Origin of the sequence: Pseudooceanicola nanhaiensis (genome assembly GCF_020171315.1) — a bacterium.
Classification (GTDB): Bacteria; Pseudomonadota; Alphaproteobacteria; order Rhodobacterales; family Rhodobacteraceae; genus Pseudooceanicola; species Pseudooceanicola nanhaiensis_A.
On sequence record NZ_JAIUZP010000015.1, the window covers coordinates 1 to 52,806 of the forward strand.

Below are 52,806 nucleotides of genomic sequence, written 5' to 3' on the forward strand. Positions count from 1 at the left end.
GGCCGTGACGAAGCCATCGGCGAGAACAAGATCCGCGAACTGATGGCGGCTGTGGACGAGTACATCCCCCAGCCGGCACGTGCCGTGGACCAGCCCTTCCTGATGCCGATCGAAGACGTGTTCTCGATCTCGGGCCGTGGTACGGTTGTGACCGGCCGCGTCGAGCGTGGCGTGGTGAACGTTGGCGACGAACTCGAAATCGTCGGCATCCGCGACACCAAGAAAACCACCTGCACCGGCGTGGAAATGTTCCGCAAGCTGCTCGACCGCGGTGAAGCTGGCGACAACATCGGCGCGCTGCTGCGCGGTATCGACCGTGAAGGCGTGGAACGTGGCCAGGTGCTCTGCAAGCCCGGCTCCGTGAAGCCCCACACCGAGTTCGAGGCCGAAGCCTACATCCTGACCAAGGAAGAAGGCGGCCGTCACACTCCGTTCTTCGCGAACTACCGTCCGCAGTTCTACTTCCGCACCACGGACGTCACCGGCACCGTCAAGCTGCCCGAAGGCACCGAGATGGTCATGCCCGGCGACAACCTGAAGTTCGAAGTCGAACTGATCGCCCCGATCGCGATGGAAGAGAAGCTCCGCTTCGCCATCCGTGAAGGCGGCCGCACCGTCGGCTCGGGCGTCGTCTCGAAAATCATCAAGTGATCTGACGAACGGGCAACCGTTCTGATTGACACATCGACGGCTGGGCCTTAAAGCCCAGCCGACTTACCAAAACGGCGGGCTCCGGCCCGCCGCTCGGGTTCGAAGAGGGGCAGGGAATGAACCCGGCTCCTCCTCTCAACTCCAACGCCGAAGAAGGCTGAATGACATGCAAGGTCAAACCATTCGCATCCGGCTGAAGGCATTCGATTACCGCGTGCTGGACGCCAGCACCGCGGAAATCGTGAACACGGCCAAGCGCACTGGCGCGACGGTTCGTGGCCCGATCCCGCTGCCGAACAAGATCGAGAAGTTCACGGTTCTCCGTGGCCCTCACATCGACAAGAAGTCCCGTGACCAGTTCGAGATCCGCACCCACAAGCGGCTTCTGGACATCGTGGACCCGACCCCGCAGACCGTGGACGCGCTGATGAAGCTCGACCTCGCTGCTGGCGTCGACGTCGAGATCAAGGTTTAAGGAGGGTCCAACTGATGCTCCGTTCCGGTATCATCGCAAAGAAGGTGGGGATGACCCGCCTGTTCATGGAAGACGGCAAGCAGATCCCCGTGACCGTGCTGCAGCTGGACAAGCTGCAAGTCGTGGCACAGCGGACCTCCGACAAGGACGGCTACTCGGCTGTTCAGCTCGGCGCCGGCTCGGCGAAAGCCAAGCGCACTTCCAAAGCCATGCGCGGTCACTTCTCCGCCGCCAACGTCGAACCCAAGCGCAAGGTCGCCGAGTTCCGCGTTGACGCAGAGAACCTGATCAACGTCGGTGAGGAAATCACCGCAGACCATTACTTCGAAGGCCAGTTCGTCGACGTGTCCGGCACGTCGATCGGTAAGGGCTTCGCTGGTGCCATGAAGCGTCACAACTTCGGCGGTCTGCGTGCCTCGCACGGTGTCTCGATCTCGCACCGTTCGCACGGTTCGACGGGTCAGTGTCAGGACCCGGGCAAGGTGTTCAAAGGCAAGAAGATGGCAGGCCACATGGGTGCCGTCCGTGTCACCACGCAGAACCTGCAGGTCGTCAAGACCGACAGCGAGCGTGGCCTGGTCTTCATCAAGGGTGCCGTTCCCGGCTCCAAGGGTGGCTGGGTGACCGTCAAGGACGCCGTCAAGAAACCGTTCCCCGAGAACGCGATCCTGCCCGCCGCTCTGAAGTCCGCCGCTGAAGAAGCCAAGCGTCTCGCCGAGGAAGCCGCCGCACAGGCCGCCGCCGAGGAAGCCGCAGCAGCAGAAGCAGCAGCAGCCGAGCAAGCCGCCGCTGAAGAGGCCGCCCTGAAAGAAGCTGAAGCTTCGATCGAGGCCGAGAAGAAGGAAGGCGAAGAATGAAAATCGACGTGATCAATCTGGACGGCTCGTCGGCCGGTTCCGTCGATCTCGGCGACGAGATCTTCGGCCTGGAGCCCCGTGCGGACATCCTGCACCGCGTGGTCCGCTGGCAGCGCGCCCGCGCGCAGGCCGGTACCCACAAGGTCCTGACCAAGTCCGAAGTCAGCTACTCGACCAAGAAGATCTATCGCCAGAAGGGCACCGGCGGCGCACGCCACGGCTCCCGCAAGGCACCGATCTTCCGTCACGGTGGCGTCTACAAGGGCCCGACCCCGCGCAGCCACGCCCACGACCTGCCGAAGAAATTCCGCAAGCTGGGTCTGAAGCACGCGCTGTCGGCCAAGGCCAAAGAAGGCTCGCTGGTGATCCTGGCGTCGGCCGAGGCCGAGGGCAAGACCGCCGCACTGGCCAAGCAGGTCAAGAACCTGGGCTGGAAGCGTACGCTGATCATTGACGGCGCCGCCGTCAACGAAGGCTTCGCCAAGGCCGCAGCAAACATCGATGGGCTGGACATCCTGCCGTCGATGGGCGCCAACGTCTATGACATCCTGAAGCGTGACACCCTCGTGCTCACGAAGTCGGCTGTCGAAGCACTGGAGGCTCGTCTGAAATGAGCGCGAAAGCAGAACATTACGACGTGATCCGCAAGCCGATCATCACCGAGAAAGCAACCATGGCTTCCGAAGCCAACGCGGTTGTCTTCGAAGTGTCGATCGACGCCAACAAGCCGCAGATCAAAGAAGCGGTCGAGGCGCTGTTCAATGTCAAGGTGAAGGCCGTTAACACGACCATCACCAAGGGCAAGGTCAAGCGCTTCCGCGGCATGCTGGGCAAGCGGAAAGACGTGAAGAAGGCCTACGTGACGCTCGAAGAGGGCAACACGATTGACGTGTCCACCGGGCTCTGATCGATACGGTCTGACGACTTTGGAAGGCCCTCCGCGCAAGCGGGGGGCCTTTCGCTTTGCGGGCCGCCCTGGGAGCTGCTGCGAGGCCCTTGAGGGCCCGGCAAGGGCTCCCGAGGGTCGGCCAGGGTAGGCCTCCAGGGGCCTTCCAAGGGGCTCTGTAGGGCAGGGGAGGGCGCAGGGGCTGCGCCTATCGGGTCAAGGACGTAAGGGCTTTGCCGCTTCGTCACCTGAATCGTCCCGCGCTATAGACACGGTCGGGCAAGACTGCTAAACGCGCCCAATCTCGGAGGCCCCGGATTCGTTCCGGGGCCTCTGGATATTTGAACTGGGGACCTTCGGGGCCCTCTACTGGCCACCTTCGGGGGGCTGAACCATAGGCGGGGCTCGACCCTGCCGCGTAGCAAACGGAAGACAGAAAGCATGGCACTTAAGTCGTATAAGCCGACGACGCCGGGCCAGCGCGGGCTGGTGCTGATCGACCGTTCGGAGCTGTGGAAAGGACGCCCCGTCAAGGCCCTCACCGAGGGTCTGACGAAGAATGGCGGCCGGAACAACACCGGACGGATCACGATGCGCCGCAAGGGCGGCGGGGCGAAACGCCTCTATCGGATCGTCGATTTCAAACGGAACAAGTTCGACGTCACCGGCGTCGTTGTCCGCATCGAATACGACCCCAACCGGACCGCATTCATCGCGCTCGTGCAGTACGATGATGGCGAAAAAGCGTACATTCTTGCCCCCCAGCGTCTGGGTGTGGGCGACAAGGTCGTGTCCGGCTCCAAGGTCGACATCAAGCCCGGTAACGCGATGCCCTTCTCGGGCATGCCGATCGGTACCATCGTGCACAACATCGAGCTGAAGCCCGGCAAGGGCGGCCAGATCGCACGCGCCGCGGGCACCTATGCCCAGTTCGTCGGCCGTGACGGTGGCTACGCTCAGATCCGCCTCTCGTCGGGCGAACTGCGCATGGTCCGTCAGGAATGCATGGCCACCGTCGGTGCCGTTTCGAACCCGGACAACTCGAACCAGAACTACGGTAAAGCCGGCCGCATGCGTCACAAGGGCATCCGCCCGAGCGTCCGCGGCGTGGTCATGAACCCGATCGACCACCCCCACGGTGGTGGTGAAGGCCGGACCTCCGGTGGTCGTCACCCGGTTACCCCCTGGGGTAAGCCGACCAAGGGTGCACGGACCCGTAAGAACAAGGCGACGGACAAGTACATCGTCCGCTCGCGTCACGCTCGCAAGAAGGGCCGCTAATCTATGGCACGTTCTGTTTGGAAGGGCCCCTTCGTTGACGCTTACGTCCTGAAAAAGGCGGAAGCGGCACGCGAATCCGGCCGTAACGAAGTCATCAAGATCTGGTCGCGCCGCTCGACGATCCTGCCCCAATTCGTGGGCCTGACGTTTGGCGTCTACAACGGTCAGAAACATGTTCCCGTCAACGTCACGGAAGACATGATCGGTCAGAAGTTCGGTGAATACTCGCCGAGCCGGACCTATTATGGTCACGCCGCCGACAAAAAAGCGAAGCGGAAGTAAGTCATGGGCAAGGAAAAGAACCCCCGCCGCGTGGCAGACAACGAAGCGATGGCCAAAACCCGCATGCTTCGCACCAGCCCGCAGAAACTGAACCTCGTTGCAGCGATGATCCGCGGCAAGAAGGTCGAAAAGGCCCTTTCGGACCTGACCTTCTCCAAGAAGCGGATCGCGGAAGACGTGAAGAAATGCCTTCAGTCCGCCATCGCGAACGCCGAGAACAACCACAACCTGGACGTCGATGAACTGATCGTCGCCGAGGCATATGTGGGCAAGAACCTCGTGATGAAACGCGGCCGTCCCCGCGCACGTGGCCGGTACGGCAAGATCATGAAGCCGTTCTCGGAAATCACCATCCTGGTGCGTCAGGTCGAGGAGCAAGCCTAATGGGTCAGAAAGTCAATCCGATCGGCATGCGCCTTCAGGTCAACCGGACCTGGGACAGCCGCTGGTACGCGGACACCAAAGACTTCGGCGACATGCTGCTCGAAGACGTGAAAATCCGCGAGTTCATCAAGGACGAGTGCAAGCAGGCCGGCGTGGCCCGCGTGATCATCGAGCGCCCGCACAAGAAGTGCCGCGTCACGATTCACACCGCACGTCCCGGCGTGATCATCGGTAAGAAAGGCGCCGACATCGAGGTGCTTCGTAAGAAGCTGGCCAAGATGACGGACTCGGAACTGCACCTCAACATCGTTGAAGTGCGCAAGCCCGAGCTCGACGCACAGCTGGTTGGCGAGTCCATCGCTCAGCAGCTGGAGCGCCGTGTCTCCTTCCGCCGCGCCATGAAGCGTGCCGTGCAGAACGCCATGCGTATGGGTGCCCTCGGCATCCGCGTGAACGTTGCCGGCCGTCTCGGCGGCGCAGAGATCGCCCGCACCGAATGGTACCGCGAAGGCCGTGTGCCCCTGCACACCCTGCGCGCGGACATCGACTACGCGCACTCTGAAGCCACGACCCCCTATGGCATCATCGGGATCAAGGTCTGGATCTTCAAAGGCGAGATCATGGAACATGATCCGCAAGCGCGGGATCGCAAGGCTCAGGAACTTCAGGATGGTCCGGCGCCCCGCGGTGCTGGCGGCCGTCGCTGAGGAGGATAAGAGATGCTTCAACCCAAGCGTACAAAATTCCGCAAGCAGCATAAGGGCCGTATCCACGGTCAAGCCAAAGGCGGTTCCGACCTCAACTTCGGCCACTTCGGCCTGAAGGCGACCCAACCCGAGCGCATCACCGCGCGTCAGATCGAGGCAGCACGCCGCGCCCTGACCCGCCACATGAAGCGTCAGGGCCGTGTCTGGATCCGGATCTTCCCGGACGTTGCCGTCTCCTCCAAGCCCACCGAAGTCCGGATGGGTAAAGGTAAGGGTTCGGTCGACTACTGGGCAGCCAAGGTCAAGCCGGGCCGCGTCATGTTCGAGATCGACGGCGTGTCCGAAGAGATCGCACGTGAGGCCCTGCGCCTCGCAGCCATGAAGCTGCCGATCAAGACCCGCATCGTGGTCCGCGAAGACTGGTAATCGCCCCGCGGCCCCGGCCGCAGCGATAGACAAGATCGAGAGCCCCCGCCGTCACCGGCGGGGGTTTTCTGTAAGGGCAGGGGGGAAATGCGCCCCCGCGGCTATCCCGGGGCGGCAAAAGCCCGTATGGGGGGCCGGCAGACCGACGCCACAGGAGGCCATCATGTCCAGCATCCGTTCCCTCTTTGTCACCCGTCTCTATCAGGCCGCGCTGCGCGAGCACGGGCCGGTGATCGACACCGACGAGCTTGAAGCCTCCTGCTATTCCATCGCCGAGGATGACGAGGCCGGGCAGGACTGGTGCGAGGAGCACGACTACCCGGGCTACACCTCCTATGCCTCGCTGACCGATCTGCCGTGGCGCTTCCCGATCTTCGGCGAGCTGGTGAAGTCCCTCGACGCCCATGTCGCGGCCTTCGCCGAGGAGCTGGGCTTCGATCTGGACGACAAGCCGCTGAAGCTGGAAGACCTCTGGATCAACATCCTGCCCGAGGGCGGCACCCACGCCAGCCACATCCACCCGCATTCCGTGATCTCCGGCACCACCTACGTGGCGATGCCCGAGGGCACCTCGGCGCTGAAGCTGGAAGACCCGCGTCTGCCGATGATGATGGCCGCGCCCACCCGCAAGAAGACCGCGCCGGACGAGCTGAAGCCCTTCATCTACGTGAAGCCCGCCGTGGGTGACGTGCTGCTGTGGGAAAGCTGGCTGCGCCACGAAGTGCCGATGAACATGACCGAAGAGGACCGGATCTCGGTCAGCTTCAACTACTCCTGGGGCTGAGACCCGGGCATGACGAACGACCATCAAGGAGACACCCAGATGGACCCGCGCAAACTGGAAATGACCGTGCTGATGACGCCGGACATGGCGAACTTCAGCGGCAAGGTGCACGGCGGCGCGCTGCTGAACCTGCTGGACCGCGTGGCCTTCTCCTGTGCCTCGCGCTACTCCAAGCAATATGCCGTGACGCTCTCGGTCGATCAGGTGATGTTCAAGGAGCCGATCAACGTGGGCGAGCTGGTGACCTTCCGGGCCAGCGTGAACTACGCCGGTCGGACCTCGATGGAGATCGGGATCCGTGTCGAGGCGCAGGAGATCCGTTCCGGCAAGAGCCGGCACACGAACTCCTGCTACTTCACGATGGTCGCGGTGGATGCGCAGGGCAAACCGGTGGAGGTGCCTGAGTTGCAGGTGCTGACCGAGGAAGAGAGCAAGCGCCTGAACGCCGCGGAGATCCGCAAGCGCCTGCGCAAGGAATTCGCCGCCGAGATGCACAAGGCGACGAAGGGATAAGAGAGACGGGCGGCCTTGGCCGCCCGTTTTCGTTTTAGGGGGCTGGTCCGTTCTGGCCCGCTGATCCCCGAGTTCGGATTGCGGTTCGGAGAGGTGTAACGCGGTCGTGCGTTACCATTTCGGTTTCGTTGCCATGCCATCCGAAGTCACGGGGCTTGGCCAAGGCGCACGGGGGGCTCTCTACCCAGCCCAGATCACCCGGCCTCTCGAAATGTCCCGCCCGGCCTCAGGCCGGGCAGCGCCGTCCCGCCCCCCTGGGGCGGCGCTATTGCGCCACCCCGCGGGCCGGCGCTGCCCTTCGTGGCGACGTGGCGACGTGGCGACGTGGCGACGTGGCGACGTGGCGACGTGGCGAGGCGGGCCTCGCGTGACAGCCAGAGGCACGGTGGGGCAAACACCCCTCCCCACCTCTCCTCACGGTCCACACCCCGCTTGACCACTCGCGCCGACGGGCCTACACCACAGCCATGACGCATCCGACCCTTCAATTCGCAACGGTCTATTACCCGCTGATCTGATCAGCGGATGCCTCGTCATGTTCTCCGCTGCCCCTGCCAGCGGTCGAACTCAGCCCCCAAGCTCTACTCGCGGACCCTGGCCTCTCTCCCAAGGACCAGACAATGCCCGCCACTCCCTCCCTCTCGCTCTTCGGCTTCGGCGCCTTCGGTCAGCTTCTGGCCCGGCACCTTGCGCCCGCGTTCCCGCTGACGATCTGCGACCCATGTCCCAAAGCGCAGCAGCAGGCCCGCGACCTCGGCCTGCGCTGTGTCTCGCCGCAGGAGGCCGCGCGCGCGGATATCCTGATCCTCGCTCTGCCGCTTTCCCGGATCGGGCCGCTGCTGGAACAGATCGCCCCTCACCTGCACCCCGGCCAGATGGTGCTCGACGTCTGCTCGGTGAAGGAAGAACCCGTCCGCCTGATGCAGGCGCTCCTGCCCGAGGGGGTCGAGATCCTCGGCACCCACCCGATGTTCGGCCCGGCGAGTGCTGCCACGGGGCTGCAAGGGGCGCAGGTGGTTCTCTGTCCGGTGCGGGGCAGGGGCTGGCGGCGGCTGGGGGCCTACCTGAGGGCGCGTCACGGGCTCAAGGTCCTTCGGGCCACGGCAGAGGAACATGACACCGAGGCGGCGCTCAGCCAGGGGCTGACGCATCTGCTGGGCCATGTGCTGGCGGACATCGGGCCCGCGCCCCGCATCCGGACCCGCAGTTTCGAGATGATGATGGCGGCGCTCGAGATGGTTGCCGGGGACGCGCCCGAGGTCTACGAGGCGGTCACCCGCGCCAACCGCCACGTGGCCCCGCTGCGCGCCCGTCTGGTGGCCGCACTCAACGCCGAAGGGGCGGCGGGGGAGGGCGGACGTTAATCGCCCTTTGCCTGTTGACCCGAAGGGCAGTGCCGCGTATAGGCAGCGCTCATTGTTCTGACATAACCCACCGGATTCGGGGTTACCGCTTGCGGGCCCACCGGTGCCAGGAAGGAAAGGAAGAGTCATGAGCGCTCAAGAGCTCCGTGACAAGACCCCTGACCAGCTCCGTGAAGAGCTGGCCAATCTCAAGAAAGAGCAGTTCAACCTGCGCTTTCAGCAGGCCACCGGCCAACTGGAAAACCCCGCTCGTATGCGTCAGGCCCGCCGTCAGGCGGCCCGTGTGCTGACCATTCTGAACGAAAAAGCCGCTTCGGCTGCTGAATAAGGGGAAGACAGATGCCCAAACGTATCCTGCAAGGCGTCGTCACTTCCGACGCAAACGCACAGACCGTCACCGTGTCGGTGGAACGCCGCTTCACGCACCCGGTTCTGAAAAAGACCATTCGTAAGTCCAAGAAGTACCGGGCTCACGACGAGAACAACACCTTCAAGGTGGGCGACGCGGTCCGCATCCAAGAATGCGCACCGAAGTCGAAGACGAAACGTTGGGAGGTGCTGGAAGCGTAAGCTTCCACGCCTCTCCCAGCATGAGCGAAACCCTGGGGGATAAGGCCAGTCTGAGGCTGCCCCAAAGGTCGGGAGAAACCAAATGATCCAGATGCAGACCAATCTGGATGTTGCTGACAACTCCGGCGCACGCCGAGTTCAGTGCATCAAGGTCCTGGGTGGTTCCAAGCGTAAGTACGCTTCGGTGGGCGACATCATCGTCGTCTCCGTGAAGGAAGCCATCCCGCGCGGCCGCGTCAAAAAAGGCGACGTGCGTAAAGCAGTCGTCGTGCGCACCGCCAAAGAAGTTCGCCGTGAAGATGGCACCGCGATCCGCTTCGATCGCAATGCAGCCGTCATCCTGAACAACAACAACGAGCCCGTCGGTACGCGTATCTTCGGCCCGGTTGTTCGTGAGCTGCGCGCCAAGAACTTCATGAAGATCATCTCGCTTGCTCCGGAGGTGCTGTAATGGCTGCTAAACTCCGCAAGGGCGACAAGGTCGTCGTGCTGGCCGGCAAGGACAAGGGCAAGGAAGGCGAAATCGTCTCCGTCGACCCGAAAGCCGGCAAAGCCGTGGTGGAAGGCGTCAACATGGCCGTCCGTCACACCCGTCAGAGCCAGACCTCGCAAGGTGGCCGCCTGCCCAAGGCCCTGCCGATCGACCTGAGCAACCTGGCCCTGCTCGATGCCAACGGCAAAGCGACCCGCGTCGGCTTCCGCATGGAAGGTGACAAGAAGGTGCGTTTCGCCAAGACCACCGGGGATGCGATCGATGCTTGATACCGCGACCTATACCCCGCGTCTTAAGACGCAGTATGTCGAGACGATCCGTGCCGCTCTGAAAGAAGAGTTCGGCTATTCGAACGACATGATGATCCCCCGCCTGGACAAGATTGTCCTGAACATCGGCTGCGGTGCCGAGGCGGTAAAGGACAGCAAGAAAGCCAAATCGGCCCAGGAAGACCTGAGCGCGATTGCGGGCCAGAAAGCTGTCGTCACCAAGGCGAAAAAGTCGATCGCAGGCTTCCGCGTCCGTGAAGAAATGCCGCTGGGTGCGAAAGTGACCCTGCGCGGCGAGCGGATGTACGAATTCCTCGACCGTCTGATCACCGTTGCGATGCCCCGTATCCGCGACTTCCGCGGCGTGTCGGGCAAGAGCTTCGACGGCCGTGGCAACTACGCCATGGGCATCAAGGAGCACATCGTCTTCCCCGAGATCAACTTCGACAAAGTCGATGAGAACTGGGGCATGGACATCGTGATCGCCACCACCGCCAAGACCGACGCGGAAGCTAAGGCGCTGTTGAAAGCTTTCAACATGCCTTTCAACAGCTGATCGCGGGAGAGAGAGACATGGCTAAAAAATCTATGATCGAGCGCGAGAAGAAGCGCGAGCGGCTGGTCAAGAAGTACGCCGCTAAGCGCGCCGCGCTTAAGGAAGTCATCGCCGACGAGTCGAAGCCGATGGAAGAGCGTTTCCGCGCCACCCTGAAGCTGGCCGAGCTGCCCCGCAACTCGTCCGCGACCCGTCTTCACAACCGTTGCCAGCTGACCGGCCGTCCCCACGCTTACTACCGTAAGCTGAAGGTCTCCCGGATCATGCTGCGGGAACTGGGCTCCAACGGCCAGATCCCCGGTCTGGTTAAGTCGAGCTGGTAAGGAGGGCATGGTATGAACGATCCTATCGGCGATATGCTCACCCGCATCCGCAACGCGCAGCTGCGCGGCAAATCCACCGTCATGACGCCCGGCTCCAAGCTCCGCGCATGGGTTCTGGATGTGCTGGCGGACGAAGGCTACATCCGTGGCTATGAAAAAGGCACCGATGCCAACGGTCACCCGACCCTGGAAATCAGCCTGAAGTACTTCGACGGCGCCCCCGTCATCCGTGAGGTCAAGCGGGTTTCGACCCCCGGCCGTCGCGTGTACATGGGCGTCAAGGACATCCCGTCGGTCCGTCAGGGCCTGGGTGTGTCGATTGTCAGCACGCCCAAGGGCGTGATGTCGGACGCTGCAGCCCGCGCCGCCAATGTTGGCGGTGAGGTCCTCTGCACGGTCTTCTAAGGAGCAGGATATGTCTCGTATTGGGAAAAAACCGGTCGAGCTGCCCTCGGGTGTCACCGCATCCGTGTCCGGCCAGACCGTCGAAGTGAAAGGCCCGAAAGGGACCCACAGCTTCACCGCGACCGATGACGTCAGCATCACCGTCGAGGACAACGTGGTTTCCGTGAAACCCCGTGGCACCTCGAAGCGTGCGCGCCAGCAGTGGGGCATGAGCCGCACGATGGTTGCGAACCTGGTGACTGGCGTGACCTCCGGCTTCAAGAAAGAGCTTGAGATCACCGGTGTGGGTTACCGTGCTGCAGCTCAGGGCAACACCCTGAAGCTGAACCTCGGCTACTCGCACGATGTGGACTTCTCCGTGCCGGCGGGCGTGACTGTCACGACCCCGAAGCCGACCGAAGTCATCATCGAAGGCACCGACGCGCAACTCGTCGGCCAGGTTGCGGCTAACATCCGCGAATGGCGTGCTCCCGAGCCCTACAAAGGCAAGGGGATCAAGTACAAAGGCGAGTATATCTTCCGCAAGGAAGGCAAGAAGAAGTAAGGACGTAACAGATGGCACTGAGCAAACGGGAACTGTTCCAGAAGCGCCGCCTGCGCGTCCGGAACAAGCTTCGCAAGGTGAATGCCGGTCGCGTGCGGCTGTCGGTTCACCGTTCGAACAAGAACATCAGCGTTCAGCTGATCGACGACGTGCAGGGCGTGACCCTCGCAGCAGCTTCGACCCTCGAGAAGGATCTCGGCTGCGTCGGCAAGAACAACATCGAGGCGGCCCAGAAAGTGGGCGCCGCGATTGCCGAACGCGCCAAGAAAGCCGGCATCGAAGAAGCATACTTCGATCGTGGTGGCTTCCTGTACCACGGCAAGGTGAAGGCTCTGGCCGACGCCGCGCGTGAAGCAGGTCTGAAGATCTGATTTCAGAACACGGGTGTGCGCGTCTCTTTTGAGGCGCGCGCACCTTTCTCTTTCGCCCCTCGGGGCGGCAGGGCAGGCGGGTCCCCCCGCCTCGATGATCCGGGAAGACCGCCCTCGTGGTGCTTCACCTGGATTGGACAGCAAGGGCGAAAGCCCCAGAGTTATGGAGTGCCGAATGGCCAGAGACGAGAACCGCCGGGACCGCCGCGAACGCGAGGAAGCCCCGGAATTCGCAGATCGCCTTGTTGCGATCAACCGTGTGTCGAAAACCGTGAAAGGTGGTAAGCGCTTTGGCTTCGCCGCACTCGTGGTTGTCGGCGACCAGAAAGGCCGCGTTGGCTTTGGTAAAGGTAAGGCCAAGGAGGTCCCCGAGGCCATCCGTAAGGCAACCGAGCAAGCCAAGCGTCAGATGATCCGCGTCCCGCTGCGCGAAGGCCGCACCCTGCACCACGACATCGAAGGTCGTCACGGTGCCGGCAAGGTCGTCATGCGGACCGCACCGCAAGGTACCGGGATCATCGCAGGTGGCCCGATGCGTGCCGTCTTCGAGATGCTGGGCGTTCAGGACGTGGTCGCCAAGTCGATCGGTTCGCAGAACCCCTACAACATGATCCGCGCCACCCTGGACGGCCTGACCAAAGAGTCGAGCCCCCGTATGGTCGCGCAGCGTCGTGGCAAGAAAGTGGCCGACATTCTGCCCAAGCGTGACGAGGCCCCGACCGAGTCCACGCAAGTGGCCGAAGAGGCGTAAGGAGAGCGACCAATGGCAAAAACCATCGTTGTTAAGCAGGTCGGCTCGCCGATCCGCCGCCCCGCCATCCAGCGTCAGACGCTGATCGGCCTGGGCCTGAACAAGATGCACAAGACCCGCGAACTGGAAGACACCCCTTCCGTGCGCGGCATGATCAACAAGGTCTCGCACATGGTCGAGATCATCGAAGAGCGCGACTGAGCTTTCTTCGGATCATGAGATCAGCGAACGGCGCCCCTCGGGGCGCCGTTTTGCGTTTCGGGACCTGTGCGCATGCCGCAGAAGCCCTGTGCGTCCTCTCCCCTGTGCGGCAGGGCCCGTGCGCTCTAGGTTGGGGCCAAGGATATCTGGGAGACGACCATGGAAGTGGGCCTGTACACCTTCGGCGACATCGGCAAGGACCCGGCGACGGGCAAGACGGTCAACGCGCACCAGCGGCTGAAGAACCTGATGGAAGAGATCGAACTGGCCGATCAGGTCGGGCTCGATGTCTTCGGGCTGGGGGAGCATCACCGCCCGAACTATGCCATCACCACGCCGCCGGTGGTGCTGGCTGGCGCCGCGCGCACGACGAAGCACATCCGCCTGTCCTCGGCCGTCTCTGTGCTGTCCTCCGACGATCCGGTGCGGGTCTTCCAGCAGTATGCCACCCTCGACAATCTCAGCGACGGCCGGGCCGAGCTGATGGTGGGGCGGGGCAGTTTCATCGAGAGCTTCCCGCTCTTCGGCTATGACCTGAACGATTACGACGCGCTCTTCGAAGAGAAGCTGCAGATGCTGCTCGCGATCAACGAGGCGGAGAAGCTGCGTTGGTCCGGCTCGGACCACACCCAGCGGGTCGATGGCCTCGGCGTCTATCCCCGCCCGGTGAACGGCAAGCTGCCGATCTGGATCGCCGCCGGTGGCACGCCCGATTCGATGATCCGCGCCGGTGTCCTCGGTACGCCGCTGGCGCTGGCGATCATCGGGGGCGCACCGCGCCGCTTTGCCCCGCTGGCCGATCTCTACCGTCGCGCGGCGGAACAGGCGGGCAATGCCGACAAGGCGCGCGTCTCGCTCAACGTCCACGGTTTCGTCGGCGAGGATGGCAAGCGGGCTGCGGATGTCTTCTACCCGGCGCAGAAGGCGGTGATGGATCAGCTGGGCCGTGAACGCGGCTGGCCGCCGCAGTCCCGCGCCCAGTTCGACGCCGGGACCGGGCCGGAGGGCGCGATGTTCGTCGGCAGCCCGGCGCAGCTGGTGGACAAGATCCTCGGGCTGAAAGATGATCTGGGCTTCGACCGGGTGACGATCCAGATGGCGATCGGGATCATCGACCACGCCGAGATGCTGAAGGCGATCGAGGTGCTGGGCACCAAGGTTGCCCCTGAACTGCGCAAGGCGGGCTGACCCGCCGGGACGAGAGGCCCATGACCGAACTATCCCAGGGAGGCGATCCCTTCCGCCATCACCCCGAACTGGCCCGGCTGATCCGCCCTGCGGCGCAGAGCTTCTTTCGCACCATGGCGCCTTCCGATCTGGATGCGACCATGGCCCGGCAGGGGCATGGCCCGGAATGGCGCTACCCGGACGCGGTGCGCGAGGAGATGCGCCATGCCGTGCTGGCGGGTCATCGGGGGCGGGACCTCTGGGTCTTTGCCTACGGGTCGCTGATGTGGGATCCGGGCATCGAGTTCGCGGAGGTCCGGCAGGCCCATGTGGCCGGCCACTGCCGCAAGATGTGCCTCGTGGACCGCTCCGGCGGGCGCGGCGACGAGGAACGACCGGGGCTGATGGCCGGGCTCGACCGTGGCGGCAGTTGTCATGGCCTCGTCTTCCGCATTGCGGCGGAGCAGGTCGAAGTGGAGAGCGAGGTGGTCTGGCGTCGCGAGATGATCGCGCCCTGCTACCGGGCGGTCTTCATTCCCGTCCACACGGCGCAGGGGACTGTCGAGGCGCTGGCCTTCGAAGCGGACAACAGCACCGACATGATCGAGACTGACCTTTGCTATGACCTGCAGGTGCGCTATCTCGCCACGGGGCAGGGGATGCTGGGCACCTCGATGGAATACGTCGACAACCTGCTGGAGCATTTCGAGACGCTGGGCATCGACGATGCCGCGCTGGCCAAGCTCGCCGCGGATGCCCGGCAATACCGGGCGGATCATCCCTCGGAGGTGCCCGCCTGACGGCCTGATCGGGCGCGGGGCAACGGCAGGGGAGGGGCAGGGGAGGCGGCCGTGCGCGCCGCGCCATCCCCCTGCATCTGGCCGCGGACAGCCCTTGAAAGGCGCAGCCCTCTTCGCTATACGCGCCCGGTGGCCCCGGATGGGGCTGCGACTCGTATCATATCAACACGCCGTGTTCGGCCGCTCCCGTCGCTGGGGGCCGCATCCGGCAAGGAGAAGCGACATGAAACTGAACGAACTCCGCGACAACGCGGGCGCCGCACCGAAGGCCAAACGCATCGGCCGTGGCCCGGGCTCGGGCAAAGGTAAGATGGGTGGCCGTGGTATCAAGGGTCAGAAATCCCGCTCGGGCGTGGCCATCAAGGGCTACGAAGGCGGCCAGATGCCCCTCTACCAGCGTCTGCCCAAGCGTGGCTTCAACAAGCCCAACCGCCTGAAATACGCTGTCATCAACCTCGGCATCATCGCCAAGTTCGTTGAAGCCGGCAAGATCGACGCCTCCGCGCCCGTCACCGAAGACGTGCTGGTTGCCTCGGGTGCAGTCCGCCGCAAGCTGGACGGTGTCCGCATCCTCGCCAAGGGCGAGATCGCAACCGCGCTGAACCTGGAAGTGACCGGTGCCTCCAAGGCTGCTATCGAGGCAGTTGAGAAGGCTGGCGGTTCGCTCAAGGTCACTGCGGCCGCTGCCGCGGAATAAGAGGTTGTGAGCGGCGAATGAGCCGCTTACATACCTTTGAGTTTTCCTGAAACGCCGCCAGAGCCGGGGAACGGCCCTTGGCGGCGTTGTCACATGAAAGAGACCCGCGAATGGTATCTGCAGCAGAACAGATGGCGGCGAATACGAGCTGGGCTGCCCTGAGCAAGGCCACCGATCTCCGCAACCGCATCCTCTTCACCCTCGGCCTGCTGATCGTCTACCGGCTGGGCACGTGGATTCCCGTTCCGGGCATCGACGGCGCCGCGCTGGAAGAGTTCATGCAGGGGGCGGCACAGGGGATCGGCGGGATCCTCTCGATGTTCACCGGTGGTGCGCTTGGCCGCATGGGCATCTTCGCCCTCGGCATCATGCCCTATATCTCCGCCTCGATCATCGTGCAGCTGCTGACCTCGATGATCCCCTCCCTTGAGCAACTCAAGAAAGAGGGCGAGCAGGGCCGCAAGAAGATCAACCAGTACACCCGCTACGGCACCGTGCTGCTGGCGACGGTCCAGTCCTACGGCATCGCCATGGGCCTGCAGACCCCCGCAGGCGACGGTTCGACCCTTGCGCTCGATCCGGGCTGGTTCTTCCTGTCCACCACGATGATCACCCTCGTGGGTGGCACCATGTTCCTGATGTGGCTCGGTGAGCAGATCACCAACCGCGGCATCGGCAACGGCATCTCGCTGATCATCTTCGTCGGCATCATCGCCGAAGTGCCCGGCGCGCTGGCGCAGTTCTTCGTCTCGGGCCGTTCGGGCGCCATCAGCCCCGGCGTCATCGTCGGCGTGATCGTCATGGTGATCGCGACCATCGCCTTCGTGGTGTTCATGGAACGCGCCCTGCGCAAGATCCACATCCAGTACCCGCGCCGTCAGGTCGGCATGAAGGTCTACGACGGCGGCTCCTCGCACCTGCCGATCAAGGTGAACCCGGCGGGCGTGATCCCGGCGATCTTCGCCTCCTCGCTGCTGCTGCTGCCGGTGACGATCTCGGCCTTCTCGGGCAGCCAGACCGGCCCGATCATGTCGACGATCCTGGCCTACTTCGGCCCGGGCCAGCCGCTCTACCTGCTGTTCTTCGTGGCGATGATCGTCTTCTTCGCCTACTTCTACACGCACAACGTGGCCTTCAAGCCCGAGGACGTGGCGGACAACCTGAAGAACCAGAACGGCTTCGTGCCCGGCATCCGGCCCGGCAAGCGGACGGCGGAATACCTCGAGTACGTGGTGAACCGCATCCTGATCCTCGGTTCGGCCTACCTTGCGGCAGTTTGTCTCCTTCCGGAGATCCTGCGTAGCCAGTTCACGATTCCCTTCTATTTTGGCGGCACCTCGGTCCTCATCGTGGTCTCGGTGACCATGGACACCATCCAGCAGGTGCAGAGCCACCTTCTGGCGCACCAGTACGAAGGGCTGATTGAAAAGTCCCAGCTCCGCGGCAAAGGCAAGCGGCGCAACAAAAAAGGAAGCGGACGTCGATGAATATTATCCTTCTCGGACCGCCCGGCGCAGGCAAAGGCACCCAGGCAGGTTTTCTGGTCGAAGAGCGGGACATGATCCAGCTCTCCACCGGCGACATGCTCCGTGAGGCCCGCACCTCCGGGACGGAGATGGGCAAGATCGTGGCCGACGTCATGGACCGCGGCGAGCTTGTCACCGACGAGATCGTCATCGGCCTGATCCGCGAGAAGCTGGAAGGCGACGCCAAGGGCGGCTTCATCTTCGACGGCTTCCCCCGCACGCTGGCCCAGGCCGACGCGCTGGAGAAGCTGCTGGCCGAGATGGGCCAGAAGTTGGACCACGCGATCGAACTTCAGGTGAACGACGAGGTCCTCGTCGGCCGTATCGTGAACCGCGCCAAGGAGGCCGTCGCGGCCGGTGGCACGGCGCGCGCGGACGACAACGAGGAAAGCCTCAAGAAGCGCCTGATGGAATACTACAAGAAGACCTCGCCGCTGCTGGGGTACTACCATGCCAAGGGCACCCTGCGGGGCGTCGACGGTCTGGCAGAGATCGGCACCGTGAAGGCTTCCATCGCCGAGATCCTCGGCTGAGGTTATGACTGGCAGGGGCGGGCAGAACACCGCCCCTGACCGAGATTGTGACTTGACGGGTTGACGATCCCCCGAAAACCCCATACCACGCCCTATCTCGGCCAGATGGTGATTCCGTCACGCTCTGTAACTTTGCCGAGACCCCGCCGAATTCAGCTGCGGCCCGCGGTGTTCCGCCACGGGCCATATGTTGTGAAAAAAGGTTCTGGAGCTACGGAACCGCAACTATAAGGAAAGTGACACGTGGCACGTATCGCCGGCGTTAACATCCCGACTGCAAAACGGGTACCGATCGCCCTCACCTACATCACCGGTATCGGCCATACTTCGGCCAAAGCCATCTGCGAAGCCGTGAACATCGACGCAACCCGTCGCGTGAACGAGCTTTCGGATGCCGAAGTTCTCGCCATCCGTGAACACATCGACGCCAACTACACCGTAGAAGGCGACCTGCGTCGTGAGACGCAGATGAACATCAAACGCCTGATGGATCTGGGCTGCTACCGTGGCCTGCGCCACCGTCGCAACCTGCCGGTGCGTGGTCAGCGGACCCACACCAACGCGCGTACCCGCAAGGGCCCCGCGAAACCCATCGCCGGCAAGAAGAAGTAAGGGGGGCTCTGACCAATGGCACGTGATACCCGCCGTGGGGGCAAGAAAAAGGTCTCCAAGAACATCGCCGCTGGCGTGGCGCATGTGAACTCGTCGTTCAACAACACCAAGATCCTGATCTCTGACGTTCAGGGCAACGCCATCTCCTGGTCCTCCGCAGGGACCATGGGCTTCAAGGGCTCGCGCAAGTCGACCCCCTACGCCGCACAGATGGCTGCCGAAGACGCAGGCAAGAAAGCTCAGGAACACGGCGTGAAAACGCTGGAAGTCGAAGTGCAGGGCCCCGGCTCGGGCCGTGAATCGGCTCTCCGCGCTCTGGCTGCTGTCGGGTTCAACATCACCTCGATCCGTGACGTGACCCCGATCGCCCACAACGGCTGCCGCCCGCCGAAGCGCCGCCGGGTCTAATCGCCCTGCAGATTTACAGGAGGCTGCGCCGAGGCGCGGCCTCCTTTACGTCATTTCAACCTCGGGAGTTTCGACCTTTGGACATGGGGACGGAACGGGAATGGAGGGACGCATGATCCATAAGAACTGGGCAGAACTCATCAAGCCGACGCAGCTGGACGTGAAACCGGGTGTAGACCCGTCGCGTCAGGCCACCGTCGTGGCTGAACCGCTGGAACGCGGCTTCGGTCTGACGCTGGGCAACGCGCTGCGCCGCGTGCTGATGTCGTCGCTTCAGGGCGCCGCCATCACCTCCGTTCAGATCGACAACGTTCTGCACGAATTCTCGTCCGTTGCGGGTGTCCGCGAAGACGTGACCGACATCATCCTCAACCTCAAGGGCGTCAGCCTGAAGATGGAGGTCGAGGGGCCGAAGCGCGTGTCGATCAATGCCAAGGGTCCGGGTGTCGTCACCGCCGGTGACATCGCCGAGACCGCAGGCATCGAGATCCTGAACCGCGAGCACGTGATTTGCCACCTCGACGAGGGCGCGGACTTCTTCGTGGAACTGACCGTTGACACGGGCAAGGGCTACGTTGCCGCCGACAAGAACAAGCCGGAAGACGCACCGATCGGCCTGATCCCGATCGACGCGATCTACTCGCCGATCAAGCGCGTGTCCTACGAAGTGACCCCGACCCGTGAAGGTCAGGTTCTCGACTACGACAAGCTGACCATGAAGATCGAAACCGATGGCTCCGTCACGCCGGACGACGCCGTGGCCTATGCCGCGCGCATCCTGCAGGACCAGCTGTCGATCTTCGTCAACTTTGACGAGCCGGAATCGGCCACCCGTCAGGACGACGACGACGGTCTCGAGTTCAACCCGCTCCTCCTCAAGAAGGTGGACGAGCTGGAACTCTCCGTGCGCTCGGCGAACTGCCTGAAGAACGACAACATCGTCTACATCGGCGACCTGATCCAGAAGACCGAAGCCGAGATGCTCCGCACCCCGAACTTCGGCCGCAAGTCCCTGAACGAGATCAAGGAAGTGCTTTCGGGCATGGGCCTGCACCTCGGCATGGACGTCGAGGATTGGCCGCCGGACAACATCGAAGACCTGGCCAAGAAGTTCGAAGACCAGTTCTGATCGACATTCCGCGAGGGGGCTGCTACGCCCCCTCCGGCACTTACCGGGCAATCCCGCCCCAAGGAGAGTCGGTGACACGCATCGCCGGCCAGACAAAGCAAAACACGTTAGGAGACTATCATGCGTCACGCACGAGGCTACCGCCGCCTGAACCGTACCCACGAGCACCGCAAGGCACTCTGGGCAAACATGGCCGGCTCGCTCATCGAACACGAACAGATCAAGACCACCCTGCCCAAGGCGAAAGAACTGCGCCCGATCGTCGAGAAGCTGATCACGCTCGGCAAGCGCGGTGACCTGCACGCCCGTCGTCAGGCCGCATCGCAGCTCAAGCAGGACGCTCTGGTTGCCAAGCTGTTCGACGTTCTGGGCCCGCGCTACAAAGAGCGTCAGGGTGGCTACATCCGCATCATGAAAGCCGGCTTCCGCTACGGTGACATGGCGCCGATGGCGATCATCGAATTCGTCGACCGCGACGTCGACGCCAAGGGCGCAGCCGACAAGGCCCGCCTGGAAGCGGAAGAAGCCGCAGAAGACTGAGATCGGTTAATGGGTCAAAAGACCCGCTGATCCGAGGGACAGTGAACCCCCGCCCCCCAGAGGGCGGGGGTTTTCTTTTGCGCGGCCTGTCGGGGCGGGGCAGGGGGCGCGATCCCGGGTGCCTTTCAGGGGCCGAGCTGTCACCCGGGATATTAGAACCGCGCAGGTCTCTCATCGCGCCGTTTCACAAGCCCGGGAAGCCGCGGGCCCCAATGTTGCAATCCCGGGCCCGCTGCGGATAGCTGCCAGCACGCAAGAAGAGGGAAACGCCCATGGTCCGAACCGCCCTTGTCCTTCTCACCCTCAGCCTGCCCGCCGCGCTGACTGCGCTGCCGGTGAATGCGGAAACCCGCGTTCCCATGAGCCAGGCCGAGATCTCGATGGGCTTCGCGCCCGTGGTGAAGAAGGCCACCCCGGCCGTCGTCAACATCTATGCCAAGCGCATCGTGCAGAGCCGCTCGCCCTTCGCGGACGATCCGTTCTTCTCGGAGTTCTTCCGGAACTTCGGGCAGGGCAGGCCGCAGGTGCAGAACTCGCTGGGCTCGGGCGTGCTGCTCTCGGACGACGGGATCGTGGTGACGAACTTCCACGTGGTTGGCCGCGCGGATGAGATCCGCATCGTGCTGAACAACCGCGCCGAATACGACGCCGACGTGCTGCTGGCGGATGAGGAGGCGGACCTCGCCATCCTCAAGCTGAAGGGGGCGCACGACATGCCGCACCTGACCCTGCGCGACAGCGACGATGTCGAGGTGGGGGAGTTGGTGCTGGCCGTCGGCAACCCCTTCGGTGTCGGGCAGACCGTCAGCTCGGGCATTGTCTCGGGGCTTGCGCGGTCGGGCACGGCCACTGGCAATGCGCGGGGCTATTTCATCCAGACCGATGCGCCGATCAATCCCGGCAACTCCGGCGGGGCGCTGATCGACATCAACGGTGACCTGATCGGTGTGAACACCTCGATCCTCAGCCGCTCCGGCGGGTCGAACGGGATCGGCTTTGCCATCCCCTCGGCGCTGGTGGCGCAGTTCGTGGACCAGGCCCGCGACGGCAAAACCGATTTCGAACGCCCCTGGGCGGGGATGACGGGACAGCCGGTGGATGCGCAGATGGCGCAGGCGCTTGGCCTCGACCTGCCGGGCGGTGTGCTGATCTCGGAACTCCATGACGCCAGCCCGTTCCTCGACGCGGGCTTCCAGGTGGGCGACGTTGTGATGGACGTGGACGGCGAGCCGGTGAATACGCCGGCCGAGATGCTCTTCCGCATGACGATCGCCGGTCTGGGCCACGCGACCGAGGTGACCCGCTTCCGCGATGGCAAGCCGCAGAACGTGACCGTCGACCTGATCGACGCCCCGGAGGAGCCCGCCCGCAACAGCGTGACCCTGCCGGAGCGGTCCGTCATCCCCGGCCTCGTGCTGGAGCGGATCAATCCCGCCGTCATGGCCGAACTGGGCCTGCCGCTCTCGTCCTCGGGCGTCGTGGTGGCCGATCCGGGGCCGATGGGGCCGCGGGCCGGGCTGAAGGCCGGTGACGTGCTGCAATCGGTGAACGGGGCCAGCATCGCGACCACGGAAGAGGCGCAGAGCGCGCTTGCCGATCCGGGCCGCTGGCTGGAACTGGTGCTGCTGCGTGGCGGACAACGGATGCAGTTGCGTTTCCGTCTCTGACAGGTCAGATCCGGGACATGAGCGATCTTTTCGACACTGGTCCCGGCACTGATCCTAGCGACACTCAGGCTGCGGGCGGCGGCCGTCTGGCCCCCCGCCCGCTGGCAGACCGCCTGCGCCCGGCCTCGCTGGCCGAGGTCATCGGGCAGGAGCAGGTGCTGGGGCCGGACGGGCCGCTTGGCGTGATGCTGGCTTCGGGCTCGCTCTCCTCGCTGATCCTCTGGGGGCCGCCGGGCGTGGGCAAGACCACCATCGCCCGCCTGCTGGCCCATGAGACCGACCTGCATTTCGAACAGGTCAGCGCGATCTTCACCGGCGTCGCGGACCTCAAGAAGGTCTTCGAGGCGGCCAAGCAGCGCCGCCGGGCAGGGCAGGGGACACTGCTCTTCGTCGACGAGATCCACCGCTTCAACAAGGCGCAGCAGGACGGGTTCCTGCCGCATATGGAAGACGGGACGATCCTGCTGGTCGGCGCCACGACCGAGAACCCCTCCTTCGAGCTGAACGCGGCCCTTCTGTCGCGCTCGCAGGTGCTGACCCTCGAACGGCTCTCGCTGGCCGAGATGGAGCGGCTGACCCAGCGGGCCGAGCAGGAGCTGGGCCGGACCTTGCCGCTGGACGGCCCCGCCCGCGAGGCGATGCAGGAGATGGCCGACGGCGACGGACGGGCGCTCCTGAACCTCGTGGAACAGGCGGCCTCGTGGAAGGTCGAGGGCAAGCTCGACACCGAGGGGCTGTCGAAGCGGCTGATGCGCCGGGCCGCGAAATACGACAAGTCGGGCGATGAGCATTACAACCTGATCTCGGCGCTGCACAAATCCATCCGCGGCTCTGACCCGGACGCGGCGATCTACTGGCTGGCGCGGATGCTGGAGGGCGGCGAGGACCCGCGCTACCTTTTCCGCAGGCTCTCGATCATGGCGGTGGAGGACATCAGCCTTGCCGATCCGCAGGCGCAGTCGGTCTGCCTCGACGCATGGCAGCTCTACGAGCGGATCGGCCAGCCGGAGGGTGAGCTGGCGCTGGCGCAGGTGGTGATCTACCTCGCCCTCGCGCCCAAGACGAACTCCTCCTACATGGCGCTGAAGGCGGCCAAGGCGCTGGCCCGGCAGACCGGCTCGGCGATGCCGCCCAAGCATATCATCAACGCGCCGACGCGGATGATGAAGGATCAGGGCTTCGGGCGCGACTACCTGTACGACCACGATGCCGAAGACGGCTTCTCGGGGCAGAACTACTTCCCCGAGGGGGTCGAGCGGCCGACGCTTTACCAGCCGGTCGAACGTGGTTTCGAGCGTGAGTTGAAGAAGCGGGCCGAATACTTTGCGCGCCTGCGGGCCAAGCGGCAGACCGGCGGCTGAGCACCGCGTCATGGTCCTTTCAACTCGCGGCGCATTCCTATAGGGAAGGGGATCGCGCCCCCCGGGGCGGATTTCTTGACAACCCGCCGCTCCGGCGCGATGGAACCGCGATGATACTGACCGTTCTTCAAGTTGCCCTCGGTGGCGCCATTGGCGCCTCTTGCCGCTACCTTCTGGGGGTAGGGGTGTTCCGTCTTGTGGGGCCGGGCTTTCCGCTCGGCGTGCTGACGGCGAACATCATCGGCTGCGGGCTGATGGGGATGCTGGTGGTCTTCCTCGGCCAGAAGGGGCTGACCCACTGGAACCCCTTCCTTGCGACGGGGATCCTCGGCGGCTTCACGACGTTCTCCTCCTTCTCGCTGGAGGCCTGGACGATGATCGAACGGGGACAGACCAGCAACGCAGTGCTCTATGTCGGGCTCTCGCTGCTGCTCTCCTTCGCGGCGCTGATCGGCGGCGCCGCCCTGATGCGGAGTGTATTGGCATGACCAGCAAGGTTCAGACGATCACCGTGGGCCCCGGCGACGGCGGACAGCGGCTGGACCGCTGGCTGCGGCGGCTCTTCCCCCATGTCCAGCAGGGCCGCATCGAGAAGATGTGCCGCAAGGGCGAGCTGCGCGTGGACGGCGGCCGGGTGAAGGCCAACACGCGGCTGGAGGCCGGGCAGGACGTGCGCATCCCGCCGCTGCCCGAACCCGAACCGCAGGGGCAGGCGCCCAAGCCGCGCGAGGCGAAGGTGTCGGACGCGGATGCCAAGCTGATCCAGTCCTGCGTGATCTACCGCGATGATCAGGTCATCGCCATCAACAAGCCTGCGGGCCTGCCCACGCAGGGCGGCAGCAAGCAGAGCCGTCACGTGGACGGTCTGGCCGAGGCGCTGAAGTTCGGTCTGGACGAGAAGCCGCGCCTCGTGCACCGGCTCGACAAGGACACCTCGGGCGTGCTGCTGCTGGCCCGTGACCGGGCGACGGCGCAGGCGCTGACCGCCGCACTGCGCCACAAGCAGACGCGCAAGATCTACTGGGCGCTCGTCGCCGGTGTGCCCACGCCCTACCTTGGCGAAATCCGCTATGGCCTGATGAAGGCCCCGGGCCACGGCAAGGGCGGCGAGGGCGAGAAGATGATCGCCGTGCATCCGCGCGACATCGACAAGACCCCGGACGCCAAGCGCGCCCATACGCTCTATGCCACGCTCTACCGCGTGGCGAGCCGCGCCGCATGGGTCGCGATGGAGCCGCTGACCGGCCGGACCCACCAGCTGCGCGCCCATATGGCCGAGATCGGGCATCCGATCATCGGGGATGGCAAGTACGGCGGTTCAGGTCAGGAAAACCTCGGCGATGGCTGGGGGGCTCAGCTGGGCGGGATCATCTCGAAGAAGCTGCACCTGCATGCGCGCTCGATGACCTTCGAACATCCGGTGACCCACAAGATGATCACCGTCACCGCCCCGCTGCCCGAGCACATTGCCCACAGCTGGGAGACCTTCGGCTGGACCGAGGACCTCGCCGCCGACGATCCCTTTGAGGAACTGCGCTGATGACGACGACGCCGAAGCTGATCATCTGGGACGTGGACGGCACGCTGTCGGACAGTCAGGGCAGTATCACCGCCTCGATGTCCGCCGCCTTCGAGGCCGAGGGCCTCGCCCCGCCGCCGCGGGATGTGATGCTCTCCATCGTCGGGCTGACGCTGGAGATCGGCATCGCACAGATCGCGCCGGGCAACGATCCCGAGCGGGTCACGCGGATGGCGGCGACCTACCGGGCGCACCATCGTGGGCTGCGCGACGCGGGCGGGCGCGGGTTCATCAAGCTTTACGATCACATCCCGGCGGTGCTGGAACAGCTCAACGCCCGGCCCGACATCCTGATGGCGGTGGCCACGGGCAAATCCCGCGGCGGCCTCGTGTCGCTGCTCGAGGTGACGGGGCTGTCCAAGCATTTCCTCTCGCTCCAGACGGCGGATGACCATCCGTCCAAGCCGCATCCCTCGATGCTGCTGGCGGCCATGTCCGATTGCGGCGTGGGGCCGGAGGATGCCGTGATGATCGGCGACACGAGCTTTGACATGGACATGGGCCGCGCTGCGGGCATGCGCACCATCGGGGTCAGCTGGGGCTTCCACCCGCGCCGGGAACTGGCGCAGGCCAACGTGGTGGTGGACGATCCGCGCGATCTGCCCGACACGATTGATGCGCTCTGGCGCGAGGAGGTCGCATGAGCGGCTGGAAGGCGAAACGCTTCTGGAAGGAGGTCTCGGTCGCCGAGGCCGAGGATGGGCATCTTGTCCATCTCGATGGACGCGAGTTGCGCACGCCCCTGAAGAGCCGCCTGCCGCTGCCCTCCCGTGCCCTGGCCGAGGCCGTGGCGCAGGAGTGGGAGGCCCAGCAGGACGAGGTGAAGCCGCAGCAGATGCCCTTCACCCGCACCGCGAACAGCGCGGTGGACAAGGTGCGCCCGCAGCGCGACGAGGTCGCCGCCATGCTGGCCGCCTATGCCGAGACCGACCTGCTGTGCTACCGCGCCGAGGGGCCCGAGGAGCTGGCCGAGCGTCAGGCCGCCGCGTGGGACCCGCTGCTCGACTGGGCGGCGCAGACCTATGGCGCGCGTCTCGTGGTGCAGGAGGGGATCATGCCCCGCGCGCAGGACCCCGCGGCCTTGACCGCGCTTGCGGCCGCCCTCGACGGGATGGAGCCGTTCCAGCTGGCCGCCTTCCATGACCTCGTGGCGCTGCCGGGATCGCTGATTCTGGCCCTCGCCACGATCGAGGGCGTGGCCCCGGCAGAGGCTCTCTGGGAGGCGTCGCGCCTCGATGAAGCCTGGCAGGAAGAGCAGTGGGGCGCGGACGAGGAAGCCGCCGAAGTGGCTGAAATTAAGCGGACAGCCTTCCTCCACGCCCACAATTTTTACCAAATGGTCACTGGCCGGTAGCGTTACCGCCCGATCTGCAAGCATCACACTGCTGACCGAGAGTAAGCAGCGCCGTAAGGCGTTGCTTTTTCGTGATGGTACACTTGACCAATTGTGATGAATCCGCCCACACTTCGAGCACTGACGGGGGGAGAACCCAATCAGTACATCGTATCGCCCACCGGTCCGAAGGGGGCCGGGAGAAACCGCCACAGTGAACGGGCGGACAATCAGGAAGAGGTAAATATGAAAAAATCCGTATTTCTTGGCGCGCTGACGGTCGCCGGTCTGGTCGCGGGCGCCTCCGCGGCTGCGACCCTGGATGACGTCAAGGCCCGCGGCAAGCTGAACTGCGGCGTGTCGACCGGCCTGGCCGGCTTCTCGGCACCCGACGCGAACGGCGAGTGGGGCGGCTTCGACGTCGCCGTCTGCCGTGCCGTCGCCGCCGCAGTCCTCGGTGACGCGTCCGCCGTCGAGTTCGTCTCCACCACCGGCAAGACCCGCTTCACCGCGCTGTCCTCCGGCGAGATCGACATGCTGGCCCGGAACACCACCTGGACCCTGTCGCGCGACGTCGACCTGAAGTTCACCTTCACCGGCGTGAACTACTACGACGGTCAGGGCTTCATGGTCCCCAAAGAACTGGGCGTGTCCTCGGCCAAGGAACTGGACGGCGCGACCGTCTGCATCCAGACCGGCACCACGACCGAGCTCAACCTGGCGGACTACTTCCGCAAGAACGGCATGAGCTACGAGCCGGTTCCGATCGAAACCAACGCCGAAGCACAGCAGCAGTACCTCGCCGGTGCCTGTGACGTGTACACCACCGACGCTTCGGGCCTGGCCGCAACCCGCGCCACCTTCGAGACCCCCGCAGATCACGTGATCCTGCCGGAAATCATCTCGAAAGAGCCGCTCGGTCCGCTCGTTCGCCACGGCGACGACGAATGGGGCGACATCGTCCGCTGGACCCTCTACGCGCTGGTCGCGGCAGAGGAAATGGGCATCACCTCGACCAACGTGGGTGACCTGTCCGCCGCAGCCGGCGACAACCCCGAGATCAACCGTATGCTCGGCACCGAAGGCAACCTCGGCGAGATGCTCGGCCTCGAAGCCGACTGGGCCGTGAACGCCATCTCCGCTGGCGGCAACTACGGCGAGATCTTTGCCAAGAACATCGGTGAAGAGACCCCGATCGGCCTGTCGCGGGGCCTGAACGCGCAGTGGACCGATGGTGGCCTGATGTACTCGCCGCCGTTCCGGTAAGACCTACGGCGAAGGGCGCGGTCAAACCGCGCCCTTCGTGTTTCCTGCGTAGCCGCAACGACGGTGGCGCGACCAACAAGAGACCGGCCGAAGGCGCAAAGACGCCCGACTAAAACAAGGCCGGATACGGGGAACATTCAGCGATGACTACTTTGACCGATCCTCCGTCGGAGTCCTTTCGCCTATCCATGTTGATCTACGATACGCGGTATCGTGCGATCACGTTCCAGATCATTGCCTTGATCTGCTTCCTTCTTTTCTTCGGCTGGCTGATTTCGAACACGGCCCAGAACCTGGCTGACCTCGGGAAGGAGCCCAGCTTCGGCTTCCTGATGGAGCCGGCGGGCTATGACATCAACCAGCGGCTGATCGACTACAACAACCAGGACAGCCACCTGCGCGCCGCCTTCGTCGGCCTGCTGAACACGCTGCTGGTGGCCGTCCTCGGCTGCATCACCGCGACGGTGATCGGTGTGATCGTCGGCGTGCTGCGCCTGTCGAGCAACTGGCTGGTCGCCCGCCTGATGGCGGTCTACGTCGAGATGTTCCGCAACGTGCCGGTGCTGATGTGGATCGTGCTCTGCATGGCGATCCTGATCGAAAGCCTGCCGAACCCGCGGGCCTTCCGGGGCGAGAACCCCGAGGCGAGCATGCTGCTCTTCGACAGTGTCGCGATCACGAACCGGGGCGTCTATATCCCCGAGCCGCTGTTCTCGCGCAGCCTCGGTGACATCCCGGTCGGCAACCTGTTCAACATCAGCCTCGACCTGATCGCGATCCTGATCGTTCTGGCGATCGGCTTCTATGTCTCGCACCGGATCAAGCTGAAGGCCGACGCCACGCAGGAAGCGACCGGCGTGCGCCCCAAGACGTGGTACATGCGCCTCGGCGTCATCCTCGTCCCGCTGGCCGCGCTGCTGGTGATCCTCGGCTTCCACCTCGGCTACCCGGAACTGTCGGGCTTCAACTTCGCGGGCGGGACGCACCTGCGGAACTCGCTGATCGCGCTCTGGCTGGCCCTGTCGCTCTATACGGCGGCCTTCATCGCCGAGAACGTCCGCGCCGGTATCCTCGCGATCTCGAAAGGGCAGACCGAGGCAGCCTCGGCGCTTGGCCTGCGGCCCAGCATCACCATGCGGCTCGTCATCCTGCCGCAGGCGCTGCGGGTCATCATCCCGCCGCTGATCTCGCAGTACCTGAACCTGACCAAGAACTCCTCGCTGGCGATCGCGGTCGGATACATGGACATCACCGGGACGCTGATGGGCATCACGCTGAACCAGACCGGGCGCGAGCTCGAAACCGTTCTGCTGGGCATGCTGATCTACCTCGCGATCTCTCTGGCGATCTCGGGCGCGATGAACTTCTACAACTCCCGCGTTAAACTGGTGGAGCGGTGATATGAGCGATACGCACGCAGAAACCGTCTCCTACGTCCGCGAGACCATGCTGCCCCAGCAGGAGCCGCCGGCCTCGACCGTCGGCCCCGTGGGCTGGGCCAAGACCAACCTGTTCTCGGGCTGGTTCAACACGGTGCTGTCCGTCCTGTCGGGCATCTTCATCCTGTGGCTGGCATACCGGCTGCTGCCCTGGATCATCTCGCCCACCTGGCAGGCCACCAGCCTGAACGAGTGCCGCGAGATCATCGGCGCCCTCAACAAGCCCCATGGCGGGGCCTGCTGGGGCGTGATCAGCGAACGCTGGAAACAGCTGATGTTCGGCTTCTACCCGCCCGAGCACTACTGGCGTCCGGTGCTGTCGCTCATCCTGCTGCTGGTCGCCCTCGGCCCGCTGCTGTTCCGGCACCTCGTCCCGGCCAAGGTGATCTACTTCTCGATGCTCTACCCCTTCATCGCGGCCTGGCTGCTCTGGGGTGGGACGATCTGGAACCCGATCGTCGCGATCCTCGGCTTCGTCATCATCGCCCTGTCGCTGAAGTTCCTCACCTCGGTGCTGAACCCGGCGCTGGCGCTGATCATCGGCGTCTTGCTGGCGGTGATCTGGTGGGTGGCCCTTGCCGGCCCCGTGGCCGGTGGCCTGTCGGCCGTCCTGCCCATCGGGATCGAGGCCATCGCCTCGCGTCAGTTCGGGGGCTTCATGCTCTCGATCACCATCGGCGTCACGGCGATCCTGTGCTCGCTGCCCATCGGCATCCTGCTGGCGCTTGGCCGTCAGTCGGACCTGCTGCTGGTCAAGGCGATGTGCGTCGGCTTCATCGAGTTCATCCGCGGCGTGCCGCTGATCACGCTGCTCTTCGTGGCCTCGGTGCTGTTGAACATCTTCCTGCCGCCGGGCACCAACTTCGACATTATCCTGCGGGTCATCATCATGGTGACGCTCTTCGCCTCGGCCTACATGGCAGAGGTGGTGCGCGGGGGCCTCGCGGCCCTGCCCAAGGGCCAGTACGAAGGCGCCGACAGCCTCGGCCTCGACTACTGGCAGTCGCAGCGGCTGATCATCATGCCGCAGGCGCTGAAGATCTCGATCCCAGGGATCGTCTCGACCTTCATCGGCGTCTTCAAGGATACCACGCTGGTCTCGATCATCTCGATGTTCGACCCGATCGGTCTCTCCAACGCGATCCGCGCCGACACGGCATGGAACGGCGTCTACTGGGAGCTGTTCATCTTCATCGGCCTGGTCTTCTTCATCTTCTGTTTCTCCATGTCCCGCTACTCGATGTATCTGGAGCGCCGTCTCCAGACCGGGCACCGCTAAGAGGAAACTTCCATGTCTGAACTTGCTATGGATACCCAAATCGACCGTTCGGCGATGAAGGTCTCGGACGAGGTCGCCATCGAAATCCGCAACATGAACAAGTGGTACGGCCAGTTCCACGTTCTGCGGGACATCAACCTGACCGTGAACCGGGGCGAGCGAATCGTCATCGCCGGGCCTTCGGGCTCGGGCAAGTCGACGCTGATTCGCTGCATCAACCGTCTGGAGGAACACCAGGCCGGGCAGATCATCGTCGACGGGACCGAACTCACCTCGGACCTCAAGAACATCGACAAGATCCGCTCCGAGGTCGGCATGTGCTTCCAGCACTTCAACCTCTTCCCGCATCTCACGATTCTGGAAAACTGCACGCTCGCTCCGATCTGGGTCCGCAAGGTTCCCAAGAAGGAGGCCGAGGAAACGGCGATGCATTTCCTCGAAAAAGTGAAGATTCCGGACCAGGCGCTGAAGTATCCCGGACAGCTCTCGGGTGGTCAGCAGCAGCGTGTGGCCATCGCCCGTTCGCTCTGCATGAAGCCCCGGATCATGCTCTTCGACGAGCCCACCTCGGCGCTCGATCCGGAGATGATCAAAGAGGTCCTCGATACGATGATCGAACTGGCGCAGGAGGGGATGACCATGCTATGTGTGACTCACGAGATGGGTTTTGCACGGCAGGTTGCGAACCGGGTGATCTTCATGGACCAAGGGCAGATCGTTGAACAGAACGAGCCCGAAGAGTTCTTCAACAATCCCCGGTCCGAACGCACCAAGCTGTTCCTGTCGCAGATCCTCGGCCACTGAGCCGGATCCGCGCAGCCGCCTTTGTGGGGAGGTCAGTCAGGGAGAGGCTGACCTTTCAGCGAGGGGCGGAAGCGCGTCGGGAAGGAGGACCCCGGCGCGCTTCCGCAGTTTTCTCAAAGGTTTGCAGCGCAGGCGATATCCAACCCAGAAAGGGGCCCACGGGCCCCTTTGTCATGTCTGGCGATCAACGGGTCTTTCCGGACGGTGGCGTCTGGTCCAGCCTCAGGCGTATGGATCAGGCCATAGGGATCAGGCCCTATGAATCAGGCGGGCGTCTCGCCGTCTTCCAACAGTTCCCGCGGAATGACGAAGTCCAACGCCTGACCGGTGCCGGGCGACAGCTTGGCCCAGTCGTCGATCTCGAAATCCGCGACAAGCGTGGCCCCGGTGGGGAAATCCTCGAACCGGGGATGGGCGGGGGCGCGGTCCGTGAGGTTGAGCGCGAAATCCCCCAGCCCGGGATTGTGGCCCAGCATCAGCACGCAGTCTCCCGTCGCCTCGCGCAGCGCTGCCAGCAGGGTGGCCGTGTCCGCGTGATAGAGGTCCTCGCGCAGTTCCATCGGCGCGTCCAGGCCGAGCCGCTCCCATGTCTCCTGCGTCCGCACGGCGTCCGAGACGAGCGCCTGATCGGGCAGGTAGCCGCGTTCACGCAGCCAGCCGCCAAGCGCCTCGGCAGAGGATCGGCCGCGGCTGTTCAGCGGGCGGGCGTGGTCGAAGAGCCCGGGATGCTTCCAGCTGGATTTCGCATGGCGCATCAGGATCAGGCGTCGGGGCATCGGAAACTCGTCAAAGGAAATGGCGCATGTGAAAAGCGGATTGCGCTTCGACCCTGCCATAGCCCGCGCCGGGGGGGCAAGACCGCCTGACCGCGCAGCCCCTGTGAAGGCAGTCGGCGCCCTCTGGACGGGCCAGGTGGGCCTTGCAGCGAGGCACGTCGTATCCGTCGGGCGTCAGGGCGCCCACAGGGCAGGCCGTGGCGCAGGGCGCCGCACAGGCCCCACAGGGCGCGGGGGCGGGCTCTGGCAGGGCCACGGGCCAGTTGAGGGCGAGCGCCCCCCTGAAGGAGACGAAAAGCCCGCTCTCGGGGCCGCAGAGCAGCCGGACGGGGGAGGGGGCGGCGACGCCCGCCGATACGGCCCAGCGATAGAAGGGGTGATAGGGCGCGCCGCCGAAGGGATAGAGCGCGCGTGCGCCCAGATCGTCGGCCCATGCCCCGATCACACGGGCGGACCAGCGGTCCATCGGATCGGGATGCCCGTCGCGGTATTCGGGTTGCTCGGTGAAATGCGCCCAGAAGCCGCCGGGCTCATCCGGCCCCAGCAGCAGCAGCGTCACGCAGCCCTCGGGCGCGTCGTCCTGCGGGCCGGGCCGGAACCCGCCCAGCAGGCGCAGGTGGCGGAGGCGCGCGGCGTCTGCGAGCGCCTCCCAGCCCGGTCCCATTGCCTCAGCGGGCCCGGATGATCGACCCGGCACCGTGTTCGGTGAAGAGCTCCAGCAGGACCGAGTTCGGTGCGCGCCCGTCGAGGATCACCACGGCGCGCACGCCGCTGGCAATCGCGTCGAGCGCGGTGGTGGTCTTGGGGATCATGCCGCCCGCGATGGTGCCGTCGTCGGTCATCTCGCGGATCTGCGCGGCGGTCAGGTCGGTCATGACCTCGCCCTGTGCGTTCTTCACGCCCGCCACGTCGGTCAGCAGCAGCAGCCGGTCGGCCTTCAGCGCGCCCGCGATGGCACCGGCGGCGGTGTCGCCGTTGATGTTGAAGGTCTCGCCGTTGCGGCCCATGCCGATGGGCGCGATCACGGGGATGATCTCCTGCTTGAACATCGCGTGCAGGATGGTGGTGTCCATCTGCACCGGTCGGCCGACGAAGCCGAGGTCGGGGTTGTCCTGTTCGCAGATGATCAGGTTGGCGTCCTTGCCGCTGAGGCCCACGCCCTTGCCGCCCTGTTCGCCGATCGCCTGAACGATGCGCTTGTTGACCTGCCCCGAGAGGACCATCTCGACCACTTCCATGGTCTTGGCATCGGTGACGCGCTTGCCCTTCACGAACTCGGATTTCACCTCGAGCTTGTCGAGCATCTCGTTGATCATGGGGCCGCCGCCGTGGACGATCACCGGGTTCACGCCGACCTGACGCATCAGGACGATGTCGCGGGCGAAGGTTTCCATCGCCTCGTCGTCGCCCATGGCATGGCCGCCGAACTTCACGACGACAATCGCCTCGTCATAGCGCTGCAGGTAGGGCAGTGCTTCGGAGAGGGTGCGGGCGGTGGCGATCCAGTCGCGGTTCATGGTCTGTTTTCTCATCCGGATTTCCCCAAGGTTCGTCTGTTGATAGTCGCTCGCGCGGTGGGTGCCAAGCGTCAGAGCGACAGGACCGGTCTTGCACCCTGCCGAACCGCCGCTGCCGGTCTGGTTCCGCGGTTTTTCGCGGGTTCCGCTGGGTCATGTGAGAGCGGGGCGGGGGCTTTGTCTCAGCTCCGGAAACGGGGGCCGTCAGACCCGCGAGGCATCAGCCAAGATTGGCCGACACGAAGTCGTGTCCTTGAAAATTTAACGTAACAAAAACATGACGCTAGTCGATTCTCGCGACGGATCGAAACGCTTCACACGGGCCGATTTCGCGGCCTGCTTCGGCATAGGCTGCTTCAAGCCTACGACCCGGCCACCCTCTACCGAAAAGAAACCCAACTGCTATCTCAGCGTTGTCCAATCAGTGCAGCGAGCGAGTCATGCTCATCCCCGCTGCCACTGAAACGATCGAGCAACCGAACCCGGCCGGATGCCGGGCACGAAAGGGCCAAAGGCCCGAACGATGGAGACGAAAGACATGATCCGTATCACTGCAATTTCCCTTGCCGCCGCCACTGCCCTCGCGTCGCCCGCCCTCGCAGGCAGCCTCGAGCCGGCGCCCATGGAACCCGCAATCACCCCCGTGCAAGCCGCACCCGTTGCATATGGCAACGACTGGACCGGCGGCTATGCAGGTCTGAGCCTCGGCTGGGCCAACGGCGAAGCCGGCAGCGTCGATGACGACGGCATGGCCTATGGCATCCAAGGCGGTTACGACTACGACTTCGGCAACTGGGTGCTTGGTGGTGAACTGGCCTACTCCGGCACCAACCTGAGCGTCGGCGGCGTGGACGTCGACAGCCTGCTGGCCGCGAAAGCCCGCGTTGGCTACGACCTCGGCCAGACCCTGATCTACGCCACCGGTGGTGCAGAGCGCGCTTGGGTCGATGGCGGCGAAGACACTGGCTACGTTGTCGGTGCAGGCGTCGAACACATGCTGACCGACACGATCTCGGTCGGTGGTGAATACCTCTACCACGGCTTCGATGACTTCGACGGCACCGGTGTGGACGCCAGCGGCAACACCCTCGCAGCCCGCGTGAACTACCGCTTCTGATCCTCGCCCCGAGATCGGAAGCCAACGGCCCGGCCCGCCTCCCCCGGCGGACCGGGCTTTTTCGTGCCCGCGGCCTGCCACGCTTACCGCCGCGGGCCGCCCCGGCGGGACCCTGCCGGCCCGCGGGGAACTTATCGGCAAGTTTCGGCGTTACCCCCACACGAGAAGTTGAGATCGGGGAACACTATCATGCGCCGCACATCTCTCGCCTTCGCCGCAACCGCCGCCTGTCTTCTGGCTGGTATGGCCTCCGCCCAGTCCCGGCACGCATGGGACGGTTTCTATGCAGGTGGCAATCTAGGCCTCGCCTTCGGGGACACCCGCGACGAGGGAATGCGCTCGCTCCATGCCGGGCGCGACTGGTCCAACGGGACCATGGTCTGGGGCACCGAGTTGCAATGGACCGATACAGGGATCGAGGTTCCCGGCGGGGACCTCAGCGATCTGACCAGCCTCAAGCTCCGCTTCGGGCAGAGCATGGGAGACGTACTCTGGTACGGGGTCGCGGGGATCTCCTACGCCTCGGGGTCCTTCGGGGACGATGTCGGCTGGATGGTCGGCGTGGGCGTCGACGTGAAGGTCTATGGGCCCTTCTCCGTAGGGGGCGAGCTGACCCACCACGAGTTCAACGACTTCAAGGGCGGCGGCGGGGCACTGGGCGTGAACGCGATCACGGCCCGCATCAGCTACCACTTCTGAACCATAGGTTCCGCGACGCGGGCGCCGCGTCTCAGGACAGTTGATCGGGCCGAATGATAGGGCCGAGCGCTGAGGCCCGCCGCCGAGGCCGATGCCTCAGGTCAGTCCGGCGATGATCGCGCGCAGGGTTTCGACCCCGTCGCCCTTCTCGGAGGAGGTCAGCACGATCTCGGGATAGGCCGCCGGGTGCTTGGCGAGGGCGCCGCGGACCTGCGTCAGGATCTTCTCCCGGTCGGTGACCTTCACCTTGTCTGCCTTGGTCATCACCACTTGGAAGGTCACGGCGGAGCTGTCCAGCAGCGCCATGATCTCCTCGTCCACCGGCTTCACCCCGTGGCGCGTGTCGATCAGCACGAAGGCCCGGCGCAGGGTCTGGCGGCCCGAAAGGTACTGCTTCAGCAGGCGCTGCCACTTCTCCACCACGGCCAGTGGCGCGTTGGCATAGCCATAGCCCGGAAGGTCGACGAGGTAGTGGCTGTCGGCCAGCGTGAAGAAGTTGATCTCCTGCGTACGGCCCGGCGTGTTGGAGGCGCGCGCAAGCGCCTTGCGCCCGGTCAGCGCGTTGATCAGCGTCGACTTGCCCACGTTGGAGCGCCCGGCAAAGCAGACCTCCAGCCGGTCAGCGGGGGGCAGGCCGTTCATGGCCACGACGCCCTTGAGGAACTCGGCCCCGGTGGCAAACAGCATCCGGCCCGCTTCGCGGGTGGTGTCGTCGGGCTCTTCGGCCAGGGGGAAGGGCAGGGGGGCGCTCATGACAGGACCACTTCGTCACCAAGGGCAATCTCGCCCCCGCGGATCACGCGGGCGTAGACGCCGAAATCAGTATGGCCGAAATGCTCCCGCAGGGCTTTCAGCGTGTTTACGTCGCGGGTGCCGGTCTCGGGGTTGGCCTCGGTGGCGCGGCAGCGCCCGATCCGTTCCACCACTTCAAGTTCGGCCCCGCCGAGGGTCAGCCGCCGGCCGACCCAGTCGAATTCCGCGAAGGGCTCCAGCCCCTCGATCCAAAGATTGCCGCGAAAGCGGCGTTCGTCCAGCTCTGCGCCACAGGCGGCAGAGAGCGCCTCCAGCGAGGCGCGTCCCAGCAGAGCGACCGAGGGGAAGTCCGCATCGGTCATGCCCTGCGCGGGCGCTGCGACCAGCTCCCGCGGGGCGGGGCGGTCGTCGGAATAGAGCGGCGCGATCCAGTCGACCAGCTGCCCGCCGTCGTGGGCGGGGTCGAGGGTGATCGGCGCCTGATCGGGATGGCGGAAGGTGATCCGCCCATCGTCGTGGCTGTCCGCCTTCACGGCCATGAGCCGCGGGGCATAGCAGCCGCGGGCGAAGTTGCGGCAGGGCATCCACTCGCCCGTGGCCTGCGCCTCGCCCGTGAGGATGGCCCAGGCCCGGTCACCGGGCAGGGGCCGCGCCGCCTCCAGCCCGGTGCGGGTGAGGGGCTCGGCCCCCACACCCTTGACCGGATGGCGCCAGATGGCGGCGAGGCGGGCCATTACTTCTTGTCCCCGGCCTTCTTGCCGGCGTCTTTCTTGCCGAACTTCATCGAGTTCTTGATGTTGCCGAAGACGTCAGGCTTGAACCCGTGGCTCCGCATGATCGTGTACTGCTGGATGAAGGTGATCGTGTTGTTGGTGATCCAGTAGAGCACCAGGCCGGAGGCGAACTTGCCCAGCATGAACATGAAGACCCAGGGCATCCAGGCAAAGATCATCGCCTGCGACTTGTCGGCGGGTGCCGGGTTCAACTTCTGTTGCAGCCACATGGAGATACCCAGCAGGATCGGCAGCACGCCGAGGCTGAGGATATGCAGGAAGCTGTCCGGGCCCGGAGGGGTGAAGCTGAGCAGGCCGAAGAGGTTCAGGATCGACGAGGGATCGGGCGCCGACAGGTCGCGGATCCAGCCGATCCAGGCGGCGTGCCGCAGTTCGATCGTGACGAAGATCACCTTGTAGAGCGAGAAGAAGATCGGGATCTGCAGCAGGATCGGCAGGCAGCCTGCGGCGGGGTTCACCTTTTCCTTCTTGTAGAGCTCCATCATCTCCTTCTGGAGCTTCTGACGGTCGTCGCCTGCGCGCTCCTTCAGCTTCTCCATCTGCGGCTGCAGTTCCTTCATCTTCGCCATCGAAGCGTAGGACTTGTAGGCCAGCGGGAAGAGCAGCGCCTTAAGCAGGATGGTCAGCGCGATGATCGCCCAGCCCATGTGGCCCTTAAGGCCCAGACCCTCGAAGAAGACCGAGATCCAGTGCAGCACGGCGAAGATCGGTTTGGTCAGGAAGAAGAACCAGCCCCAGTCGATCGAGTCGATGAAGCCCTCGACACCTTCGTCGTCCTGGTAGTGACGGATGGTGTCGGTTTCCTTGGCACCGGCAAAGAGCCGGGTCTCGGAGACGCCGATCGCACCGGGGGCGACCTCCTGCAGCGGCATGACCGCCTCGGTCTGGTAGATGTCGGCGTTGGGGTAGTACTTGGCGACGGAACGGAACGGCTGGCCCTGCTGGGGGATCAGCGTCGACATCCAGTAGTGATCGGTGAAGCCGATCCAGCCGTTCTCGGTGACCTCGACACGATCCGCCGGCGCGCCTTCGCGCGTGTCGGTGTCGAATTCGGTCATCTTCTTGTATTTCTCTTCCTGCAGCGTGCCGTCCGACATCCGGACGAGGCCTTCGTGCAGCACGAAGAAGTTCTGCAGGGTCGAGGGTTCGCCGTGGCGGCGCAGCAGGCCGTAGGGGCGCAGGCTGACGGCCGCGTCGGTGGTGTTCTCCACCGACTGGGTCACGGTGAACATGTAGTCGGGGTCGACCGCGTATTCGCGGCGGAAGACGAGGCCCGCGCCGTTGTCCCAGGTCAGGGTGACCGGGGTGTCCGGGGTCAGGGTGGCGCCGTCCTCGGCCTGCCACAGCGTATCCGGCCCGGGCACGGCGGAGGCGTCGACGCCTTCACCCGCGGCCCAGCCGAAGAGCGCGTAATAGGGGTCCTGAGAGCCGACCGGGCTCATCAGCGTGACGAGGGGCGAGGCGTCGCTGAGCTCGACATGGTAGTCCTTCAGCTCGACGTCATCGAGACGGCCGCCCAGCATCGAGATCGAGCCGGAGATGCGGGGCGTGTCGATGGTGACGCGCGCGGCCTGGGCCTCGGCGGTCTGGGTGGCGTTCATCTCGCCCGGCGCAGTGGCGCCGGCGGCCGTGCCCGAGGGGGTCTCGGCGCCCGGGGTCAGCGCGGTGCTGCCCGCGGTCTGATCGCTGGCCGAGGTGGTCGTCTCGGCCGGGGCGTTGGGGTCCACGGCGGGGCTCGGCGGGAACAGCACCGTCCAGCCGACGATGACAAGCCCGCTGAGCACGGTCGCGAGAAGTAGGTTCTTGTTCTGATTGTCCATCAGAGAAAGCCGCCCTTACCTTGGAAGAAGTCAGGGGCGGTTCAACATTTCGCGGCACGAAAGGTCAAGCTCATTCTAGGGAAACCAAGCGTTCCGCGCCGATTCCGCACCGGTTCTCACGGCGATGTCACCCGGTTTCGGGGGCGCACCACGGCCGGTGCGTCTGCGGCGGGCAGCGCCCTCGCGGCGGGGGGGTGCGTTCAGCCTAGGTCGGGGCGGGGCGGTCAGCCGGTGCGATGGCCGATTTCCGGGGGCGAGCCGAGCCCCGCGGTATAGGTCATCATCCAGTCCCGCACCTGGTCTCCGGGCATCGGGCGGGCGATGCCGTAGCCCTGAACATGGCCACAGCCGAGCTGCGCCAGCATCGCATGTTCCCCTGCCGTCTCGACCCCTTCGGCCAGCGTGTCGAGGCCGAGCCGTTCCGCCATGGTCAGGATCGCTGCCACCATGCGCTGTTGTTCGGCATCCCGGTCGACCTTAAGCACGAAGCTCCGGTCGATCTTGATCCGCTCGACCGCGAAGCGGCGGATGGAGGAGATGGAGGCATGGCCCGTGCCGAAATCGTCCAGGTCGATGCGGCAGCCGAGTTTCGCCAAGCCGTTGATATTGCGCGCCACGATGTCATCGGGGGAGGCGGCGACAACGGTTTCCAGAACCTCGACGCAGAGCCGTTCGGCCGCGATGTCGAAGCGGTCCAACTCCCAGCGGACCTTGTCGATGAGGCGGGGGTTCAGCAGCTCCTGCCCGGTGAAATTCACCCCGACCATCGGCAGTTTCAGCCCGGCCCGATCCCAGCCCTGCAGGCTCTTCAGGGCGTTGGTGAGCATGACCTCGCCCAGGCGTTCCAGCAGGCCGGCCTGTTCGAGCAGGGGCAGGAATTCCCCGGGGCCGATCAGGCCGCGCTGCGGGTGTTGCCAGCGGGCAAGGCTTTCCAGCCCGCTGACCTGCCCGGTGTCGGTCGAGACCTGCGGCTGGAAGAAGGCGACGATCTGGCCGTTCTCCAGCGCGGCGGCGGCCTCGTCGGTGCCGAGATCCCGGCCGCGGCGCGTCTGGCGCATTTCCTCGGACCAGGCGCGGATCGACGAGGGCGCGGTGTTCGCCGCTTCGCGCAGGGCCTCGCCGGCCGCCTCGATCAGGACGGCGGCGGTGCGGCGCGGCGCGCGGGAGCCGAGGCAGAAGCCGACGGAACAGGAGATGTAGATCACCGTCGAATCGAGAGAGATCGGCTCCTCCACCGCGGATTGCAGCCGGGCGGCCATCTGGATCGCCACTTCAAGGTCGAGGTGGGTCACCGGCGCAATCCCGATGCCGAACTGCGCATCGCCCATCCGCACGATGACATCCGCCTCGCGTAGCGCCCCCCGCAGCCGGTCGGCGGTGCGGTGCAGCAGCGTTTCCCCGGCGGCCTGACCGTAGCGGTCGAGGACGACATCGAAATCGTCGATCCGGACCTGGAAGCAGGCCGTGCCCGCACGCGCGCCCGGGCTGTCGCTGAGCACACGGTTCAACATGCGTTCCAGCGTGTCGGGCGCCGGCAGGCCGGTCACGGAATCGCTGGCCCGATGCTTGAGGGGCGGCGGCGGCCCGAAGCCGATCAGCAGGCCGAAGAGCGCGGGGATCGCGAGCGAGACGATGAACAGCAGCACCTCCCCCCCGAGCCAGAAGGCGCCGAGCGTCGCGGCGGGGAGGAAGGCCAGCATATGTGGCCCGGTCATGGCCGCGCGGATGCGCGCCAGCAGCGTCGGGAGTCTGGGACCGGGCATCGGGTTTCCTTTCTCGTCACGGAAAGGCTACGCGCACGGTCTGAACAGAGGATTAACCCGGGAAGGTCAGAGGTTGGGGATGCCGTCGTCGGGGCTTTCCGGCGCACCGGCGCCCCGGGTAAGACCTGCGAAATCAAAGAGTTTCGGGTCCAGCAGATGCGAGGGCCGCGTGTTCATCAGGGCCCGGAACATCTTCTGCCGACGCCCCGGGGCGTTCTTTTCCCAACCGTCGAGGATCGCTTTCACCTGCTGGCGCTGAAGCCCGTCCTGCGACCCGCAGAGGTCGCAGGGGATGATCGGGTAGTTCATCGCGCGGGCGAATTTCTCGCAATCCGCCTCGGCCACATGGGCGAGGGGACGGTAGACGAAGAGATCGCCTTCCTCGTTCACCAGCTTCGGCGGCATGGTGGCCAGCCGCGAGCCGTGGAAGAGGTTCATGAAGAACGTCTCGAGGATGTCGTCGCGGTGATGGCCGAGAACCACGGCGGAGCAGCCTTCTTCCCGCGCGATGCGGTAGAGGTTGCCCCGGCGCAGCCGCGAGCAGAGCGCGCAGTAGGTCCGGCCCGCGGGCACCTTGTCCATGACGATGGAATAGGTGTCCTGATACTCGATCCGGTGCGGAACGCCCATCTTTTCGAGGAACTCGGGCAGGACGGTGGCCGGGAAGCCGGGCTGCCCCTGATCGAGGTTGCAGGCCAGCAGTTCGACCGGCAGCAGGCCGCGCCACTGCAACTCGTGCAGAACGGCGAGCAGCGTGTAGCTGTCCTTGCCGCCGGAGAGGCAGACCAGCCACTTGGCGCCACGCTCGATCATGCCGTATTGATCCACCGCCTCGCGCGTGTGTTGCACGATGCGTTTGCGGAGTTTCTTGAACTCCGTCGTCTTGGGCGCGCCGTGGAACAGCGCGTGGATATCGTCAGCGTCGTCGAGCATGGGCGGGGTGATGCCAGAACCAAGGGCGCAAGGGAAGTCAAATCGGCGGGGGCGGCAGGGCATGCTTGAAATGCGGGCGGGGCTTTGCCACGCTGGCCTCAAGGCTATTTCGATCCGTCCCTTTTCAGGAGCATCCCTTGGACCAGACGCCCGAGGCGCAGGACCCCCCGGAGGAACCTCAGGGCGTGTCCAAGACGATGAACAGCGTCTTCGGGATGCTGATCTTCGGCTTTGGCCTGGCCGCCGGGATCATGCTCGCCTTCTCGGGCTATGCGCTGCTGGAGGGCAGCGCCTCGCTGGTGGTGACGATCTTCCTTGCCGCGCTCTTCGTGGTGACGCTGGTCTCGGCGCTGGTCTTCGCGCTGCGCAAGCCGATCCTGCGGGCGCTCTTCGGCGTGGCCTCGACCCAGATCGAGCTTTTCGCCTCCCCGCTGTCGGACGTGGCGGACGCGGCGCTGGGGCGCGATGCGCCCAAGGCCACCGCGGCGGCGCGGCGCTTCGTACAGATGACGCTGGCCCGCTATGCCTGGCTCTCGACGCGGCGCTGGATCGTGGCCTCGCTCACCGGGCTGATCGCGGCCATGGCGGCGCTGGCGGGGACGGCGCTTCTCTTCAAGCAGAACCAGCTGTTGCAGGAGCAGAACACCCGCGTAGCCACCCAGACCGAACTGCTGGTGCAGCAGGTGCAGCTGGCCGAGGCGCAGCGCAATGCCGAGATCGCCGTGCAGATCACCGAGATCGCGAACCTGCTGGGCGGCGCGATGGAGCGGCGCGGCGCGCGGCTGGCGCAGGACAGCGGCGGCACGCAGGACGCGGATGCGGCGAGCCTCGTGGGGGTACTCAATCCCTACCTCGACCTCGGGCCCAGCCTGATCATGCGGATCACCTCTGCCTCCCGGGCGGCCAAGCCCTATCGCTTCATCCTGCCGCCCTACCGGGCGCACGACGACCGCGACAAGCTGCGGGTCGCGATGGAGAGCCGCCGGGGCGACCTGACACAGACTTATGACACGATGGCGGCTGGCCTCGACTGGCGCGACCCGCCCGAGCAGGATGCCCTGATCGACCGGCCTGCCAGCCCCGAGCGGGCGGCGCTGCTTGAGGTCCTGATGCGCGCCGGGCTCCGGGATTACGGGCTGCTCAATTTTTTCGGCCTCGATCTCTCCTTTGCCCATGCGGAGGATATCCACCTGCTGGGGCTGACCCTGCAGGGCGCGCAGTTGAGCTTTGCCAGCTTCGACCGGGCCCAGATCAGCCAGACCGATTTCGCGGGCGCCGCAATGGAGAACACGCGATTCCGCGGCGCGCGGATCAGCGCGAGCCAGTTTCGCGGGCTGCCCTACCGCGAGGCGGCGGCGCCCTATAACGCAGAGAGCGATGAACTCATGGTCACCGGGCTGTCCGGGGCGGATTTCAGCGAGGCGGTGATCGCGCAGAGCGATTTCTCGCAGCTGAACGGCGGGGCGATGGTCTTTGACCGGGCGGCGCTGCACGGGGTCAGCTTTGCGGGGGCGAGCCTTGGGGCGACGACGTTCCGCGGTGCGGTGCTGCTGGACGTGGATTTCACCGGGGCGGGCTTGCAATCGGTGGATTTCGACGGCGCCTATGTCTTCCGCGCGGATATCCTCGACCAACTGGCGGAAGTCGCACAGGAAGGCAGCTTCGTCCGCGACCGGTTCCGCCTGCGGGAGGTGCCCGCCGAGGCATGGCAGGAGGTGAATGCCGCCTTCGTGCTGCTGTCGCCCGAGATCATCGCGGAAAGCGGCGGCGAGGGCGTCTGGCACGTGGAGCGCGTCGGGGCCTTCGAGACCGCGCCGGAGGCGGAACCCCCCGGCTGACGGATCACTTCGGCACGTCGTCCACGCCGAAACCGCCCCAGGGATGGCAGCGCAGCACGCGGCGGAAGGTCAGCCAGCCGCCCTTGATCCCGCCATGGCGGCGCAGGGCCTCCATCGCATAGGCGGAACAGGTCGGATCGTAGCGGCAGTTGAAGCCCACGTAGGACGAGAAGGTCAGCCGGTAGGCCCGGATCGGCAGCGAGAGCACGTAAGCCAGCGGCGTCATGCGCGCAGGCGCCGCGCTGTCCGTGCCGTGGCTATGGGCGTCAGGGCCGCACATCAGGGTTTCTCGTGAAGTTTCCGAAGGGCATAGCGCAGGTCGTCACACATCTTGTCGAACGGACGCCCCGCGGTGGTGTCGGCACGCCCGATCAGGACATAATCCCAGCCAGGCTGTCCGGTATGCGGCAGAACCGCGCGGGCGGCCTCGCGCAGCCGGCGCTTGGCGCGGTTGCGGGCGACGGCATTGCCGACCTTCTTGGAACAGGTGAAGCCGACGCGAATGCCCTCGACGGGGTCGTCGTCGCGACGCTTGCGGGCCTGCACCATCATCGAACCGGTGCCCTGACGCCGGGCACGGGCCGCGGCGAGGAACTCGGCGCGGGTCCGCATCACGGTGAGGGCAGGGGCGCTGGCGATGAGCGGCTTGGGCACGGGACGCGGCTTTGCACGCGCCTGTTCGGGGGCCTGTGCGGGGGCCTGTTCTGGCGCCGCATCAGCGGCCAGTCCCACGGTCCCCGCGGCTGGCTCCGGGCAAACGGAAACCGCCGGAGACGCTTCGGCCTGCGGGGAACAAGCCCCCTTGGCGTCGGTCTCCGGCGGTGTCATCGGTCTTCAGCTGGCGCGACTTACGCGCTCAGCGATTTCCGGCCACGTGCGCGGCGGGCGTTCAGGATCTTGCGGCCGGCCTTGGTGGCCATGCGCGCACGGAACCCGTGACGCCGCTTGCGGACGAGGTTCGAGGGTTGGTAGGTGCGTTTCATCGCTCCGTCTCCGTCATGTCACCTGCGGCGGGCAGGCTGTTGATCTGGCAGGCGTCAGCGTTGCGGGAATCGCAGCGGGCCCACGCGTGTTCATTGAAGCCCGCTCTATAGGGATGCATCCGGGTGCTGTCAAACCCGCATCGGGGTCCGCCGCGATGTTTTTCGCAGCCACTTCGATTCGCCTCCGACTTGCCGCAGCGCGTTGCGCGACATAGGTCTAAGGGTCAAGAGGGCCATACCCTCGCGCCCATGACACGGACATATGATGATCACCTCTCTTTCCGGCCGCTTCCTGCTTCTGACGTGCGTCTTCGTCGTGCTGGCCGAGATTCTGGTGCTGGTGCCGTCCGTTGCCCGATTCCGCGAGGATTACCTGCTCGACCGGCTGGAACGGTCGCAGATCGCCTCGCTGGCGCTTCTGGCCGATGACATGATCAGCCCCGACATCGAGGAGGAGCTGCTGCGCAATGCCGAGGTCTATAACGTGGTGCTGCGCCGCGACGAGGCCCGCCAACTTGTGCTCTCCTCCCCGGTGCCGCAGCCGATCTCCGAAACCTTCGATCTGCGCGAGGCCACGGCGCCGATTCTGATTCACGATGCGCTACGCCTGCTGATGGACAGCGAGAATCGGGTGATCCGGGTCATCGGCAGCCCGGTGCGCGATGCGGGGCAGCTGATCGAGATCACCATGCCGACGCAGCCGCTGCGCACGGCGATGCTGGATTACGCGCTCGGCGTGCTGGTGCTTTCGGCCACGATCTCGCTTCTGACGGCGCTGCTGCTCTTCCTCTCCGTGCGGGTCTTCCTGATGCGGCCCATCAAACGGGTGGTGAGCCACGTCCTCTCCTATGCGGAATCGCCCGAAGACAGCCGCCGCGTGATCGAACCGCAGGCCGGTATCCGCGAGCTGCGCGACGTGGAAGAGGCGCTTCAGACCCTCCAGACACAGCTCACCGCCGCGCTGCGCCAGAAGGAACGCCTCGCCCAGCTGGGCGGCGCCGTGGCCAAGATCAGCCACGACCTGCGCAACATCCTCACCTCGGCACAGCTCTTCACCGACCGGCTGGAGGTTTCGGAGGACCCGGCGGTGCAGCGACTCGCCCCGAAGCTGGTGAACTCCATCACCCGGGCGGTGCACCTGTGCGAATCGACCCTCGCCTTCGGCAAGGCCGAGGAGCCCGCGCCGCAGCTTTCCCACATCCGTCTTGCGGATGTCGTGGGCGACGTGATCGACAGCGAGCGGCTGGCGGTGGGCGATGCGGACATCTCCTTCGCCGAGGATATCCCCGCCACCCTGATGCTGCGCGCCGATCAGGAGCAGCTCTACCGTGTGATCTCCAACCTCGTGCGCAACGCGCGGCAGGCCATCGTCACCAGCGGCAAACCGGGCGAGATCGCCGTGGCCGCCTCCGAGGACGACGAAGCCTGGATCATCCATGTCACGGATACCGGCCCCGGCCTGCCGCCCAAGGCGCGGGAGTTCCTCTTCACCGCCTTCCAGGGCGGGGTGCGCAAGGGCGGCTCGGGCCTCGGCCTCGTGATTTCGGCCGAGCTGATCCGCGGCCATGGCGGCACTTTGAAGCTGGATCGCACGGGCCCCGAGGGAACGGAGTTCACGATTCTCCTGCCCAAGGGCGGCCTCGACCTGTCCGAGCGCCGCGCCTGATCCCCGCATTTTCCATCTGAAACGGCGGCCACCGGCGGCCCACCCGGGCCGTCATTCTCCTGTCATGCCGCTGTCATGTGCTTGTCGTCGGGGCAGCTTCGAAAAATCCTGAATTCGCCCTTGCGCCCCCCCACGGGATACCGTAGATGCTCCTCCACGACGCGCTGGTAGCTCAGTTGGATAGAGTACTTGACTACGAATCAAGGGGTCGGGGGTTCGAATCCTCCCCAGCGCGCCACTTCCCTTCAAATGCCAACTGAGTGAATAAGACGGACGCCAAGCGGCCGGTCGAGACGTTCAGTCCTTCGATGTTTTCCCGTTTCCAAGTCTGATCAGAGGCGTGGCAACGACTTGCGCCGCGCCCGGATGCTCTAGGTGTGCCGAGCGGGCGGAGAAGGGGCCATGCCGATGCGCAGGTCCGTTCTCCCGCGCCCTTGAGCCCGGATCACTCGGCCGCGGTCAGGCAGAACTCCGGCAGCATGTTCTCGTTCTTGTAGCTGCGCAGCAGGAACACGGTCTTGTAGTCCGCGACCGAGACCCATTCCCCGAACACTTCCTGCGCGAAGTCGTGGTAGGCCTCGATCGAGCGTTCCTGCACGATCAGCAGGAAGTCGAAGTCCCCGGTCACCACATGGCATTGCTGCACGGCGTCATAGGCACAGATCCGGCGCGCGAACTCCTGCGAGACATTGGCCTTGGGCGCGGTGAGCGAGACCATCACCGTCGCCGTCACCGGGCGCTTGAACTTGCGCCGGTCAAGCAGGGCGACGGAGCGGGCGATCAACCCCTCGGACCAGAATCGCGCGACTCGCTTGGCGCAGGCCGAGACCGAGAGGCCCACCTCCTCGGCGAGGTCCGCATTGGTGCGGCGCGCATCACGTTGCAGCGCCATCAACAGTTTTCGGTCCAGCGGGTCGAGCATCCGTGCCTCCAGTATCGCGAATCCTGCGCAATATCCTCTCCAGAGTGGTCCCAGTAAAGAATTAATCTCGCAAACGCCGCAAATCTCGGAATTGCGCGCCGGGGGAGCCGCTAGCATCGCCGCCAGCAACACTTCCAGACACGAGGCCTCCATGTCTTCCTCCAATTTCCTTGCCCGCGCCGATGCCAGCCTGATCCGCTACGGCGCGCATTTCTTCGACCGTGAGATCGTCGGTTCCGAAGGCAGCTATGTCATCGCCGCCGACGGTCAGCGGGTGCTGGATTTTACCTCCGGCCAGATGTCGGGCATCCTCGGCCACCGGCACCCGGAGCTGACGCAGGTGATGCACGAGTGGATCGACAAGGTGGTGCACCTGCATTCGGGGATGCTTTCCGCGCCGGTGCTGGAACTGGCCGAGGGGCTGACCGCGATCACGCCGGACGGGCTGGACCGTGTGCTGCCGCTCACCACCGGGGGCGAGGCGAATGATGCCGCCCTGCGCCTTGCGCGGCTGGTGACCGGGGGCTTCGAGATCGTCAGCTTTGCCTCCAGCTGGCACGGGATGACCGGCGGCGCGGCGGCCGCGACCTATGCGGCCGGGCGCAAGGGCTATGGCCCGGTTTCGGCGGGCAACTTCTCGATCCCCGTGCCCAATGCCTACCGTCCCCGATTCGCAGGCTGCGAGATCAGCTGGCAGGCGGAACTCGACGATGCCTTCGCGCTGATCGACGCACAGTCCACCGGCAACCTCGCCGCCTTCATCGCCGAGCCGATCCTTTCGTCGGGCGGGATCATCGAACTGCCCAAGGGCTATATCGCGGCGCTGAAGGCCAAATGCGAAGAGCGCGGCATGCTGCTGATCCTCGACGAGGCGCAGACCGGCATGGGCCGCACCGGCATGGCCTTCGCCTTCGAGCGTGACGGCGTGGTGCCGGATATCCTGTCGCTCTCCAAGACGCTGGGGGCGGGGCTGCCGCTGGCGGCGATCATGACCAGCGCAGAGATCGAGGCCAGGGCGGCCGAACGCGGCTTCCTCTTCTACACCACCCATGTCTGCGATCCGCTGCCCGCCGCCGTCGGCGTGAAGGTGATCGAGATCATGCAGCGGGACGACCTGCCGGGCCGGGCCGCTACCATGGGCGCACGGATGACCGCCGGTCTGAACCGGCTGGCGGAGAAGCACGAGAAGATCGGCGACGTGCGCGGGCGGGGCCTGCTGCTGGGGGTCGAGGTCGTCTCGGACCGGGCGACCAAGCAGGCGGACGAGGCTTACGGCGTGCGCGTCATGGACATCTGCGCCCGCGAGGGGCTGAACATGAACATCGCCGGGCTGAAGGGGCTTGCCTCCGTCTTCCGCATCGCGCCGCCGCTGACGGTGTCCGATGCGGAGATCGACACGGCGCTGGAGATCTTCGATCACGCCCTCGCCGAGGCGGTCTGAGGCGGGCGGTCCGGCCTCCCGCTCGGGGCCAGCCTGTCCGCTGCGCGCGCTTTGGGCCGGGCAGGGGGGCTCTGCCCCCGTCGCGTGCCGCGACTCCCCCGGAGTATTTCGGGAAAGAGGAAGGGGCGGGGCGCGTCGACCCATCCTGAAACGAGAACGCCCGCCGGGGGACCGGCGGGCGTTTGTACCTGCGGGTGGGCGGGATCAGCCGATGCTGACCAACTCCACGTCGAAGGTCAACGCCTTGCCAGCCAGCGGGTGGTTGGCGTCGAGCACGAGTTGCGTGTCGGTCACCTCGGCGATCACCACGTTCATCGCCTGACCGTCCTGGGTCTGCACCTGAAGCTGGGTGCCGGGTTCGGTCGGGATGTGGTCGGGGACATTGGCGCGGTCCACGGCCTGCATCCGCTCGGGCATATGCTCGCCATAAGCCTCTGCCGCCTCGACGCGGACCTTGCGGGTTTCGCCCACTTCCATACCCATGAGGCCCTTTTCGAGGCCGGGGATGATCTGGCCCGCGCCCAGTTCGAAGGTCAGCGGATCGCGGCCTTCGGAGCTGTCGAAGACAGAGCCGTCATCGAGGGTGCCTTTGTAGTGGAGATGCAGCGTGTCGCCCGGCTTTGCCTGGGTCATGTCGGGTATCCTTTCGGGGGGAGTGCGTGACTTTGGCGAGGCCGCTTTCGGGGCGGGTGGCTCGCGCGTTCCCCTGAAAACTGGCAACTCCGGGCCCGGATGTAAAGGTTTCCTCAGAAAATCGACCTGTCACGCGCGGCTCACGGGGCGTAAACCTTGGGGGCAGAAGGCCTCAGGGGGCCGGTTCCGCGTCCCCGAAGACCGAGCGCCACTGCGCGATGAAGCTGGCGCGGCGCTGCCGGTCGCGGGCGATGAGCAGCGTCGGGTCGATCTCTACCGCGCGTTCCGAGCTCTCCGGCAGGCCCTGCACATCCGGGTCGCGCTCGAAGACGAGGCCGCTGCGACGCAGGATCTCGCGCCCTTCCGGGCCGAGGAGGTAATCGAGCAGGCGCTGCGCGGCCTCGGGCTTTTCGGCGCTGCGCGGGATCATGTAGGCCCGCGACAGGAAGAGCGTGTAATCCTCGGGCAGGATCACCCCGACGGTCGCGTTCAGCCCCGGCGTGGATTGCGGCTGAAGGTAGGAGCCGAGGACGTTGTAGGCGATCAGGTAGCGCCCCTCGGCCACGCCTTCGATGATCTCGGCAGAGCAGCAGGTGGCGACGGCGTCGATCCGGGCGAAGCCCTCCAGCAGCGCGCCGAAGGTGGTGGCCTCAAGGCTGTCGGCGAAGGCCAGCAGATAGCCGAGGCCCGAGGCCTCGATGTCATAGGTCGCCACGCGCCCGAAGTAGCGCGGATCGGCGCGGCGCATCAGGTCGAGCAGTTCGAACCGGGTGCGCGGGGCCTCGCCCGGGGGCATCAGGCGACGGTTGTAGATCGTCACCACCGGTTCGTGGGTCACGCCCCAGAGCTCATCGCGCCAGCGGCGGGTTTCGGGCAGCGCCTGCGTGCGGGGCGAGCTGTAGCGCTGGGCGCAGGCGCTGTTCACCAGTTCGACCATCTGGTGCACGGCGGAGGAGAAGAGCACATCCGCCGGCCCCGCGCCGTCGCGGCACTGTTTGCGCGCCTCGGCATAGAGCGCGTTGGAGCCCCATTGCTCGTAGCGGATCGAAAGGTCCGGGTTGGCGGCGGTGAAGGCCTCCAGCGCCGGGCGCAGGATCGCGATGTCGGTGGTGGAATAGACCGTGAAGGGCGTGCCCTGCGCCGCGCCGAAGCGCGCCGTGGCCTCCTGCGCCGTCAGCGGCAGGGCGGGGAGGAGGGCAAGGGCTGCGGCGAGGATTGCGGCGCGGGCTCCTGTGCGAGGACGGCCAGCTGGTGGGCCCTCATGCGACGCGGCGCGGCCCGGTCCGGTCGGGGCGGGGCGAAAGCGGCGACGGAGCAGGGCGATGCGGGAGATCATTGCGTCTCCTCCGGCAGGGGCAGGCGCAGGGCGACGCGGAAGCCGTTCTCGCTGCGGGCCATGGTCAGGCGCCCGCCAAAGGCGGTGGCCACCGCCTGCACGATCGACAGGCCGAGGCCTGCGCTCTGACCGCGCGCGGCAGCCGCGCGTTCGAAGCGGTTGCCGATCCGGGCCATCAGGTCGTCCTCCGGGCCGGGGCCGCTGTCCTCGACCCAGAGCACGGCCTCGCGCCCTTCGGTACTGACCCCGATCCGCACGGGGGCAAGGCCATGGCGCAGCGCGTTGGAGAGCATGTTCTTCGCCGCTTCCTGCAACGACATCTCGTCGGCCAGCACGCAGACCTCCTCCTCGCCGATGAGCAGTTCCAGCTCGGCCCCGGGGGCGAGCAGCTGGTGGTCGCCGCTTTCCACGGCTTCCAGCGCCACGTCGCGCAGGTCGATGGCAAGGCGCGGCGCGCTGTCGGTGCGGTGGATCACCAGCGCGCGCGACAGCATCTGGTCCAGCAATTCCCCCAGCGAGCGGGTCCGCGCGGCGAGGCGCGCCACCATTTGCTGGCGCTTGGCGACGTCCTCTTCCTCCAGCGCCAGTTCGGCCTGTGCGCGCAGGGCGGCCACAGGCGTGCGCAGCTGGTGCGCCGTGTCCGAGATCAGGTTGCGCATCGCTCCCACCTGCCGGTCGAGCCGCCCCATGAAGCGGTTCATGGCCTCCGTCATCACCGACAGCTCGGCGGGCAGGGGGGTGACGATGGGCGTCAGGTCATAGGGATCGCGCGCCAGCATCTCGTCCGCGATCCGCTCCATCGGGCGCAGTGCCGAGCGGATCACGAGCACCGATAGCCCCATCAGCATGAGGCCCAGCACCCCTGCCGCGATCAGCGCGTCGCGGGTCAGCACATAGGCCATGTCGTTCCGGGCCAGCATCGTCTGGCCCACGGTCACGCTGACCACGCCGGAATAGTCCCGTTCCGCGAATCGGCGCGGCACGGTGACGAAGCGCGCCTTCTCGCCCTGCATCCGCGCGTCGTAGAACACGGGGCCGGACCGGTCCCGGGCGCGGGCCTCGCGGGCCTCCCGCGAGGCGCCGGCGGGCGTGACGTCCTCCTGCCCGGTCAGCAGGGCGCCGCCCGCGTCGCGCACGGCATAGAAGATGCGGTCGTCCGGCGCCTGCGCCAGCAGTTCGAAGGCCGAGAGGGGCAGGGCGGTCACCGGGCCGCCGGTGACGATGGTGATCGATTCCGCGATGTCCTGCGCCGCGCCCAGAAGCAGCCGGTCATAGCTCTGTCGCGCGGCCTGCCGCCCGTAGGCGAGGCTGGCAATGGCCACCGCCACGCCGCCGACGAGGAGCAGCGCAAGCACGCTGCCGGTGACGCGGATCTGGATCGAGGCCGGAGACCGCACCCGGCGCCGGAGCGGCGGGCTGGCCGCGGGGCGGCGCTCAGCCATCTGCGTCGATCCGGTAGCCAAGGCCCCGCTGGGTGCTGATCGTGACGCCGGCCCCGGCGAGCTTCTTGCGCAGGCGCGCGATGTAGAGCTCGATCGCGTTCAGCCCGACATCGGCGTCGTTGAAGGCGAAAAGACCGTTGTAGAGCCGCTCCTTGCTCTGCACCTGTCCGCGGTGGCGCAGCAGCAGCGCCAGAAGGGCGGCCTCGCGCCGGGTCAGGTCGACAGGGTCGCCAGCCACGCGGGCGGTCATCGAAGCGGGCGAGAAGCTGAGCGCGCCGAGGACAAGGTCCTCACTCTTCTGTTCGGCCTCGCGCCGCAGAAGCGCGCGCAGGCGGGCCTCCAGTTCGCGCTGGTCGAACGGCTTGACGAGGTAGTCATCCGCGCCGAGGTCCAGCGCCGTCACCCGGTCGTCCACGGTAAAGAGCGCGGTCAGCATCAGCACCGGGGTCCGGTCGCCACGGGCGCGCAGGGATTGCAGCAGGTCGGTGCCGGACCGGCCGGGCAGGTTGATATCGAGAATCAGCGCGTCGTAGCTCTGCACCGCGAGGAAATCCTCGGCGGCCTCCACGCTGTCGGCATGATCGCAGGCCATGCCCGCCCGGGACAGGCGGATCGCCACGGCTTCGGCCATGTCGGTGGCGTCCTCGACGTACAGGATGCGCATGTGCCGGACCTTCCTCCTCCGCGGGGTGTCGTTCATTTTCTGCCCGCCGATTGGGCGGTGACAGGTTCGTGACAGCTTTACCCGCTATCTCCTCTTTCTAGCCCGACGGGGGCGGAGCGCAATGCCCGGCCCGGACGGGCAGTTCGTCCCACGGCGCAGGAGGCGTCGCGGGCCCCGAATTGGAGGAGCACCAATATGATCTTCAAGGCAACCCGCCTGACCCTCGCCGCTGCGCTGCTGAGCGCCAGTGCGCTTTCCGTGGCCGCTCAGGGCTACACTCCCGAAAACCCCGAGTGCATCGCCCCCGCAAACCCGGGCGGCGGCTGGGACTTCACCTGCCGTCAGGTGGGCAAGTCGCTGCAGGACCAGGGCCTGATCGGCAAGACCATGCAGGTCGTCAACCTCGCCGGTGGCGGCGGTGGCGTAGCCTTCGCGGAAGTCGTCAACAAGCGCGCCGACGACAATGACCTGATCGT

General features: G+C 65.6%; 65 protein-coding genes and 1 tRNA gene (1 of these 66 only partly in view). 50 read left to right on the top strand and 16 right to left on the bottom strand.

Annotation, left to right across the window (positions count from 1 at the left end):
- The 43 genes from LCM32_RS20110 to LCM32_RS20320 all read left to right on the top strand — a co-directional run.
- Nucleotides 1-651, top strand: a 651-nt coding sequence (locus LCM32_RS20110; RefSeq protein ID WP_263618263.1) for an EF-Tu/IF-2/RF-3 family GTPase, incomplete at its 5' end; no start/stop codon positions are given.
- A 166-nt stretch (nucleotides 652-817) separates the two neighbouring features.
- Nucleotides 818-1,126, top strand: a complete 309-nt coding sequence (gene rpsJ, locus LCM32_RS20115; RefSeq protein WP_224822883.1) for a 30S ribosomal protein S10 — start codon at nucleotides 818-820, stop codon at nucleotides 1,124-1,126.
- A 14-nt stretch (nucleotides 1,127-1,140) separates the two neighbouring features.
- Entirely contained in the window at nucleotides 1,141-1,983 is an 843-nt protein-coding gene (rplC, locus tag LCM32_RS20120; protein WP_224822884.1) for a 50S ribosomal protein L3, read from the top strand.
- Nucleotides 1,980-2,597 carry a 50S ribosomal protein L4 gene (gene rplD / locus LCM32_RS20125; protein ID WP_224822885.1) on the top strand — a complete coding sequence of 206 codons (618 nt, stop codon included), beginning with the start codon at nucleotides 1,980-1,982 and terminating at the stop codon, nucleotides 2,595-2,597. Before rplC ends, rplD begins: the two co-directional genes overlap by 4 nt.
- On the top strand, nucleotides 2,594-2,890 hold the full coding sequence (locus LCM32_RS20130; RefSeq protein ID WP_222492164.1) for a 50S ribosomal protein L23: 297 nt from the start codon (nucleotides 2,594-2,596) through the stop codon (nucleotides 2,888-2,890). Before rplD ends, LCM32_RS20130 begins: the two co-directional genes overlap by 4 nt.
- 420 nt (nucleotides 2,891-3,310) lie before the next feature.
- Nucleotides 3,311-4,150: a 50S ribosomal protein L2 gene (gene rplB, locus LCM32_RS20135; RefSeq protein ID WP_224822886.1), complete on the top strand. Its 840-nt coding sequence runs from the start codon at nucleotides 3,311-3,313 to the stop codon at nucleotides 4,148-4,150.
- A gap of 3 nt (nucleotides 4,151-4,153) precedes the next feature.
- On the top strand, nucleotides 4,154-4,432 hold the full coding sequence (rpsS, locus tag LCM32_RS20140; protein ID WP_222492168.1) for a 30S ribosomal protein S19: 279 nt from the start codon (nucleotides 4,154-4,156) through the stop codon (nucleotides 4,430-4,432).
- Nucleotides 4,433-4,435: 3 nt separating this feature from the next.
- Nucleotides 4,436-4,816, top strand: a complete 381-nt coding sequence (gene rplV, locus LCM32_RS20145) for a 50S ribosomal protein L22 (protein ID WP_224822887.1) — start codon at nucleotides 4,436-4,438, stop codon at nucleotides 4,814-4,816.
- Nucleotides 4,816-5,523 carry a 30S ribosomal protein S3 gene (rpsC, locus tag LCM32_RS20150; protein ID WP_224822888.1) on the top strand — a complete coding sequence of 236 codons (708 nt, stop codon included), beginning with the start codon at nucleotides 4,816-4,818 and terminating at the stop codon, nucleotides 5,521-5,523. The genes rplV and rpsC overlap by 1 nt, the downstream gene beginning before the upstream one ends.
- Nucleotides 5,524-5,535: 12 nt before the next feature.
- Nucleotides 5,536-5,949, top strand: coding sequence for a 50S ribosomal protein L16 (rplP, locus tag LCM32_RS20155; protein WP_224822889.1), 414 nt, complete (start codon nucleotides 5,536-5,538; stop codon nucleotides 5,947-5,949).
- Nucleotides 5,950-6,112: 163 nt separating this feature from the next.
- Complete coding sequence (locus tag LCM32_RS20160) at nucleotides 6,113-6,733, top strand: 2OG-Fe(II) oxygenase family protein (protein WP_224822890.1); 621 nt, start codon at nucleotides 6,113-6,115, stop codon at nucleotides 6,731-6,733.
- Nucleotides 6,734-6,772: 39 nt separating this feature from the next.
- Nucleotides 6,773-7,246, top strand: a complete 474-nt coding sequence (locus tag LCM32_RS20165) for an acyl-CoA thioesterase (protein WP_224822891.1) — start codon at nucleotides 6,773-6,775, stop codon at nucleotides 7,244-7,246.
- Between the two features lie 620 nt (nucleotides 7,247-7,866).
- Nucleotides 7,867-8,610 (top strand): prephenate dehydrogenase, encoded by a 744-nt coding sequence (locus LCM32_RS20170; protein ID WP_224822892.1) that lies wholly within the window; start codon nucleotides 7,867-7,869, stop codon nucleotides 8,608-8,610.
- 127 nt (nucleotides 8,611-8,737) lie between these two features.
- Complete coding sequence (gene rpmC / locus LCM32_RS20175; RefSeq protein ID WP_222492182.1) at nucleotides 8,738-8,938, top strand: 50S ribosomal protein L29; 201 nt, start codon at nucleotides 8,738-8,740, stop codon at nucleotides 8,936-8,938.
- 11 nt (nucleotides 8,939-8,949) lie between these two features.
- Nucleotides 8,950-9,180: a 30S ribosomal protein S17 gene (gene rpsQ / locus LCM32_RS20180; RefSeq protein ID WP_222492184.1), complete on the top strand. Its 231-nt coding sequence runs from the start codon at nucleotides 8,950-8,952 to the stop codon at nucleotides 9,178-9,180.
- A gap of 82 nt (nucleotides 9,181-9,262) precedes the next feature.
- Entirely contained in the window at nucleotides 9,263-9,631 is a 369-nt protein-coding gene (rplN, locus tag LCM32_RS20185; RefSeq protein ID WP_005621870.1) for a 50S ribosomal protein L14, read from the top strand.
- Nucleotides 9,631-9,942 (top strand): 50S ribosomal protein L24, encoded by a 312-nt coding sequence (gene rplX, locus LCM32_RS20190; RefSeq protein WP_224822893.1) that lies wholly within the window; start codon nucleotides 9,631-9,633, stop codon nucleotides 9,940-9,942. Before rplN ends, rplX begins: the two co-directional genes overlap by 1 nt.
- Nucleotides 9,935-10,498, top strand: a complete 564-nt coding sequence (gene rplE / locus LCM32_RS20195) for a 50S ribosomal protein L5 (protein WP_222492188.1) — start codon at nucleotides 9,935-9,937, stop codon at nucleotides 10,496-10,498. Before rplX ends, rplE begins: the two co-directional genes overlap by 8 nt.
- A gap of 17 nt (nucleotides 10,499-10,515) precedes the next feature.
- Complete coding sequence (rpsN, locus tag LCM32_RS20200; RefSeq protein ID WP_222492190.1) at nucleotides 10,516-10,821, top strand: 30S ribosomal protein S14; 306 nt, start codon at nucleotides 10,516-10,518, stop codon at nucleotides 10,819-10,821.
- Between the two features lie 12 nt (nucleotides 10,822-10,833).
- A complete protein-coding gene (gene rpsH, locus LCM32_RS20205; protein ID WP_224822894.1) occupies nucleotides 10,834-11,226 on the top strand; it encodes a 30S ribosomal protein S8 in 393 nt (130 codons plus the stop codon).
- Between the two features lie 10 nt (nucleotides 11,227-11,236).
- The gene (gene rplF, locus LCM32_RS20210; RefSeq protein WP_224822895.1) at nucleotides 11,237-11,770 is read left to right on the top strand and encodes a 50S ribosomal protein L6; all 534 of its coding nucleotides are present in this window, start codon (nucleotides 11,237-11,239) and stop codon (nucleotides 11,768-11,770) included.
- An 11-nt stretch (nucleotides 11,771-11,781) separates the two neighbouring features.
- Nucleotides 11,782-12,141, top strand: coding sequence for a 50S ribosomal protein L18 (gene rplR, locus LCM32_RS20215; RefSeq protein WP_224822896.1), 360 nt, complete (start codon nucleotides 11,782-11,784; stop codon nucleotides 12,139-12,141).
- 175 nt (nucleotides 12,142-12,316) lie between these two features.
- Nucleotides 12,317-12,892 (top strand): 30S ribosomal protein S5, encoded by a 576-nt coding sequence (rpsE, locus tag LCM32_RS20220; RefSeq protein ID WP_224822897.1) that lies wholly within the window; start codon nucleotides 12,317-12,319, stop codon nucleotides 12,890-12,892.
- Between the two features lie 12 nt (nucleotides 12,893-12,904).
- The gene (rpmD, locus tag LCM32_RS20225; protein ID WP_222492200.1) at nucleotides 12,905-13,093 is read left to right on the top strand and encodes a 50S ribosomal protein L30; all 189 of its coding nucleotides are present in this window, start codon (nucleotides 12,905-12,907) and stop codon (nucleotides 13,091-13,093) included.
- A gap of 159 nt (nucleotides 13,094-13,252) precedes the next feature.
- Entirely contained in the window at nucleotides 13,253-14,281 is a 1,029-nt protein-coding gene (locus LCM32_RS20230; RefSeq protein ID WP_224822898.1) for an Atu2307/SP_0267 family LLM class monooxygenase, read from the top strand.
- Between the two features lie 20 nt (nucleotides 14,282-14,301).
- Nucleotides 14,302-15,060 carry a gamma-glutamylcyclotransferase gene (locus LCM32_RS20235; protein WP_224822899.1) on the top strand — a complete coding sequence of 253 codons (759 nt, stop codon included), beginning with the start codon at nucleotides 14,302-14,304 and terminating at the stop codon, nucleotides 15,058-15,060.
- A 223-nt stretch (nucleotides 15,061-15,283) separates the two neighbouring features.
- Nucleotides 15,284-15,757: a 50S ribosomal protein L15 gene (gene rplO, locus LCM32_RS20240; protein ID WP_224822900.1), complete on the top strand. Its 474-nt coding sequence runs from the start codon at nucleotides 15,284-15,286 to the stop codon at nucleotides 15,755-15,757.
- Nucleotides 15,758-15,867: 110 nt separating this feature from the next.
- Nucleotides 15,868-17,244 (top strand): preprotein translocase subunit SecY, encoded by a 1,377-nt coding sequence (secY, locus tag LCM32_RS20245; RefSeq protein ID WP_224822901.1) that lies wholly within the window; start codon nucleotides 15,868-15,870, stop codon nucleotides 17,242-17,244.
- On the top strand, nucleotides 17,241-17,816 hold the full coding sequence (locus LCM32_RS20250; RefSeq protein WP_222492208.1) for an adenylate kinase: 576 nt from the start codon (nucleotides 17,241-17,243) through the stop codon (nucleotides 17,814-17,816). Before secY ends, LCM32_RS20250 begins: the two co-directional genes overlap by 4 nt.
- Nucleotides 17,817-18,059: 243 nt before the next feature.
- Complete coding sequence (rpsM, locus tag LCM32_RS20255) at nucleotides 18,060-18,428, top strand: 30S ribosomal protein S13 (RefSeq protein ID WP_224822902.1); 369 nt, start codon at nucleotides 18,060-18,062, stop codon at nucleotides 18,426-18,428.
- 15 nt (nucleotides 18,429-18,443) lie between these two features.
- A complete protein-coding gene (gene rpsK, locus LCM32_RS20260) occupies nucleotides 18,444-18,836 on the top strand; it encodes a 30S ribosomal protein S11 (protein ID WP_136636924.1) in 393 nt (130 codons plus the stop codon).
- Nucleotides 18,837-18,948: 112 nt separating this feature from the next.
- Complete coding sequence (locus LCM32_RS20265; RefSeq protein WP_224822903.1) at nucleotides 18,949-19,965, top strand: DNA-directed RNA polymerase subunit alpha; 1,017 nt, start codon at nucleotides 18,949-18,951, stop codon at nucleotides 19,963-19,965.
- A 120-nt stretch (nucleotides 19,966-20,085) separates the two neighbouring features.
- On the top strand, nucleotides 20,086-20,505 hold the full coding sequence (gene rplQ / locus LCM32_RS20270; protein ID WP_224822904.1) for a 50S ribosomal protein L17: 420 nt from the start codon (nucleotides 20,086-20,088) through the stop codon (nucleotides 20,503-20,505).
- Nucleotides 20,506-20,777: 272 nt separating this feature from the next.
- Nucleotides 20,778-22,172, top strand: coding sequence for a trypsin-like peptidase domain-containing protein (locus LCM32_RS20275; protein WP_224822905.1), 1,395 nt, complete (start codon nucleotides 20,778-20,780; stop codon nucleotides 22,170-22,172).
- A gap of 17 nt (nucleotides 22,173-22,189) precedes the next feature.
- Entirely contained in the window at nucleotides 22,190-23,533 is a 1,344-nt protein-coding gene (locus LCM32_RS20280) for a replication-associated recombination protein A (protein WP_224822906.1), read from the top strand.
- A 110-nt stretch (nucleotides 23,534-23,643) separates the two neighbouring features.
- Nucleotides 23,644-24,021: a fluoride efflux transporter CrcB gene (crcB, locus tag LCM32_RS20285; RefSeq protein ID WP_224822907.1), complete on the top strand. Its 378-nt coding sequence runs from the start codon at nucleotides 23,644-23,646 to the stop codon at nucleotides 24,019-24,021.
- A complete protein-coding gene (locus LCM32_RS20290) occupies nucleotides 24,018-25,073 on the top strand; it encodes an RluA family pseudouridine synthase (RefSeq protein ID WP_224822908.1) in 1,056 nt (351 codons plus the stop codon). The genes crcB and LCM32_RS20290 overlap by 4 nt, the downstream gene beginning before the upstream one ends.
- Nucleotides 25,073-25,756, top strand: coding sequence for an HAD family hydrolase (locus LCM32_RS20295; RefSeq protein ID WP_224822909.1), 684 nt, complete (start codon nucleotides 25,073-25,075; stop codon nucleotides 25,754-25,756). The genes LCM32_RS20290 and LCM32_RS20295 overlap by 1 nt, the downstream gene beginning before the upstream one ends.
- Nucleotides 25,753-26,466 carry an ATP12 family chaperone protein gene (locus tag LCM32_RS20300; protein WP_224822910.1) on the top strand — a complete coding sequence of 238 codons (714 nt, stop codon included), beginning with the start codon at nucleotides 25,753-25,755 and terminating at the stop codon, nucleotides 26,464-26,466. The genes LCM32_RS20295 and LCM32_RS20300 overlap by 4 nt, the downstream gene beginning before the upstream one ends.
- Before the next feature lie 225 nt (nucleotides 26,467-26,691).
- Nucleotides 26,692-27,711 carry an amino acid ABC transporter substrate-binding protein gene (locus LCM32_RS20305; RefSeq protein WP_224822911.1) on the top strand — a complete coding sequence of 340 codons (1,020 nt, stop codon included), beginning with the start codon at nucleotides 26,692-26,694 and terminating at the stop codon, nucleotides 27,709-27,711.
- A gap of 143 nt (nucleotides 27,712-27,854) precedes the next feature.
- Entirely contained in the window at nucleotides 27,855-29,111 is a 1,257-nt protein-coding gene (locus LCM32_RS20310) for an amino acid ABC transporter permease (protein ID WP_224822912.1), read from the top strand.
- A gap of 1 nt (nucleotide 29,112) precedes the next feature.
- Entirely contained in the window at nucleotides 29,113-30,429 is a 1,317-nt protein-coding gene (locus LCM32_RS20315) for an amino acid ABC transporter permease (protein WP_224822913.1), read from the top strand.
- A 12-nt stretch (nucleotides 30,430-30,441) separates the two neighbouring features.
- Nucleotides 30,442-31,233: an amino acid ABC transporter ATP-binding protein gene (locus LCM32_RS20320; RefSeq protein WP_318246210.1), complete on the top strand. Its 792-nt coding sequence runs from the start codon at nucleotides 30,442-30,444 to the stop codon at nucleotides 31,231-31,233.
- A 263-nt stretch (nucleotides 31,234-31,496) separates the two neighbouring features.
- Here the strand turns inward: LCM32_RS20320 and LCM32_RS20325 are convergent, their stop codons facing one another.
- The 3 genes from LCM32_RS20325 to argB are packed head-to-tail and all read right to left on the bottom strand — an operon-like array spanning nucleotide 31,497 to nucleotide 33,541.
- Nucleotides 31,497-32,009 carry a SixA phosphatase family protein gene (locus tag LCM32_RS20325; RefSeq protein ID WP_224822914.1) on the bottom strand — a complete coding sequence of 171 codons (513 nt, stop codon included), beginning with the start codon at nucleotides 32,007-32,009 and terminating at the stop codon, nucleotides 31,497-31,499.
- A gap of 10 nt (nucleotides 32,010-32,019) precedes the next feature.
- Nucleotides 32,020-32,673: a ferredoxin gene (locus tag LCM32_RS20330; protein ID WP_224822915.1), complete on the bottom strand. Its 654-nt coding sequence runs from the start codon at nucleotides 32,671-32,673 to the stop codon at nucleotides 32,020-32,022.
- Nucleotides 32,674-32,677: 4 nt separating this feature from the next.
- Nucleotides 32,678-33,541: an acetylglutamate kinase gene (gene argB / locus LCM32_RS20335; RefSeq protein ID WP_224822916.1), complete on the bottom strand. Its 864-nt coding sequence runs from the start codon at nucleotides 33,539-33,541 to the stop codon at nucleotides 32,678-32,680.
- Between the two features lie 523 nt (nucleotides 33,542-34,064).
- Between argB and LCM32_RS20340 the strand changes: the two genes are divergently transcribed.
- Together LCM32_RS20340 and LCM32_RS20345 are read left to right on the top strand one after the other, a co-directional pair.
- Nucleotides 34,065-34,643: an outer membrane protein gene (locus tag LCM32_RS20340; protein ID WP_224822917.1), complete on the top strand. Its 579-nt coding sequence runs from the start codon at nucleotides 34,065-34,067 to the stop codon at nucleotides 34,641-34,643.
- A gap of 189 nt (nucleotides 34,644-34,832) precedes the next feature.
- Nucleotides 34,833-35,342 (top strand): outer membrane beta-barrel protein, encoded by a 510-nt coding sequence (locus tag LCM32_RS20345; protein WP_224822918.1) that lies wholly within the window; start codon nucleotides 34,833-34,835, stop codon nucleotides 35,340-35,342.
- 96 nt (nucleotides 35,343-35,438) lie between these two features.
- On the opposite strand, the gene yihA is transcribed toward LCM32_RS20345, so the two are convergent.
- The 5 genes from yihA to ttcA form a co-directional block, all read right to left on the bottom strand.
- Complete coding sequence (gene yihA, locus LCM32_RS20350) at nucleotides 35,439-36,095, bottom strand: ribosome biogenesis GTP-binding protein YihA/YsxC (protein ID WP_224822919.1); 657 nt, start codon at nucleotides 36,093-36,095, stop codon at nucleotides 35,439-35,441.
- Complete coding sequence (locus LCM32_RS20355) at nucleotides 36,092-36,829, bottom strand: MOSC domain-containing protein (protein WP_224822920.1); 738 nt, start codon at nucleotides 36,827-36,829, stop codon at nucleotides 36,092-36,094. Before LCM32_RS20355 ends, yihA begins: the two co-directional genes overlap by 4 nt.
- Entirely contained in the window at nucleotides 36,829-38,709 is a 1,881-nt protein-coding gene (gene yidC / locus LCM32_RS20360) for a membrane protein insertase YidC (protein WP_224822921.1), read from the bottom strand. The genes LCM32_RS20355 and yidC overlap by 1 nt, the downstream gene beginning before the upstream one ends.
- Before the next feature lie 224 nt (nucleotides 38,710-38,933).
- Complete coding sequence (locus LCM32_RS20365) at nucleotides 38,934-40,472, bottom strand: putative bifunctional diguanylate cyclase/phosphodiesterase (protein ID WP_224822922.1); 1,539 nt, start codon at nucleotides 40,470-40,472, stop codon at nucleotides 38,934-38,936.
- A 66-nt stretch (nucleotides 40,473-40,538) separates the two neighbouring features.
- Nucleotides 40,539-41,405: a tRNA 2-thiocytidine(32) synthetase TtcA gene (gene ttcA / locus LCM32_RS20370; protein WP_224822923.1), complete on the bottom strand. Its 867-nt coding sequence runs from the start codon at nucleotides 41,403-41,405 to the stop codon at nucleotides 40,539-40,541.
- A 137-nt stretch (nucleotides 41,406-41,542) separates the two neighbouring features.
- Here ttcA and LCM32_RS20375 point away from each other — a divergent pair, with 137 nt between their 5' ends.
- Nucleotides 41,543-43,243, top strand: coding sequence for a pentapeptide repeat-containing protein (locus tag LCM32_RS20375; RefSeq protein ID WP_224822924.1), 1,701 nt, complete (start codon nucleotides 41,543-41,545; stop codon nucleotides 43,241-43,243).
- Between the two features lie 4 nt (nucleotides 43,244-43,247).
- Here the strand turns inward: LCM32_RS20375 and yidD are convergent, their stop codons facing one another.
- The 3 genes from yidD to rpmH are packed head-to-tail and all read right to left on the bottom strand — an operon-like array spanning nucleotide 43,248 to nucleotide 44,226.
- The gene (yidD, locus tag LCM32_RS20380) at nucleotides 43,248-43,469 is read right to left on the bottom strand and encodes a membrane protein insertion efficiency factor YidD (RefSeq protein ID WP_222493020.1); all 222 of its coding nucleotides are present in this window, start codon (nucleotides 43,467-43,469) and stop codon (nucleotides 43,248-43,250) included.
- Nucleotides 43,470-43,522: 53 nt separating this feature from the next.
- Nucleotides 43,523-44,071: a ribonuclease P protein component gene (rnpA, locus tag LCM32_RS22165; protein ID WP_412070702.1), complete on the bottom strand. Its 549-nt coding sequence runs from the start codon at nucleotides 44,069-44,071 to the stop codon at nucleotides 43,523-43,525.
- A gap of 20 nt (nucleotides 44,072-44,091) precedes the next feature.
- Nucleotides 44,092-44,226: a 50S ribosomal protein L34 gene (gene rpmH / locus LCM32_RS20390; protein ID WP_005980833.1), complete on the bottom strand. Its 135-nt coding sequence runs from the start codon at nucleotides 44,224-44,226 to the stop codon at nucleotides 44,092-44,094.
- Nucleotides 44,227-44,491: 265 nt separating this feature from the next.
- Here rpmH and LCM32_RS20395 point away from each other — a divergent pair, with 265 nt between their 5' ends.
- Both LCM32_RS20395 and LCM32_RS20400 read left to right on the top strand, forming a co-directional pair.
- On the top strand, nucleotides 44,492-45,892 hold the full coding sequence (locus tag LCM32_RS20395; RefSeq protein WP_224822954.1) for a sensor histidine kinase: 1,401 nt from the start codon (nucleotides 44,492-44,494) through the stop codon (nucleotides 45,890-45,892).
- Nucleotides 45,893-46,053: 161 nt separating this feature from the next.
- Nucleotides 46,054-46,130 (top strand) — tRNA-Arg (locus LCM32_RS20400).
- 207 nt (nucleotides 46,131-46,337) lie between these two features.
- Here the strand turns inward: LCM32_RS20400 and LCM32_RS20405 are convergent.
- Nucleotides 46,338-46,814: an Lrp/AsnC family transcriptional regulator gene (locus LCM32_RS20405; protein WP_224822925.1), complete on the bottom strand. Its 477-nt coding sequence runs from the start codon at nucleotides 46,812-46,814 to the stop codon at nucleotides 46,338-46,340.
- Nucleotides 46,815-46,965: 151 nt separating this feature from the next.
- Between LCM32_RS20405 and LCM32_RS20410 the strand changes: the two genes are divergently transcribed.
- Entirely contained in the window at nucleotides 46,966-48,255 is a 1,290-nt protein-coding gene (locus tag LCM32_RS20410) for an aspartate aminotransferase family protein (RefSeq protein ID WP_224822926.1), read from the top strand.
- A 204-nt stretch (nucleotides 48,256-48,459) separates the two neighbouring features.
- Here LCM32_RS20410 and LCM32_RS20415 read toward each other — a convergent pair whose 3' ends face one another.
- The 4 genes from LCM32_RS20415 to LCM32_RS20430 all read right to left on the bottom strand — a co-directional run bounded on the left by LCM32_RS20415 (nucleotide 48,460) and on the right by LCM32_RS20430 (nucleotide 52,330).
- On the bottom strand, nucleotides 48,460-48,888 hold the full coding sequence (locus LCM32_RS20415; RefSeq protein ID WP_224822927.1) for an FKBP-type peptidyl-prolyl cis-trans isomerase: 429 nt from the start codon (nucleotides 48,886-48,888) through the stop codon (nucleotides 48,460-48,462).
- 172 nt (nucleotides 48,889-49,060) lie between these two features.
- Nucleotides 49,061-50,224, bottom strand: a complete 1,164-nt coding sequence (locus tag LCM32_RS20420) for an ABC transporter substrate-binding protein (RefSeq protein WP_224822928.1) — start codon at nucleotides 50,222-50,224, stop codon at nucleotides 49,061-49,063.
- Nucleotides 50,221-51,666 (bottom strand): sensor histidine kinase, encoded by a 1,446-nt coding sequence (locus LCM32_RS20425; RefSeq protein ID WP_224822929.1) that lies wholly within the window; start codon nucleotides 51,664-51,666, stop codon nucleotides 50,221-50,223. Before LCM32_RS20425 ends, LCM32_RS20420 begins: the two co-directional genes overlap by 4 nt.
- The gene (locus tag LCM32_RS20430; RefSeq protein WP_224822930.1) at nucleotides 51,659-52,330 is read right to left on the bottom strand and encodes a response regulator transcription factor; all 672 of its coding nucleotides are present in this window, start codon (nucleotides 52,328-52,330) and stop codon (nucleotides 51,659-51,661) included. Before LCM32_RS20430 ends, LCM32_RS20425 begins: the two co-directional genes overlap by 8 nt.
- Before the next feature lie 195 nt (nucleotides 52,331-52,525).
- On the opposite strand from LCM32_RS20430, the gene LCM32_RS20435 reads away from it, so the two are divergent.
- On the top strand, nucleotides 52,526-52,806 hold the 5' portion of the coding sequence (locus LCM32_RS20435) for a Bug family tripartite tricarboxylate transporter substrate binding protein (RefSeq protein ID WP_224822931.1). The gene runs 709 nt beyond the window's last position; 281 of the gene's 990 nt are visible here — the first part of the coding sequence; it begins with the start codon at nucleotides 52,526-52,528; its stop codon lies beyond the right edge, outside the window.

Bases quoted from the DNA above. Each gene is read 5' to 3' on its own strand.
- rpsJ (WP_224822883.1), top strand. From the start codon at position 818: ATGCAAGGTCAAACCATTCGCATCCGGCTGAAGGCATTCGATTACCGC.
- rplC (WP_224822884.1), top strand. From the start codon at position 1,141: ATGCTCCGTTCCGGTATCATCGCAAAGAAGGTGGGGATGACCCGCCTG.
- rplD (WP_224822885.1), top strand. From the start codon at position 1,980: ATGAAAATCGACGTGATCAATCTGGACGGCTCGTCGGCCGGTTCCGTC.
- LCM32_RS20130 (WP_222492164.1), top strand. From the start codon at position 2,594: ATGAGCGCGAAAGCAGAACATTACGACGTGATCCGCAAGCCGATCATC.
- rplB (WP_224822886.1), top strand. From the start codon at position 3,311: ATGGCACTTAAGTCGTATAAGCCGACGACGCCGGGCCAGCGCGGGCTG.
- rpsS (WP_222492168.1), top strand. From the start codon at position 4,154: ATGGCACGTTCTGTTTGGAAGGGCCCCTTCGTTGACGCTTACGTCCTG.
- rplV (WP_224822887.1), top strand. From the start codon at position 4,436: ATGGGCAAGGAAAAGAACCCCCGCCGCGTGGCAGACAACGAAGCGATG.
- rpsC (WP_224822888.1), top strand. From the start codon at position 4,816: ATGGGTCAGAAAGTCAATCCGATCGGCATGCGCCTTCAGGTCAACCGG.
- rplP (WP_224822889.1), top strand. From the start codon at position 5,536: ATGCTTCAACCCAAGCGTACAAAATTCCGCAAGCAGCATAAGGGCCGT.
- LCM32_RS20160 (WP_224822890.1), top strand. From the start codon at position 6,113: ATGTCCAGCATCCGTTCCCTCTTTGTCACCCGTCTCTATCAGGCCGCG.
- LCM32_RS20165 (WP_224822891.1), top strand. From the start codon at position 6,773: ATGGACCCGCGCAAACTGGAAATGACCGTGCTGATGACGCCGGACATG.
- LCM32_RS20170 (WP_224822892.1), top strand. From the start codon at position 7,867: ATGCCCGCCACTCCCTCCCTCTCGCTCTTCGGCTTCGGCGCCTTCGGT.
- rpmC (WP_222492182.1), top strand. From the start codon at position 8,738: ATGAGCGCTCAAGAGCTCCGTGACAAGACCCCTGACCAGCTCCGTGAA.
- rpsQ (WP_222492184.1), top strand. From the start codon at position 8,950: ATGCCCAAACGTATCCTGCAAGGCGTCGTCACTTCCGACGCAAACGCA.
- rplN (WP_005621870.1), top strand. From the start codon at position 9,263: ATGATCCAGATGCAGACCAATCTGGATGTTGCTGACAACTCCGGCGCA.
- rplX (WP_224822893.1), top strand. From the start codon at position 9,631: ATGGCTGCTAAACTCCGCAAGGGCGACAAGGTCGTCGTGCTGGCCGGC.
- rplE (WP_222492188.1), top strand. From the start codon at position 9,935: ATGCTTGATACCGCGACCTATACCCCGCGTCTTAAGACGCAGTATGTC.
- rpsN (WP_222492190.1), top strand. From the start codon at position 10,516: ATGGCTAAAAAATCTATGATCGAGCGCGAGAAGAAGCGCGAGCGGCTG.
- rpsH (WP_224822894.1), top strand. From the start codon at position 10,834: ATGAACGATCCTATCGGCGATATGCTCACCCGCATCCGCAACGCGCAG.
- rplF (WP_224822895.1), top strand. From the start codon at position 11,237: ATGTCTCGTATTGGGAAAAAACCGGTCGAGCTGCCCTCGGGTGTCACC.
- rplR (WP_224822896.1), top strand. From the start codon at position 11,782: ATGGCACTGAGCAAACGGGAACTGTTCCAGAAGCGCCGCCTGCGCGTC.
- rpsE (WP_224822897.1), top strand. From the start codon at position 12,317: ATGGCCAGAGACGAGAACCGCCGGGACCGCCGCGAACGCGAGGAAGCC.
- rpmD (WP_222492200.1), top strand. From the start codon at position 12,905: ATGGCAAAAACCATCGTTGTTAAGCAGGTCGGCTCGCCGATCCGCCGC.
- LCM32_RS20230 (WP_224822898.1), top strand. From the start codon at position 13,253: ATGGAAGTGGGCCTGTACACCTTCGGCGACATCGGCAAGGACCCGGCG.
- LCM32_RS20235 (WP_224822899.1), top strand. From the start codon at position 14,302: ATGACCGAACTATCCCAGGGAGGCGATCCCTTCCGCCATCACCCCGAA.
- rplO (WP_224822900.1), top strand. From the start codon at position 15,284: ATGAAACTGAACGAACTCCGCGACAACGCGGGCGCCGCACCGAAGGCC.
- secY (WP_224822901.1), top strand. From the start codon at position 15,868: ATGGTATCTGCAGCAGAACAGATGGCGGCGAATACGAGCTGGGCTGCC.
- LCM32_RS20250 (WP_222492208.1), top strand. From the start codon at position 17,241: ATGAATATTATCCTTCTCGGACCGCCCGGCGCAGGCAAAGGCACCCAG.
- rpsK (WP_136636924.1), top strand. From the start codon at position 18,444: ATGGCACGTGATACCCGCCGTGGGGGCAAGAAAAAGGTCTCCAAGAAC.
- LCM32_RS20265 (WP_224822903.1), top strand. From the start codon at position 18,949: ATGATCCATAAGAACTGGGCAGAACTCATCAAGCCGACGCAGCTGGAC.
- rplQ (WP_224822904.1), top strand. From the start codon at position 20,086: ATGCGTCACGCACGAGGCTACCGCCGCCTGAACCGTACCCACGAGCAC.
- LCM32_RS20275 (WP_224822905.1), top strand. From the start codon at position 20,778: ATGGTCCGAACCGCCCTTGTCCTTCTCACCCTCAGCCTGCCCGCCGCG.
- LCM32_RS20280 (WP_224822906.1), top strand. From the start codon at position 22,190: ATGAGCGATCTTTTCGACACTGGTCCCGGCACTGATCCTAGCGACACT.
- crcB (WP_224822907.1), top strand. From the start codon at position 23,644: ATGATACTGACCGTTCTTCAAGTTGCCCTCGGTGGCGCCATTGGCGCC.
- LCM32_RS20290 (WP_224822908.1), top strand. From the start codon at position 24,018: ATGACCAGCAAGGTTCAGACGATCACCGTGGGCCCCGGCGACGGCGGA.
- LCM32_RS20295 (WP_224822909.1), top strand. From the start codon at position 25,073: ATGACGACGACGCCGAAGCTGATCATCTGGGACGTGGACGGCACGCTG.
- LCM32_RS20300 (WP_224822910.1), top strand. From the start codon at position 25,753: ATGAGCGGCTGGAAGGCGAAACGCTTCTGGAAGGAGGTCTCGGTCGCC.
- LCM32_RS20305 (WP_224822911.1), top strand. From the start codon at position 26,692: ATGAAAAAATCCGTATTTCTTGGCGCGCTGACGGTCGCCGGTCTGGTC.
- LCM32_RS20310 (WP_224822912.1), top strand. From the start codon at position 27,855: ATGACTACTTTGACCGATCCTCCGTCGGAGTCCTTTCGCCTATCCATG.
- LCM32_RS20315 (WP_224822913.1), top strand. From the start codon at position 29,113: ATGAGCGATACGCACGCAGAAACCGTCTCCTACGTCCGCGAGACCATG.
- LCM32_RS20320 (WP_318246210.1), top strand. From the start codon at position 30,442: ATGTCTGAACTTGCTATGGATACCCAAATCGACCGTTCGGCGATGAAG.
- LCM32_RS20325 (WP_224822914.1), bottom strand. From the start codon at position 32,009: ATGCCCCGACGCCTGATCCTGATGCGCCATGCGAAATCCAGCTGGAAG.
- LCM32_RS20330 (WP_224822915.1), bottom strand. From the start codon at position 32,673: ATGGGACCGGGCTGGGAGGCGCTCGCAGACGCCGCGCGCCTCCGCCAC.
- argB (WP_224822916.1), bottom strand. From the start codon at position 33,541: ATGAGAAAACAGACCATGAACCGCGACTGGATCGCCACCGCCCGCACC.
- LCM32_RS20340 (WP_224822917.1), top strand. From the start codon at position 34,065: ATGATCCGTATCACTGCAATTTCCCTTGCCGCCGCCACTGCCCTCGCG.
- LCM32_RS20345 (WP_224822918.1), top strand. From the start codon at position 34,833: ATGCGCCGCACATCTCTCGCCTTCGCCGCAACCGCCGCCTGTCTTCTG.
- yihA (WP_224822919.1), bottom strand. From the start codon at position 36,095: ATGAGCGCCCCCCTGCCCTTCCCCCTGGCCGAAGAGCCCGACGACACC.
- LCM32_RS20355 (WP_224822920.1), bottom strand. From the start codon at position 36,829: ATGGCCCGCCTCGCCGCCATCTGGCGCCATCCGGTCAAGGGTGTGGGG.
- yidC (WP_224822921.1), bottom strand. From the start codon at position 38,709: ATGGACAATCAGAACAAGAACCTACTTCTCGCGACCGTGCTCAGCGGG.
- LCM32_RS20365 (WP_224822922.1), bottom strand. From the start codon at position 40,472: ATGCCCGGTCCCAGACTCCCGACGCTGCTGGCGCGCATCCGCGCGGCC.
- ttcA (WP_224822923.1), bottom strand. From the start codon at position 41,405: ATGCTCGACGACGCTGACGATATCCACGCGCTGTTCCACGGCGCGCCC.
- yidD (WP_222493020.1), bottom strand. From the start codon at position 43,469: ATGACGCCGCTGGCTTACGTGCTCTCGCTGCCGATCCGGGCCTACCGG.
- rnpA (WP_412070702.1), bottom strand. From the start codon at position 44,071: ATGACACCGCCGGAGACCGACGCCAAGGGGGCTTGTTCCCCGCAGGCC.
- rpmH (WP_005980833.1), bottom strand. From the start codon at position 44,226: ATGAAACGCACCTACCAACCCTCGAACCTCGTCCGCAAGCGGCGTCAC.
- LCM32_RS20395 (WP_224822954.1), top strand. From the start codon at position 44,492: ATGATCACCTCTCTTTCCGGCCGCTTCCTGCTTCTGACGTGCGTCTTC.
- LCM32_RS20405 (WP_224822925.1), bottom strand. From the start codon at position 46,814: ATGCTCGACCCGCTGGACCGAAAACTGTTGATGGCGCTGCAACGTGAT.
- LCM32_RS20410 (WP_224822926.1), top strand. From the start codon at position 46,966: ATGTCTTCCTCCAATTTCCTTGCCCGCGCCGATGCCAGCCTGATCCGC.
- LCM32_RS20415 (WP_224822927.1), bottom strand. From the start codon at position 48,888: ATGACCCAGGCAAAGCCGGGCGACACGCTGCATCTCCACTACAAAGGC.
- LCM32_RS20420 (WP_224822928.1), bottom strand. From the start codon at position 50,224: ATGATCTCCCGCATCGCCCTGCTCCGTCGCCGCTTTCGCCCCGCCCCG.
- LCM32_RS20425 (WP_224822929.1), bottom strand. From the start codon at position 51,666: ATGGCTGAGCGCCGCCCCGCGGCCAGCCCGCCGCTCCGGCGCCGGGTG.
- LCM32_RS20430 (WP_224822930.1), bottom strand. From the start codon at position 52,330: ATGCGCATCCTGTACGTCGAGGACGCCACCGACATGGCCGAAGCCGTG.